Origin of the sequence: Pueribacillus sp. YX66 (assembly GCF_041725775.1) — a bacterium.
In the GTDB taxonomy this organism is placed as follows: domain Bacteria; phylum Bacillota; class Bacilli; order Bacillales; family UBA6769; genus Pueribacillus.
Map to the genome: position 1 here is coordinate 57672 of NZ_JBEUEL010000004.1, position 57671 is coordinate 115342.

General features: G+C 38.6%; 52 protein-coding genes, 1 pseudogene and 3 other annotated features (2 of these 56 cut by a window edge). Of the genes and pseudogenes, 45 read left to right on the forward strand and 8 right to left on the reverse strand.

Features of this window, described 5'->3' with window-relative positions; all coding sequences use genetic code 11:
* The 3 genes from ABU914_RS03000 to ABU914_RS03010 all read left to right on the forward strand — a co-directional run.
* Nucleotides 1-949: the 3' portion of a tartrate dehydrogenase gene (locus tag ABU914_RS03000; RefSeq protein ID WP_379668276.1), read on the forward strand. The gene continues 119 nt to the left of window position 1, outside the view; only the last 949 of its 1068 coding nucleotides appear in the window; its start codon lies beyond the left edge, outside the window; it ends in the stop codon at nt 947-949.
* 27 nt (nt 950-976) lie between these two features.
* Nucleotides 977-1654, forward strand: a complete 678-nt coding sequence (locus ABU914_RS03005) for a GntR family transcriptional regulator (RefSeq protein ID WP_379668277.1) — start codon at nt 977-979, stop codon at nt 1652-1654.
* A gap of 124 nt (nt 1655-1778) precedes the next feature.
* Complete coding sequence (locus ABU914_RS03010; protein WP_379668278.1) at nt 1779-2966, forward strand: CaiB/BaiF CoA transferase family protein; 1188 nt, start codon at nt 1779-1781, stop codon at nt 2964-2966.
* A gap of 44 nt (nt 2967-3010) precedes the next feature.
* Here ABU914_RS03010 and ABU914_RS03015 read toward each other — a convergent pair whose 3' ends face one another.
* The gene (locus ABU914_RS03015; RefSeq protein ID WP_379668279.1) at nt 3011-4051 is read right to left on the reverse strand and encodes a DctP family TRAP transporter solute-binding subunit; all 1041 of its coding nucleotides are present in this window, start codon (nt 4049-4051) and stop codon (nt 3011-3013) included.
* Nucleotides 4052-4308: 257 nt separating this feature from the next.
* Between ABU914_RS03015 and ABU914_RS03020 the strand changes: the two genes are divergently transcribed.
* The 5 genes from ABU914_RS03020 to ABU914_RS03040 all read left to right on the forward strand — a co-directional run bounded on the left by ABU914_RS03020 (nt 4309) and on the right by ABU914_RS03040 (nt 9287).
* A complete protein-coding gene (locus ABU914_RS03020; protein ID WP_379668280.1) occupies nt 4309-4806 on the forward strand; it encodes a TRAP transporter small permease in 498 nt (165 codons plus the stop codon).
* Nucleotides 4794-6059: a TRAP transporter large permease gene (locus ABU914_RS03025; protein ID WP_379668281.1), complete on the forward strand. Its 1266-nt coding sequence runs from the start codon at nt 4794-4796 to the stop codon at nt 6057-6059. The genes ABU914_RS03020 and ABU914_RS03025 overlap by 13 nt, the downstream gene beginning before the upstream one ends.
* Nucleotides 6060-6083: 24 nt before the next feature.
* On the forward strand, nt 6084-6911 hold the full coding sequence (locus ABU914_RS03030; RefSeq protein WP_379668282.1) for an HpcH/HpaI aldolase/citrate lyase family protein: 828 nt from the start codon (nt 6084-6086) through the stop codon (nt 6909-6911).
* Between the two features lie 611 nt (nt 6912-7522).
* Nucleotides 7523-8302 (forward strand): enoyl-CoA hydratase/isomerase family protein, encoded by a 780-nt coding sequence (locus ABU914_RS03035; RefSeq protein ID WP_379668283.1) that lies wholly within the window; start codon nt 7523-7525, stop codon nt 8300-8302.
* Nucleotides 8303-8321: 19 nt separating this feature from the next.
* The gene (locus ABU914_RS03040; RefSeq protein WP_379668284.1) at nt 8322-9287 is read left to right on the forward strand and encodes an NAD(P)H-dependent flavin oxidoreductase; all 966 of its coding nucleotides are present in this window, start codon (nt 8322-8324) and stop codon (nt 9285-9287) included.
* Between the two features lie 38 nt (nt 9288-9325).
* Here the strand turns inward: ABU914_RS03040 and ytvI are convergent, their stop codons facing one another.
* Nucleotides 9326-10444: a sporulation integral membrane protein YtvI gene (gene ytvI / locus ABU914_RS03045; protein ID WP_379668285.1), complete on the reverse strand. Its 1119-nt coding sequence runs from the start codon at nt 10442-10444 to the stop codon at nt 9326-9328.
* Nucleotides 10445-10740: 296 nt separating this feature from the next.
* Between ytvI and citZ the strand changes: the two genes are divergently transcribed.
* The 24 genes and pseudogenes from citZ (at nt 10741) to ABU914_RS03165 (ending at nt 38523) form a co-directional block, all read left to right on the forward strand.
* On the forward strand, nt 10741-11859 hold the full coding sequence (gene citZ / locus ABU914_RS03050) for a citrate synthase (protein WP_379668286.1): 1119 nt from the start codon (nt 10741-10743) through the stop codon (nt 11857-11859).
* A gap of 841 nt (nt 11860-12700) precedes the next feature.
* Nucleotides 12701-13101, forward strand: a pseudogene (locus ABU914_RS03055) (reverse transcriptase domain-containing protein); the annotation flags it as partial.
* Nucleotides 13102-13113: 12 nt separating this feature from the next.
* Nucleotides 13114-13719 carry a group II intron maturase-specific domain-containing protein gene (locus tag ABU914_RS03060; protein WP_379668343.1) on the forward strand — a complete coding sequence of 202 codons (606 nt, stop codon included), beginning with the start codon at nt 13114-13116 and terminating at the stop codon, nt 13717-13719.
* Between the two features lie 73 nt (nt 13720-13792).
* Nucleotides 13793-15064, forward strand: a complete 1272-nt coding sequence (gene icd, locus ABU914_RS03065) for an NADP-dependent isocitrate dehydrogenase (protein ID WP_379668287.1) — start codon at nt 13793-13795, stop codon at nt 15062-15064.
* 16 nt (nt 15065-15080) lie between these two features.
* Nucleotides 15081-16019 carry a malate dehydrogenase gene (gene mdh, locus ABU914_RS03070; RefSeq protein WP_379668288.1) on the forward strand — a complete coding sequence of 313 codons (939 nt, stop codon included), beginning with the start codon at nt 15081-15083 and terminating at the stop codon, nt 16017-16019.
* 555 nt (nt 16020-16574) lie between these two features.
* Nucleotides 16575-19205 (forward strand): DNA polymerase I, encoded by a 2631-nt coding sequence (polA, locus tag ABU914_RS03075; RefSeq protein WP_379668289.1) that lies wholly within the window; start codon nt 16575-16577, stop codon nt 19203-19205.
* A 14-nt stretch (nt 19206-19219) separates the two neighbouring features.
* Nucleotides 19220-20044, forward strand: coding sequence for a DNA-formamidopyrimidine glycosylase (mutM, locus tag ABU914_RS03080; RefSeq protein WP_379668290.1), 825 nt, complete (start codon nt 19220-19222; stop codon nt 20042-20044).
* A 60-nt stretch (nt 20045-20104) separates the two neighbouring features.
* Entirely contained in the window at nt 20105-20779 is a 675-nt protein-coding gene (gene ytaF, locus ABU914_RS03085) for a sporulation membrane protein YtaF (protein ID WP_379668344.1), read from the forward strand.
* 83 nt (nt 20780-20862) lie between these two features.
* Nucleotides 20863-21459, forward strand: coding sequence for a dephospho-CoA kinase (gene coaE, locus ABU914_RS03090; RefSeq protein ID WP_379668291.1), 597 nt, complete (start codon nt 20863-20865; stop codon nt 21457-21459).
* 75 nt (nt 21460-21534) lie between these two features.
* Nucleotides 21535-22563 carry a glyceraldehyde-3-phosphate dehydrogenase gene (locus ABU914_RS03095; protein ID WP_379668292.1) on the forward strand — a complete coding sequence of 343 codons (1029 nt, stop codon included), beginning with the start codon at nt 21535-21537 and terminating at the stop codon, nt 22561-22563.
* Between the two features lie 98 nt (nt 22564-22661).
* Entirely contained in the window at nt 22662-23816 is a 1155-nt protein-coding gene (gene trpB, locus ABU914_RS03100; protein WP_379668293.1) for a tryptophan synthase subunit beta, read from the forward strand.
* Nucleotides 23817-23937: 121 nt separating this feature from the next.
* On the forward strand, nt 23938-24399 hold the full coding sequence (gene nrdR, locus ABU914_RS03105) for a transcriptional regulator NrdR (RefSeq protein WP_379668294.1): 462 nt from the start codon (nt 23938-23940) through the stop codon (nt 24397-24399).
* Between the two features lie 509 nt (nt 24400-24908).
* The gene (locus tag ABU914_RS03110; RefSeq protein ID WP_379668295.1) at nt 24909-26306 is read left to right on the forward strand and encodes a replication initiation and membrane attachment family protein; all 1398 of its coding nucleotides are present in this window, start codon (nt 24909-24911) and stop codon (nt 26304-26306) included.
* Between the two features lie 29 nt (nt 26307-26335).
* Nucleotides 26336-27277, forward strand: a complete 942-nt coding sequence (gene dnaI / locus ABU914_RS03115) for a primosomal protein DnaI (protein WP_379668296.1) — start codon at nt 26336-26338, stop codon at nt 27275-27277.
* 62 nt (nt 27278-27339) lie between these two features.
* Nucleotides 27340-28221, forward strand: a complete 882-nt coding sequence (ytxC, locus tag ABU914_RS03120) for a sporulation protein YtxC (protein ID WP_379668297.1) — start codon at nt 27340-27342, stop codon at nt 28219-28221.
* A 69-nt stretch (nt 28222-28290) separates the two neighbouring features.
* Nucleotides 28291-28508 (forward strand) — a binding site (T-box leader).
* A 460-nt stretch (nt 28509-28968) separates the two neighbouring features.
* Complete coding sequence (gene thrS, locus ABU914_RS03125; protein WP_379668298.1) at nt 28969-30906, forward strand: threonine--tRNA ligase; 1938 nt, start codon at nt 28969-28971, stop codon at nt 30904-30906.
* A gap of 56 nt (nt 30907-30962) precedes the next feature.
* Nucleotides 30963-31091 (forward strand) — a sequence feature (ribosomal protein L20 leader region).
* A gap of 469 nt (nt 31092-31560) precedes the next feature.
* Nucleotides 31561-32070, forward strand: a complete 510-nt coding sequence (gene infC / locus ABU914_RS03130; protein ID WP_379668299.1) for a translation initiation factor IF-3 — start codon at nt 31561-31563, stop codon at nt 32068-32070.
* A 30-nt stretch (nt 32071-32100) separates the two neighbouring features.
* Nucleotides 32101-32304, forward strand: a complete 204-nt coding sequence (gene rpmI, locus ABU914_RS03135) for a 50S ribosomal protein L35 (protein WP_379668300.1) — start codon at nt 32101-32103, stop codon at nt 32302-32304.
* 23 nt (nt 32305-32327) lie between these two features.
* Nucleotides 32328-32687 (forward strand): 50S ribosomal protein L20, encoded by a 360-nt coding sequence (gene rplT / locus ABU914_RS03140; RefSeq protein WP_379668301.1) that lies wholly within the window; start codon nt 32328-32330, stop codon nt 32685-32687.
* A gap of 216 nt (nt 32688-32903) precedes the next feature.
* Complete coding sequence (locus tag ABU914_RS03145) at nt 32904-34016, forward strand: endospore germination permease (RefSeq protein WP_379668302.1); 1113 nt, start codon at nt 32904-32906, stop codon at nt 34014-34016.
* Complete coding sequence (locus tag ABU914_RS03150) at nt 34000-35520, forward strand: spore germination protein (RefSeq protein WP_379668303.1); 1521 nt, start codon at nt 34000-34002, stop codon at nt 35518-35520. Before ABU914_RS03145 ends, ABU914_RS03150 begins: the two co-directional genes overlap by 17 nt.
* 7 nt (nt 35521-35527) lie before the next feature.
* The gene (locus ABU914_RS03155) at nt 35528-36682 is read left to right on the forward strand and encodes a Ger(x)C family spore germination protein (protein WP_379668304.1); all 1155 of its coding nucleotides are present in this window, start codon (nt 35528-35530) and stop codon (nt 36680-36682) included.
* A 181-nt stretch (nt 36683-36863) separates the two neighbouring features.
* Nucleotides 36864-37355: a dUTP diphosphatase gene (locus ABU914_RS03160; RefSeq protein WP_379668305.1), complete on the forward strand. Its 492-nt coding sequence runs from the start codon at nt 36864-36866 to the stop codon at nt 37353-37355.
* Nucleotides 37356-37437: 82 nt separating this feature from the next.
* Nucleotides 37438-38523: a M42 family metallopeptidase gene (locus tag ABU914_RS03165; RefSeq protein WP_379668306.1), complete on the forward strand. Its 1086-nt coding sequence runs from the start codon at nt 37438-37440 to the stop codon at nt 38521-38523.
* 111 nt (nt 38524-38634) lie between these two features.
* Here ABU914_RS03165 and sspI read toward each other — a convergent pair whose 3' ends face one another.
* Entirely contained in the window at nt 38635-38844 is a 210-nt protein-coding gene (sspI, locus tag ABU914_RS03170; RefSeq protein WP_379668307.1) for a small acid-soluble spore protein SspI, read from the reverse strand.
* 77 nt (nt 38845-38921) lie between these two features.
* Here sspI and ABU914_RS03175 point away from each other — a divergent pair, with 77 nt between their 5' ends.
* From ABU914_RS03175 to pheT, 3 genes are all read left to right on the forward strand, one after another.
* Nucleotides 38922-39674 carry a TrmH family RNA methyltransferase gene (locus ABU914_RS03175; RefSeq protein ID WP_379668308.1) on the forward strand — a complete coding sequence of 251 codons (753 nt, stop codon included), beginning with the start codon at nt 38922-38924 and terminating at the stop codon, nt 39672-39674.
* Nucleotides 39675-39722: 48 nt separating this feature from the next.
* Nucleotides 39723-39977, forward strand: a binding site (T-box leader).
* A 45-nt stretch (nt 39978-40022) separates the two neighbouring features.
* Nucleotides 40023-41057 carry a phenylalanine--tRNA ligase subunit alpha gene (gene pheS / locus ABU914_RS03180; protein ID WP_379668309.1) on the forward strand — a complete coding sequence of 345 codons (1035 nt, stop codon included), beginning with the start codon at nt 40023-40025 and terminating at the stop codon, nt 41055-41057.
* 18 nt (nt 41058-41075) lie between these two features.
* On the forward strand, nt 41076-43499 hold the full coding sequence (pheT, locus tag ABU914_RS03185; protein ID WP_379668310.1) for a phenylalanine--tRNA ligase subunit beta: 2424 nt from the start codon (nt 41076-41078) through the stop codon (nt 43497-43499).
* Nucleotides 43500-43607: 108 nt separating this feature from the next.
* Here the strand turns inward: pheT and ABU914_RS03190 are convergent, their stop codons facing one another.
* From ABU914_RS03190 to rnhC, 4 genes are all read right to left on the reverse strand, one after another.
* Nucleotides 43608-43865, reverse strand: a complete 258-nt coding sequence (locus tag ABU914_RS03190) for a hypothetical protein (RefSeq protein ID WP_379668311.1) — start codon at nt 43863-43865, stop codon at nt 43608-43610.
* A gap of 104 nt (nt 43866-43969) precedes the next feature.
* Complete coding sequence (locus ABU914_RS03195) at nt 43970-44230, reverse strand: hypothetical protein (protein ID WP_379668312.1); 261 nt, start codon at nt 44228-44230, stop codon at nt 43970-43972.
* A 543-nt stretch (nt 44231-44773) separates the two neighbouring features.
* Nucleotides 44774-44980, reverse strand: coding sequence for a hypothetical protein (locus ABU914_RS03200; RefSeq protein WP_379668313.1), 207 nt, complete (start codon nt 44978-44980; stop codon nt 44774-44776).
* An 18-nt stretch (nt 44981-44998) separates the two neighbouring features.
* A complete protein-coding gene (rnhC, locus tag ABU914_RS03205; RefSeq protein ID WP_379668314.1) occupies nt 44999-45943 on the reverse strand; it encodes a ribonuclease HIII in 945 nt (314 codons plus the stop codon).
* Nucleotides 45944-46288: 345 nt separating this feature from the next.
* Here rnhC and zapA point away from each other — a divergent pair, with 345 nt between their 5' ends.
* From zapA to uvrC, 9 genes are all read left to right on the forward strand, one after another.
* Nucleotides 46289-46543 (forward strand): cell division protein ZapA, encoded by a 255-nt coding sequence (gene zapA / locus ABU914_RS03210; RefSeq protein ID WP_379668315.1) that lies wholly within the window; start codon nt 46289-46291, stop codon nt 46541-46543.
* A gap of 10 nt (nt 46544-46553) precedes the next feature.
* Nucleotides 46554-47078, forward strand: a complete 525-nt coding sequence (locus ABU914_RS03215) for a CvpA family protein (protein WP_379668316.1) — start codon at nt 46554-46556, stop codon at nt 47076-47078.
* 218 nt (nt 47079-47296) lie between these two features.
* Nucleotides 47297-49009, forward strand: coding sequence for a DNA polymerase/3'-5' exonuclease PolX (gene polX / locus ABU914_RS03220; RefSeq protein WP_379668317.1), 1713 nt, complete (start codon nt 47297-47299; stop codon nt 49007-49009).
* Nucleotides 49010-49025: 16 nt separating this feature from the next.
* Entirely contained in the window at nt 49026-51380 is a 2355-nt protein-coding gene (locus tag ABU914_RS03225; RefSeq protein ID WP_379668318.1) for an endonuclease MutS2, read from the forward strand.
* Between the two features lie 308 nt (nt 51381-51688).
* Complete coding sequence (locus ABU914_RS03230) at nt 51689-52285, forward strand: fatty acid metabolism transcriptional regulator FadR (RefSeq protein WP_379668319.1); 597 nt, start codon at nt 51689-51691, stop codon at nt 52283-52285.
* A gap of 145 nt (nt 52286-52430) precedes the next feature.
* Nucleotides 52431-53201 (forward strand): electron transfer flavoprotein subunit beta/FixA family protein, encoded by a 771-nt coding sequence (locus ABU914_RS03235; RefSeq protein ID WP_379668320.1) that lies wholly within the window; start codon nt 52431-52433, stop codon nt 53199-53201.
* A 62-nt stretch (nt 53202-53263) separates the two neighbouring features.
* Nucleotides 53264-54232, forward strand: a complete 969-nt coding sequence (locus ABU914_RS03240; protein ID WP_379668321.1) for an electron transfer flavoprotein subunit alpha/FixB family protein — start codon at nt 53264-53266, stop codon at nt 54230-54232.
* A gap of 292 nt (nt 54233-54524) precedes the next feature.
* Nucleotides 54525-54839 (forward strand): thioredoxin, encoded by a 315-nt coding sequence (trxA, locus tag ABU914_RS03245; protein WP_379668322.1) that lies wholly within the window; start codon nt 54525-54527, stop codon nt 54837-54839.
* A gap of 74 nt (nt 54840-54913) precedes the next feature.
* On the forward strand, nt 54914-56692 hold the full coding sequence (uvrC, locus tag ABU914_RS03250; protein ID WP_379668323.1) for an excinuclease ABC subunit UvrC: 1779 nt from the start codon (nt 54914-54916) through the stop codon (nt 56690-56692).
* A 44-nt stretch (nt 56693-56736) separates the two neighbouring features.
* Here the strand turns inward: uvrC and ABU914_RS03255 are convergent, their stop codons facing one another.
* Nucleotides 56737-57147 (reverse strand): YslB family protein, encoded by a 411-nt coding sequence (locus tag ABU914_RS03255; protein WP_379668324.1) that lies wholly within the window; start codon nt 57145-57147, stop codon nt 56737-56739.
* 487 nt (nt 57148-57634) lie between these two features.
* Between ABU914_RS03255 and ABU914_RS03260 the strand changes: the two genes are divergently transcribed.
* Nucleotides 57635-57671, forward strand: partial view of a succinate dehydrogenase cytochrome b558 subunit gene (locus ABU914_RS03260; RefSeq protein ID WP_379668325.1) — the beginning only. The gene runs 572 nt beyond the window's last position; only the first 37 of its 609 coding nucleotides appear in the window; it begins with the start codon at nt 57635-57637; its stop codon lies off the right edge, out of view.

Here is a 57671-nt window from a genome sequence, read left to right on the forward strand (position 1 = left end):
ACAATTCCCTTGGAGTTGTGACTATTATTTAGACCATGGAGAAATGATGCCATCTGATGGGCTAGAGCAATTAAAGAGTTTTGATGCGATCTTTCTTGGGGCAGTCGGAGATCCGAATCTTGTTGAAGACCACATATCACTGTGGGGACTGTTACTAAAAATTCGTCGAGAATTTCAGCAATCGATCAATATTCGTCCTGCTCGCTACTTCGAAGGATTAACATCACCACTTGCTGATCCGAAAAACTTTGATCTCGTTGTCATTCGAGAAAATAGCGAAGGTGAGTATAGTGAGGTTGGTGGTCGGATACATAAGGGTGACGATGAAATTGCGATCCAAAATGCGATTTTTACGCGTAAAGGGGTCGAAGCTGCGATGCGGTATGCATTCAAAATTGCAGGCGAACGCCGAGGACATGTGACAAGTGCAACGAAATCAAATGGAATATTCCATACGATGCCGTTTTGGGATGAAGTGTTTGATGTCGTGAAAGAAGAATATCCAAATATGAAAACGTCAAAGACCCATATTGACGCATTGGCGGCATTTTTTATTAGCCGTCCAGAAGATTTTGATGTCGTGGTAGCAAGCAATTTATTTGGTGATATTTTAACAGACATTGGCGGTGCAATTATGGGAAGTATTGGAATTGCTCCTGCTGCGAATATTAATTTAACAGGAGAATATCCTTCCATGTTCGAACCCGTCCATGGGTCTGCACCGGATATTGTCGGAAAAAACATTGCGAATCCGATCGGGCAAATTTGGACAGCCAAAATGATGCTTGATCATTTTGGCGAATTTGAAGCGGGAGAAGAAGTTCTTACCGCAATCGAGCATGTGACAAAAAGCGGAATAAAAACACTAGACATTGGTGGAAATGCGACAACAGACGAAGTTGCGAATGCTATATGTGATTTTATAAAAAAGGATGTTACGCCATCATAAAGGGTGTAATTTGTTGGGGGAATAGTAATGGATAGTTTTCGCTTATCTGATCTCGATCGAGCAACACTACAATATAAAGTAACGTCAAAATTACGTGAAGCGATTTTAAAAGGGGAATTTAATATGGGGGATCGGCTCATTCAAGAAGAATGGGCTGAGAAATTAGGGGTTAGTCGAATGCCAATACGAGAAGCCCTTAGGCAATTAGAAGTAGAAGGTCTCGTAAAAATTGAACCGCGGCGTGGAGCGATCGTAACCCCGATATCAGTTGAAGATATTGAAGAAATCTATCAATTGCGTGCATTACTTGAAGGTAAAGCTGTTGTAATGTCGTTACCGAACTTAGATGATGATGACATTCAAGAATTAGAAAGCTTGCATCTGAAAATGACGAAGTTACGTGCAGATGATAGCGATGTTGAAAAGTACATGGAGCTAAACAATAAGTTCCACCAGATTCTTCGTTCAGGGTGTCCGTGGCGAAGAATTCACGGGATTATCGATACTCTTTGGAAAGGTATTCCACCGTATACGCCAAGCCTTCTTATTAATCATGTGAACGATTCAATGAAAGAACATGAACAAATGGTTCAATATGTAAAAGAAAATGAGCCAGAGAAGTTAGAAGCTGTCGTAAAAAAACATATATTGCGAACGCGAAATAATTTGATCAAAGTCGTTAGTCGTCAGGATGAGAACAGCTAATCAGCCGTATCTCATCTTTTTTCATGATAATTAAAACCAAAAAATCTGATTATATAGACAAATGAGAATGTATCCAGTATCCTAATACATAGAGTAATACTTTTTATAAGGGGAGTTGAGAAAGTTGGCAGGTCCATTACATGGTATTCGTGTCGTTGATGTGACGACGAACATTTCAGGCCCGAGCTTAACGATGATTTTAGCTGATTTAGGTGCAGAAGTCATCAAAATCGAACGTCCGAATCGTGGAGATGATTCGCGAATGATGGGTCCATTATGGGAAGGTGAAGGCGTTTATTATTTAAATATTAACCGTAATAAACGTTCTATCGTTATCAATTTACAAGAAGAAGAAGGTAAGCACGTCGTTTATAACTTTGTGAAAGACGCTGACGTTTTCGTTGAGAATTTTCGCTACGGTAAAGCAGAAAAGTTAGGATTTGGTTATGACAAATTAAACAAACTTAATTCGAAACTTATTTACTGTTCACTTTCAGCGTACGGTCAAAAAGGCGAGAAAAAATATAAGCCTGGTTACGATGCGATTATTCAAGCCGATACGGGAATAATGGGGATAAATGGGTCAGAGAAAGCAGGACCTGCAAGAGCAGCCGTATCGATTTTAGATCAAGGAAGTGCAATGTGGGGAGCAATCGGTATTATTTCAGCACTTTATGAACGGAAAAAGACAGGAAAGGGTCAAAAAGTAACGACCTCTTTATATGAAACAGGTGTGTTTTGGATGGGCTATCATATGCTGGCGTATATGGCGACAAAGACCGAGCCTAAAAAAATGGGTTCTAACCATGCTGCGTTTGCACCGTATGGAGCGTTTGAAACATCTGACGATCCAATTATGATCGGTGTATCGAACGATTCGTTATTTGAAAAAGTTTGCCGTGTGATTCAAAAGGAAGAATGGATAACCGATGACCGATTTTGTACGAATATTAAGCGAGTAAAAAATCGTACCGAGCTTAACGAATTGCTTGAAAACCAATTTAAAACGAACAGCTCGGCGTACTGGCTTGAAAAATTTGATAAAGAAGGCGTTCCTTGTTCTATTATTCAAAACGTTTCATCTGTATTACAAGATAAACAACTCGAAAGCTTAGAGATGCTAGCAAGTGCTAACCATCCAAAAATAAGTGATTTGAAACTCCCTAGACTGCCAATTCGTCTCTCAAACTCCACGTTAGAAATAAAAAAATCACCGCCACTCTTAGGTGAGGATACGGTTCAAATTTTAAAGGAACATGGCATAAACGATGAACATATTCAAATATTATTGAATAAAGGGATTATTCAATAAACAAAGCAGGGTTGCTTAATTTTTGTTAAGCAACCCTGCTTGATTTAATTTCCTGACACGTCTTTTACAGCTTCATAAACATCCGCACCAATTTGGTCTTCGAACTTATCATAAATTGGTTCTAACGCTTCACGGAAGGCGGCAACTTGCTCATCTGTTAATTCAATGATTTCTACTTGTCCACGTTCTTTTAACGTTTCGTAAGCAGCATCATTTAGTGCTTTCGCTTCACTTCTTGCCACGTCTGTTCCTTTTTTAACACCTTCTTCAACGATTTTTTTTGTTGTATCATTCAAGTTTTCCCAAAATGTCGTATTCGTAAAGATGGCATAATCGACACGTGTATGATTCATGACAGTCATATATTTTTGAACTTCATCAAATTTTCTTGATTCGATGTTACTAAATGTATTTTCTTGCCCATCGATTACTCCTTGATCGAGTGCGGTGTATAATTCATCGAATGGGATCGATTCTGAGCCCGCTCCTAGTGCTGTATAAACAGCTTCTAAAACTTGTCCTCCTTGCGTACGGAATTTCATTCCATTGACATCTTCAGGCTTTTCAATCGGTTTATTATTATTTGTTAAATGTTTACCACCGTTTGGCCACATGTATAATCCAATGACACCATCATCTTCTAAACTACTTAAGATTTCTTGTCCTTTTTCTCCGTCCCAAAATGCAATTGCCTCTTCGTCATTTCTGAACGCAAATGGTAATGAAGGAACGTTAAATTGTGAGTTGTTCCCGACAAATTTTGAAAGGTCTGGTGCAATAAATTGAACATTGTTTGCTACGAGGTTTTGATATTCATCTTGGTCACCAAATAAAGAACTCATCGGATAAATTTCAACTTTGATTTTACCGCCAGATTCTTCTTCGATGTACTCCTTCATCGCTAAAGCCCCTTGATGTTTTGGTGTGTTTTCAGCAACAACGTGTGAAAATTTAATCGTAATCTCTTGAATTTCCTGATCATTCGTATTTTTTTCACTTGCAGTTGGCTCATTGCTGTCATCGCCACAAGCGATCAATACGCTCAGCAGCAAAAATACAAATAAGACTATAAACTTACTTTTCAATCAAAACCCCCCTCATTTAAAATAAATGATTAAACCGTTGTTTTAAAAAATATTAAACCACCCCCTAAATGGTTTTTGGATACATACAGTCAGAGAGATTTTAACATAACTAAAATAGTAAGTAAAGTTTGAATATTGTAAATATCATCTTGTTGTTTAAAAACGTATGGATTATTATAGATTTAAATAGTATCCAAAATACAAACTGTTTTTGTTAGCGCTTACATTAGTATTGTATAAAGGAAGGTGGGGGAATTATGAAGGTTTTAACGAAAATTGAAAACTTTTTTGCTGCTTTGTTTTTTATTAGTGGTATTGCAGTTAGTCTTTATGCCGTTTTTATGCGTTATATTATTGGGCATTCACAAAGTTGGGCAACGGAAATATTCACGATGCTACTCGTATGGGCAATATTTATTGGGTTTGCGACGGCGCTACGTGATAATGCGCATATTGCGATTGACATTGTTTATGATCGGGTCGGTCCCAACGTGAAAAAAATTTTTGAAATTGTCACTCTCATCTTCGGTATTAGTTTTTCTATCTTTTTTATTTGGACGGGGACGCAAATGGTCCTCGCAGCATACAGTCAAGGCATAAAAACGATTGATGCTGGCTTTCCAATTTGGATTTATTATTTAATCATGCCAGTCGGAGGTCTCTTGTTACTCATCCGATTTATTGAAAAAGCGTTTCGTTTTTTTACGAAAGATGTGACGACAGAAACGGAGGTTGAATCGGAATGGCAACAATAATTTTATTAAGTCTTTTGTTTATTTTAGCCTTCTTGAGAGTGCCAATCGCAATTAGTTTAGGAATTTCAAGCATTGTTGCTTTATGGATAGTTGATTTCTCAATTAGTACAGTCGTGCAAAAAATGTTTACAGGTGTGAACAGTACGACATTAATGGCGATACCGGGCTTCGTATTTGCTGGGTTGATTATGGCAAAAGGCGGAATTTCCAAATATCTTATTGATTGCATTCGTGCATGGATTGGACATACACGTGGTGGATTAGCCGTCGTTACGATTGTGACATGTATGGTATTTGCAGCGATTTCAGGTTCAAGTCCTGCTACTGCTGCTGCGATCGGAGCTATTATGATTCCAATGATGATCAATGCAGGCTATGAGAAAAAATATGCGATGGGACTTGTAGCGACTGCAGGAACGTTAGGTATTTTAATTCCACCATCCATTCCACTCATTTTATATGGATCAGTTGCAGAAGAGTCAACAGGAAAGTTGTTTTCTGCAGGAATTTTTCCAGGGTTGTTACTCGGTGGTATGCTTATTGTAATGGCAATATTTACTGCCTATCGGAAAAATTATGGTGGGCTTGAACGAGTTCCTATTCAAGCAAGATGGAAACCAACGGCGAAAGCAATCTGGGGTTTAATAATGCCAGTGTTGATTCTCGGAAGTATTTATAAAGGCATTGTTACTCCGACAGAGGCTTCGTTTCTTTCTGTCCTTTACGCTCTCATCGTATCCTTTTTTATCTATCGTGAATTAACGTTGAAAAAATTACATGCGATTGTATTAGAATCAATCAATACGACAGCGATGATCTTTTTAATTATAGCATCTGCAATCGTATTCGGTATGTTTTTAACGACGGAGCAAGTGCCACAACAATTTGCAGCATGGGTGAGTGAAAGTGGATTTAACAAATGGACATTTCTCATCGTTGTAAGTATTTTATTTTTCATCCTTGGTATGTTTTTAGAGCCAACGGCGATTATTTTAATTACGCTACCGATATTTCTGCCCATTTTGCATACGCTCGATATTAATGTTATTCATTTTGCAATTATTATGGTAGTAAACATGGAATTAGGTATGATTACACCGCCAGTCGGGCTAAATTTGTTCGTTGTAAGTGGAATTGCAAGGGAAAAAGTCGAAAGTGTGATTCGCGGCGTTGTTCCGTTTTTCGGCATATTTGTACTCGTCTTAATTGCCATTATATTATTCCCAGAAATCTCTCTGTTTTTAACGAAGTAACAAACATGAGATGAGGTGATAGATTTGGAAAAGTCATATTTATTCGTACCTGCAAGCAAACCTGAGCGCATCGCTAAAGCGTTACAAACGAAGGCAGACGCGATCATTATAGATTTAGAAGATGCCGTGGCTTTAGCTCAGAAAGATTCAGTCCGGCGCTCTCTGACAAAAGCGATTCCAAAGTTTCAACACGTTCAGAAAAAAATCATTTTACGTATCAATGACCGAACCACTCCATTTTGGAAAGCTGACGTTCAGTTTGCAGCTCGTTATGAATTTTTAGGTGTCATGTTGCCGAAAGTAAATGGACCTGAAGATGTAAAGGCGCTAGCCACTTATTTACATGAGAATCAAGAAATTATTCCATTAGTTGAAACAGCAAAAGGCATCCAATTTGCCTATGAAATTGCAACAGCGTCACCGGCTACTTCAAGGTTGGCGTTCGGTGCAATCGATTACTGTTTAGATTTAGGGATTTCCGTTTCACCTACAAGTGAAGAACTTCTATATCCGCGATCACGAGTTGTCGTTGCATCTAGAGCGGCAGGGTTAATACCACCTATTGATACTGTATTTGCTAATTTTGTAGATATCGACGGACTTGTAACGGATGCGAAACGTGCGAAACAGTTAGGCTTTCAAGCGAAGCTTTGTATTCACCCTAAGCAACTTGACGTTGTAAACGAAGTATTTCTACCTACTGAAGTTGAACTAGAATGGGCATTTCAAGTTGTTTCTGCTTTTGAGCAAGTGGAGAAAGAAGGAAGTGGCTCGATTCAGTTGAATGGTAAAATGGTTGATTATCCCGTTTATAAACAAGCAATACAAATTATTCAACGTTCACGTTTATAGTTTTGTGTTAAATCTTTTGATTCAATAAGCTTTTTTCCTTGCCAACCAATAAAGGGTGATTGCATATGCATAAAATAAATTTAAATAATGGATGAATTTCATGGACTATCTTTAGTTTTGACATTTTGTATATAAATGTGACGAATAGTGGTGTTTGTTGGTAACAGAGTATTCTATTACTGGTAACGTATAGGGAATGTTCATGACGTGTCTCCAATATAAGCCAGAGTAGTAAGGGGGAAAGCTTATCAAAATTGAAAGTCACGTTAAGAAGTCTTTTCCTCTTTCTAGGAGTATCTTTTGCGTTTAGACCGTGATTGGAATGCTGCAGTCAACATCAAACGTGAAGGGTTGCGGCTGTTAACATAGAGAATGGAAAAGGGTTTCGTATCATAAGGTGCGCTTACGTTAGAAGCCCCACTTTGAAGTAAAACGTAGATGGGTTCACTAAGTAATCATTGTACAGGCATGGCTAGATTTTGTACAACAGTCTTTTCAATTGAATAGTTGTAATATACGTTGTAGCATTCACAGTTTATGATTTTTGGGTGGAACTATTTTAAAATAAACTATATTATGAAAATGAAATAGAAAATAGGGAGGATGATAAGATGACATATTCTTACATTAAAGAAGAAGTAAGAGATAAAACGTTACTGATTACGTTAAATGCGCCAGAAAAGCGAAATGCTTTAATTATGGAAATGCGAAATGAATTACTTGAATCGTTAGAACAAGCGGAACACGATGACAATATTCGCTGTATTGTATTAACAGGAGAAGGAAAAGCTTTTTCGGCAGGCGGTGATTTGACAGCGCTTAAAGAATTGAAAGCTTTAGAAGGTAGAAAAAGATTGCAAGCTTCACAGCCATTAATGATAAAGATGCTTGAAATTGAAAAACCGATCATTGCAGCAGTAAATGGAGCAGCTGCAGGAGCGGGCTTTAGTTTAACATTGTTATGTGATTTTATCGTTGCTTCTGATAACGCTTTCTTCGTACAAAGTTTTGTAAATGTAGGTTTGGTTCCTGATTTTGCAGCGATGCACTTTCTTCCAACGTTAATTGGGATGCAAAAAGCAAAAGAATTAATGTTTCTCGGTGAACGGATTACAGCTGAAGAAGCAGAGCGGATTGGGATTGTAAACCGAGTCGTTCCTGCAGGAAGTTTGCTAGACGAAACGATGAAAATTGCAGAAACGATGGCGACAAAAGCACCAATTTCAATCGGGATGACGAAGAAAATTATGAATCATCACCTTAACCGTGATTTAAAAACGTTATTAGAAATGGAAGCACAAGGCCAAGACATTTGTTTTCAAACAGAAGATTTTAAAGAAGGTGTACAAGCCTTTTTTGAAAAAAGAGAACCTCAATTCAAAGGGAAATAACGAAGGGAGAGTCATTGGAATGAAGACAAGAATTACAGAGTTGCTCGGAATTGAGTACCCGATTATTTGTGGAGGCATGTTTCAAGTCGGACGCGCAGAGCTTGCAGCGGCTGTTTCGGAAGCGGGAGGACTTGGGATTATTACATCAAAAACGCAAGGGACGCCAGAGAGACTGCGTGCTGAGATTCGTAGAGTGAAAGAACTTACGAATAAACCGTTTGGGGTAAATTTAAACCTTTTTCCAAGCACAACACCGACACCGAATGAAGAATTTATTCAAGTGATGATTGAAGAAGGAGTCAACATCGTTGAAACGAGTGGAAGAAGCCCTGAACCACTCATGAAGCTGTTAAAAGATAATGATTTTATCGTGATGCACAAAGTCGTCGGACCTCGCTATGCAAAAACAGCCGAGCGTTTAGGCGTTGATGCTGTCATCGTCGTTGGAAATGAGACGGGCGGTCACCCTGGAATGAGCGATGTCGGAACACTTGTCATTCTTCCGCGTGTCGTAGATTCAGTGTCGATCCCTGTCATTGCTGGGGGTGGATTTGCTGATGGGAGAGGACTTGTAAGTGCGCTCGCATTTGGCGCTGAAGGTGTCTTAATGGGAACACGCTTTATGGCGACGAAGGAAGCCCCGATTCACGAGAATGTGAAAAATTGGATGGTTGAAGCGGACGAAACGAACACAATCGTTGTGCAGAGAAGTATTGGAAGTCCGTCACGTGTCGCTGTTAATACAGTGAGCGAAGAAGTGGATCGTCTCGAAAAAAAAGGAGCGACATTAGAAGAACTCATCCCATTTATTACAGGCCAAAGAAGCAAAGACGTCTATTTTGAAGGGAATATTGACGGCGGGATTTGGTCATGTGGTCAATCCGTTGGTTTAGTGGATAAAGTGCTTTCTGTCGAAGAGCTTATTCAACAAATGGTTGCTGAAGCGAAACGTTCAATGAAGTTTATTCAAGAGAGAGTGCTGTAATCATACTATTAGTAAAGGACATCCGAACTAGATGTCCTTTACGTTTGTGGTTTCCCTATAATAAATCTCCATGCTTCTTCAAACACTCCCGCATTGAAAAGTGTTTTTCCAACGACAAGCAAGACAGGACCGAGAATTAAACCGAAAAAACCGAATAATTTAAAGCCAACAAATAAAGCAATTAACGTCGGTAATGGATCGAGTCCAATATTGGAAGAAAGTACTTTCGGTTCCATCACTTGACGCTGGACAACGACAATGCCATACAAGACAGATAGACCGATTGTTAAAAAGTAATTTTCAGCAAAAAAACTGTAAATAATCCAAGGGACGAAAATAAGTCCTGTCCCTAAATAAGGTAATAAATCTACGAGTCCAATAATGAGTGCAATCGTGATCGCATAATCTACTCGCAAGATTAACAAGCCGACGAGTACGATAACAGCTGTTATTGAAATGAGTGTCAATTGGGCTTTAATAAAACCAAACAGTGCTGTCCGTAAGCCTTCGTATACATTGCCTCCACTTTCAAGTGCTTTTTTCGGTGTGATTTTTCGAAATGTTTCTTTTAATTTATACCAATCTTTGCTTATGAAAAATGTAGCTAATATGGAGATGATTAGACCTGTTGCAAAATTAGGTAGGCTCATAAAAAAAACGGACAAACCTGTAGCAAACGCTTGAACGCCATTTTTAACGCTTTCTGTTAATTGTTGACCCATCGCTTCAATATTTTTAACGACCGTATTTTGAGATGATGGATCTAAACTATCAAACATCGTTAACAACTGATTATAGATTGGTAAGATATTCGTAAAGAAAAAGTTCTCCAAATATTGAACGAGCATTTGGAAATTTTCTGGAACAATTTCGACTAAATATTCAATCCCGTTTACCGCTTCAATGACAATGATTGTAACGAGACCTGCAAACACAGAAATAATCAACAGCATCGTTAATAAAACAGAAAACAATCGATTCATTTTCCACTTTCGTTCAAAAAAATTAACGAGTGGATTCATAAAAAACGCAACGGCAAACGCAATGATGAAAGGATATGTCACTTTTGCGGTATAATAGATGAGAATGAAACTGAGAAAAATTACAACAATAAGAAATAGAAATCGTAAAACACTATGCAATACTTTTTGATTCATCCACTGAACCACCTTTTCTAAAACTTACCAACCAGCTGAATACGTATATTTTATAACATTTTTTAACTTATAGCTATCGTTTGTCGAAAGAATGTAGATTATCTTCGTATACGAGTTCTTTGTTATATAACAAGTTTGTCGAACGAGAAAATAATTTCCGTATATTCATTCCAAAATGTTGCAGAATTGTTTATAATTAGAGACGGTGAAAAAATAATGCCTTTGTTTTAATACAGTGGCAAGTTATTATATGTTATCTTAAAAGTACAATATGATATGGAAAGGGAGAGATTTTAATGACAGCAACGCGTGGATTGGAAGGAGTCGTGGCGGCGAATTCCGCTGTAAGTTCAATTATTGATGATGTACTTACTTACAGAGGTTATAATATTGATGATTTAGCAGAAAATGCAAGTTTTGAAGAAGTTGTCTATTTATTGTGGAATGATAAACTTCCGACAAAAGAAGAGCTTAATGATCTAAATGCACAATTAGCTGAACATGCTACAATCCCACAAGAGTTAATTGACCAAATGAAATCTTATCCACTGAAAGACGTTCATCCCATGGCTGCATTACGTTCAGCAGTATCAACGTTAGCGTTATATGACAGTGATGCTGATAACATGAGTGAAGAAGCGAACTATGCAAAAGCGATTAAAATTCAAGCAAAAATCGCGACAATCGTTGCTGCCTTTGCAAGACTCCGAAATGGACAAGAACCTGTTCAACCGAAAAAAGGATTAAGTTATGCAGCTAACTTTTTGTATATGCTATCAGGGAAAGAGCCTGATGAAATTTCAGAAACAGCATTTAATAAAGCGCTCGTATTACATGCAGATCACGAATTAAATGCTTCAACATTTACTGCTCGGGTGTGTGTTGCAACACTATCAGATATTTACTCAGGTATTACAGGAGCGATCGGTGCACTGAAAGGACCTTTGCATGGTGGAGCGAATGAACAAGTGATGAAAATGCTCTCTGAAATTGCTGAACCAGATAACATTCGCCCGTACTTAGATAATGCTTTTGCAAACAAACAAAAAATTATGGGCTTTGGACATCGCGTGTATCGTAAAGGGGACCCGCGTGCAAAACACCTACGTGAAATGTCGAAAAAATTAACAGGCATTACAGGTGAACAAAAATGGTATGAAATGTCAATCCAAATTGAAGAAATTATTAAAAATGAGAAAGGATTAGTACCGAATGTTGATTTCTATTCAGCATCTGTTTACCATAGCCTCGGTATTGATCACGATCTTTTCACGCCAATTTTTGCAATTAGTCGAGTGTCTGGATGGGCTGCACATATTTTAGAGCAATATAGTGACAACCGACTCATTCGTCCTCGTGCAGAATATGTAGGAAAAGTCAATCAAAAGTATGTGCCAATCGAAGAACGGGCATAATTAGGAGGGAACTTTCCCTCTTTTTTTATGTGCACCAGGCAGGGCGACTATCTAGGTTGTGAAAGTCCACTGTGGGGGTTCACATTGACCAACCACTAGAGAAGCGCAAGGTAAGTGCTGAAGGAAGCGTGTATCAAAATCTTAGCTCGACGAACGGAAATCTAATCGAAGGCTTTATAGGCGGATAAGGCTCCATAACAAGTCAAAGTCCAAAAGATGTGCGTAACCTATAAAGTAAATCAGACGAGTAAAAGAGGAAAGATAAACCCTGGGAGGTCTCACGAACAGCTGAGGAATCCCCTAAACAGAAAGCTGGTCGAAAGTGGTTTATCGTGAAAAGTCAGCCGAAGCCATAGTAGTGATAAATATCACGAAGGGCAGAACAATTTATAGTGTTTCTACGAAACGTCAGAATGTGATAATGAGGAAAGTATGAGCGTATCTCAGAGGATACTTAAAAGTGAAGTGTCTTTCGTCACGTGAAGGGAAAGGAAGAAACAGGTGTGGAACTCTTAGAAGAAAGCTTAAGCAATCAAAACATGATTAAAGCGTACAAGCGCGTCTACCGCAATAAAGGTGCAAGCGGATTCGACGGCGTGAGTGCAAAGAGTTAAAACAATATTTGAGAACGCATAAGGAAGAAATTCGCACACAAATTCGGAAGAGGAAATACCGTCCAGCCCCAGCCTTGCGAGTTGAAAACCAAAAGAAAATGGGAAAATGCGCAAACTTGGGATTCCCACAGTCGTTGATAGAGTTATCCAACAAACCATCAATCAAAAGCTTAGCGAAATAATTTAGCGAATACAGCTACGGTTTTGGACCAGGAAGAAATGGCAAAATGGCCATCATTCAAGTGCTTGATTATATGAATGATGAGTATACTTGGCTAGTCGACATAGACTTAGAGCGTTTCTTTGACACCGTCCATCACGACAAACTCATGAGAATCATCTCCTACACGTTTAAAGATGGGGATGTAATTTTCTTAATCCGAAAATACCTCGTCAGCGTTGTGATGGTTAACGGTCAATATCGAGCTACACCCGTGGGCACCCCACAAGGTGGCACCCTAAGTCCACTCTAAGCAACATCATGTTGAACGAATTGGACAAAGAATTGGAAGCCAGAGGACTACGCTTCGTTAGATATGCAGACGACAACCTAATTTTCGTCAGAAGTGGAAAAACGGCAAACCGAGTCATGACCTCCATTACCAAGTTTATCGAAAAGAAGCTAGGACTTAAAGTCTATGTGGAGAAAAGTCGAATCTCCCGTCCTAGCCAAACTAAGTTTTTAGACTTTAGTTTCTACTTTGACTCAAACAAAAAGCAGTTTCAACCGAGACCGTGTAAAACATCCGTTCAGAAATTCCAACGGAAACTCCGTCAGATCACAAAACGGAATTTAAGTATTTCTCTAGACGCAAGAATCATGAAGCTGAAACAAGTTATCGTTGGAAGGGTGAACTACTTTAAGATAGCGTATATGAAGAGTGTACTTCAAGCCATAGACGCAAAACTTCGATTTAGAGAACGCGTGATCATTTGGAAACAATGGAAGAACAACAAAAAGAGAATCAACGTACTTGTCGAAGAAGCAAAAGGCTTAATTTACTCCCGAAGAGGCTATCGTTTCATTGGACTATCGAAAGTCGTCCAAAGAAGCCTTATCAAACATACGCTTAAGGCAAAGGAGAATTCACTTTGCCCTATATTATTATCTAAAAGTCCACACTGCAATATAAACCGTCGTATACGGAACCGCACGTACGGTAGTGTGAGAGGAAAGTTAATCAACTTTCCCTGCTGTTCGATTCCAGAAAAGTCTGTCGATTCGCACCAGAAATTTCATGTGTGATGAAAGAAATAAAACGGCGCTTATGTTATAATACAAGTTGTGTGCATAAAATACATGAGGAGGTTTTTTCTCGATGGCAAATGGTGAAAAAATTACAGTACAAAATGGGAATTTAAACGTCCCGAATAACCCAATCATTCCTTTTATTGAAGGAGATGGGATTGGCCCGGACATTTGGGCTGCCGCTTCGCGTGTACTTGATGCAGCTGTCGAAAAAGCTTACAACGGTGAAAAGAAAATTGTTTGGAAAGAAGTGCTTGCTGGTGAGAAAGCACAAAAACAAACAGGTTCATGGCTTCCGGATGAGACTTTAGACACAATTCGCGAATACATAATTGCGATCAAAGGACCGCTTACGACACCAATTGGTGGGGGCTTTCGCTCGCTTAACGTTGCGTTAAGACAAGAACTCGATTTATTTGCCTGTGTTCGTCCTGTACGTTGGTTTCAAGGTGTTCCATCACCAATCAAACGTCCAGAACTGTGTGACATGGTCATTTTCCGTGAAAATACAGAAGACATTTACGCAGGAATTGAATACCAAGAAGGTACAGATGAAGTTAAAAAGCTGATTGACTTTTTACAAAACGAAATGGGTGCTGATAAAATTCGTTTCCCAGAGTCATCTGGTATTGGCATTAAGCCGATTTCTGAAGAAGGAACGAAACGTCTCGTAAGATCAGCGATCCAATATGCACTTACGGAAGGGCGTAAAAACGTAACACTCGTTCATAAAGGAAACATAATGAAATTTACTGAAGGTGCGTTCAAAAATTGGGGCTACGAAGTAGCAGAAGAAGAGTTCGGTGATAAAGTGTTCACTTGGGCTGAATATGATCGCATCGTTGAAAAAGACGGTAAAGATGCTGCGAACAAAGCGCAAGCTGATGCCGAAGCTGCTGGGAAAATTATCGTAAAAGACGCAATTGCAGACATCTTTTTACAACAAATTTTAACACGCCCTGCAGAATTTGATGTTGTGGCGACAATGAATTTAAATGGTGATTACATTTCTGATGCTCTTGCAGCGCAGGTCGGTGGCATTGGCATCGCACCTGGTGCAAATATTAATTATGAGACTGGTCACGCTATTTTCGAAGCAACACACGGAACTGCACCGAAATATGCGGGCTTAGACAAAGTGAATCCATCGTCAGTTATTTTATCTGGTGTGCTAATGCTAGAACATTTAGGCTGGCGTGAAGCAGCAAACCTTGTGATTACTGCAATTGAAAAAACAATCTCAAGCAAAGTAGTAACGTATGACTTCGCTCGTCTAATGGAAGGTGCAACAGAAGTGAAAACTTCAGAGTTCGGTGATGCTTTAATCAATAACATGGAGTAAGGAAGGAGAACGAACGGTGGGGATTAAACGTAAGAAAGTTTCAGTCATCGGAAGTGGTTTCACTGGTTCAACGACAGCACTCATGCTTGCGCAAAAAGAGCTTTGTGACGTTGTTCTAGTTGACATTCCACAAAATGAAAATCCGACGAAGGGAAAAGCGTTGGATATGCTTCAAGCAAGCCCTGTCCAAGGTTTCGACTGCAACATCATCGGGACAGCAGATTATAAAGATACTGCAGATTCCGATATCGTTATTATTACAGCAGGTGTTGCTCGTAAGCCTGGTATGAGCCGTGACGATTTAGTTAACACAAATGCACGTATTATGAAGTCGGTCGTGAAAGAAGTTGTGGATTATTCACCGAATACGATTATTATTGTATTGACAAATCCAGTTGATGCTATGACGTATACTGCATTTAAAGAATCTGGATTTCCGAAAGAGCGTGTCATCGGACAATCAGGTATTCTCGATACGGCACGTTTTCGTGCATTCATTGCTCAAGAGTTAAACCTGTCAATTAAAGATGTTACTGGATTCGTTCTCGGAGGACATGGAGACGATATGGTGCCGCTCGTACGCTACTCTTACGCAGGTGGAATTCCGTTAGAAAAATGGATAAGCGCTGAGCGTTTAGAAGAAATTGTACAACGGACGCGCACAGGCGGTGGTGAAATTGTTAACTTGCTTGGAAACGGCAGTGCGTACTACGCTCCTGCTGCGTCACTTGTAGAAATGGCTGAAACGATATTAAAAGACCAAAGACGTGTCCTACCTGTTATTGCTTACTTAGAAGGTGAATACGGTTATAACGGTATTTACCTTGGTGTCCCGACCATTTTAGGTGGTAACGGAATTGAAAGAGTCATCGAATTAGACTTAACAAATGAAGAAAAAGCACAGCTTGATAAGTCTGCAGATTCTGTGCGAAAAGTAATGGATGTTTTAAAATAATGAAGATGAAGAAGAGATTCGAGATTCGTATTCGAATCTCTTCTTTTTTAAAGCTGTTTTCTGTGGTTCTGAAACATTATTGATAAACTGCGACGCACAGGATGTGCTAGTGCAAATTTTTACGGTGGGACGAGTAATCGCAGTCCCAGACGTTGCCACAGGACTTAAACAATGCTCCCTCGAGTATGCTGTGCTGAGAGTAAACCCAGAACAATACATCTCTGAGTAAACATTGGGAGTCTCGAACGTGGCGTTCTTGGTTTGCGTACCATAAGTACTGCTTTGGAAATACACTTCGCTTTCCTACAGAGGCCTTCGTGTATTTCCTCCGCTTCAAACTACTGATGTATTTACAGTAATAACACTAGAAGGTTAACAGAGCAAAACAAGTGCATAGCTTCAACTAACGTAGTTTCTTTTAACTTCTTAAGAAATGCAAAAAACTTTAAGAGAAGCGTAATTTTTAATAACTGTATTTTCAATTGATTGTCATGACATGGTAAAATGACTTAAGGAAAGTACGGTTTTCTATTTATGTTGTAGGAGGTTGTGTCTTTGAAAAATAAATTGGTGCTGATCGATGGTAACAGCATCTTATACCGCGCATTTTTTGCATTGCCGCTTTTAACGAATTCAAAAGGTGTGTATACGAATGCTGTATACGGGTTTGCACAAATGCTCCTCAAAGTAGTTGATGAAGAAAATCCATCACATATTTTAGTTGCATTTGATGCAAGTAGCAAAACATTTCGACATGAAAAGTACGAAGATTATAAAGGAGGTAGACAAAAGACTCCGCCTGAACTGTCTGAACAAATTCCTTATGTTCACGAACTGCTTGATGCTTTTAAAATTCCGAGATATGAACTTGAACTATATGAAGCAGATGATATTATTGGAACTCTTTCTAAACAAGCCGAAGAAGGCGGTTGGGAAGTGAAAATCATTTCAGGAGATAAAGATCTTCTTCAACTAGTAAGCGATCACGTTACTCTCCACTTTACAAGAAGAGGAATTTCAGAAATTGACGCTTATGATCCGAAAGCTGTAGAGGAGGAATATGGAATTAATACGTCCCAACTCATTGATATGATGGGACTGATGGGGGATCCATCTGACAATATTCCCGGAATTCCTGGTGTTGGTGAAAAAACAGCAATCAAATTATTAAAACAATTTGGTACACTAGAAAACGTCATGAATTCGCTCGATGAAGTTTCTGGGAAAAAGCTAAAAGAGAATTTAGAAACTCACCGTGACTTAGCTTTTATTAGTAAAGAGCTCGTTACGATTGATCGAGATAGTCCAATAGAAATTTCACTTCAAGACATTACGTTCCAAGAACGTGATCATGAAGCAATTGTACGTCTTTTTTCAGATTTAGAATTTAAAACGCTCCTTAAGCGATTTGATCATCAGAATGAAGATACGGAGCCATTTGAAGAAGACGTGGCATTTACAACGGTACGTAACATTACCGATGACATCCTCGTTGATGAAACAGCGCTCATCGTAGAAGTTGTTAATGATAATTATCATGACGCCGATATTTTAGGGATTGCGCTCGTTAATAAAACAGGAAATTATTTTATTTCTACGACTGATGCTTTCGCATCTTCTACATTTGTAAATTGGCTTGAAGATGAATCTAAGCAAAAATGGACATTTGATGCTAAACGTGCTGAAGTTGCGTTAGGCTGGAAAGGAATAAGGCTGAGAGGTCTAACATTTGATGTCTTAATTGCTGCATATTTATTGAACACTATTGAAGGGCGCCATGATATTGCTGAAGTGGCAAATAGAGAAAACCTTCATTTCGTTCAATCCGATGAACAGGTGTATGGCAAAGGTGCAAAACGCAAAGTACCAAAACAGGCGATCGTCGCTGAACATCTCGTGCGCAAAGCGAAAGCAGTGTACGAATTAAATTCGATTTTAAGCGAAAAATTAACTGAAAATGAACAGACTGAGTTACTTCATGAACTTGAAATGCCACTTTCTCACGTATTAGCGAAAATGGAGTTGCGAGGCATTCGCGTAAATGGCGAACGGTTAAAAGAGATGGGTGGCGAACTCGAGAAACGCTTATCTTCAATTGAACAGGAAGTGTACAAGCTTGCGGGTGTTGAATTTAATTTAAATTCACCGAAGCAATTAGGCGAAGTGTTGTTCGAAAAATTGAACTTGCCCGTCATTAAAAAAACGAAAACAGGCTATTCTACTTCTGCTGACGTATTAGAAAAATTAGAAAGCCAGCATGAAATCATTCCATATATTTTAATGTACCGCCAGCTTGGAAAGCTCTATTCAACATATATTGAAGGTTTGCTCAAAGTGATTAATGAGCAGACGGGAAAAATTCATACGAGCTTTAACCAAGTGCTGACACAAACAGGTCGTCTTAGTTCGACGGAACCAAACTTACAAAATATCCCGATTCGGCTTGAAGAGGGTCGAAAAATTCGTGAAGCTTTTGTTCCGTCTCAACCTGATTGGGTTATTTTTGCTGCCGATTACTCGCAAATTGAACTACGCGTTCTTGCGCATATTGCGAAAGACGAAAAGCTTATTCAAGCGTTTAAAGACAATATGGATATTCATACAAAAACAGCAATGGACGTCTTTCATGTTCATGCAGATGAAGTTACTGCACTTATGAGACGTCATGCTAAAGCTGTTAACTTTGGGATCATTTATGGTATTAGTGATTACGGATTATCCCAAAGTTTAGGAATTACTCGAAAAGAAGCTGGGGAATTTATTGAACGTTACTTACAAAGTTATCCTGGTGTTAAACAATACATGGATGAAATCGTGAAAAAGGCGAAACAAGATGGCTATGTTTCAACATTGCTGCATAGAAGACGTTACTTACCAAACATTAAAAGCCGAAACTTTAATTTGCGCAGCTTTGCAGAACGAACGGCGATGAATACGCCGATTCAAGGGAGTGCGGCTGACATCATAAAGAAAGCAATGATTGAAATGGAACAGCGTCTTCAAGAGGAAAAGCTAAAAACGAACATGCTTATACAAGTTCATGATGAACTCATTTTTGAAGCACCGAAAGATGAAATTGAAACACTTAAAATCATTGTTCCAGAAGTGATGGAAAACACAATAGCATTAGAAGTCCCCCTCAAAGTTGATTATTCTTACGGTCCAACTTGGTATGATGCGAAATAAGGGGAGAGAAGGAAATGCCAGAATTACCAGAGGTAGAGACAATTAAACGAACACTTCAACGTCTTGTTATCGGAAAAACGATTCAAGATGTCACCATATTATGGGGAAACATTATAAAACAACCTGCTGATGGAATGGAATTTAAAATTAAATGTCAAGGCCAAACGATTCACGATATTGACCGAAGGGGAAAATTTTTAAAATTTATTTTGGATGAGGATGTTCTTGTTTCACATTTGCGGATGGAAGGTCGTTATATGTTGCAACAATCGAATGAACCTTATGAAAAACATACACATGTTATTTTTTCATTTACGGATAATACAGAATTACGATATATGGACGTAAGGAAGTTTGGTACGATGCATTTGCTTCCAAAAGGCGAAGAGGAACAGCGCGAACCGTTAGTAAAACTTGGAGTTGAACCGTTTTCAAACGAATTTACCCCAGACGTCCTTCAGAAAGCATTTCAAAGAACAAATAGAAGTATTAAAGCAGTCTTGCTCGATCAATCAATTGTCGTTGGTTTAGGCAATATTTATGTCGATGAAGCGTTATTTCGTGCTCAAATTCATCCGACACAAAAAGCGAATAAATTACCGGAAAAATCACTTGAAACGTTACATGCTGAAATTATCGAAACATTAAAAGAAGCCGTTGACAAAGGCGGAAGCACCGTTCGTTCATATGTAAATAGCCAAGGTGATATGGGCATGTTCCAACTGAATCATTTTGTTTACGGGAAAAAAGGCGAACCATGTCGAAAATGCGGAACCGAAATTGAAAAAACGGTCGTAGCTCAGCGCGGGACTCATTATTGCCCAAAATGTCAAAAATAGCTTAACCGCTACGTACGTCAAACTAGCTCCTCCCATATACTATGTTAGCTTCGAAAAAGTATAGCTCATTCGAAATCGGAGGGAGGAGAAGAAATTGTGGCAGAATCGTTCGCATTATTACTTTTAGCTTTTGCGGTTAGTGTTGATGGATTTAGCGTTGGATTTACGTATGGACTTCGTAAGTTAAAGCTACCGTACCGGTCGCTCGTTATTATTGCGACATGTTCAGCTGTTTTTTTCTTAGCTGCAATGGGTGTAGGTTCGATGATTGAATCAGTTGTTTCCCCTATAGTTGCTGAAAAGCTTGGAGGAATCATTTTAATAGTCATTGGTTTTTGGATCGTATTTCAAAGCCAGAAAGCAAAGACAAAGGTGAACAATGGAAATAAAGACTATACGATCGTCCATTTCGAAATAAAATCATTAGGTATCGTTATTCAAGTGTTGGAAAAGCCGACAGTAGCGGACTTAGATAAGTCTGGGACGATAACAGGCATTGAAGCGTTAATTCTTGGAATTGCTCTCTCATTAGACGCAATCGGAGCGGGCATTAGTGCTGCATTGCTCGGATATTCTCCTTTCTTTATGTCGCTTTCAGTTGCAATGATGAGTTCCATTTTTGTTTTAAGTGGTATGAAATTTGGTTTGCTTTTTTCAAAACTAAAATGGATCGAAAAGTTCTCTATTTTACCAGGATGCTTACTTATGTTAATCGGAGTTTTAAAACTTGCGTAACGCAGCGGGAGATCGGAGCGTATCCCGATTTCCCTTATTTACATAATGATGATAAACAAGCTTGTTGAATTGGAGGAGATACTATGATTATCGGCTTAACAGGAAGCATTGCAACAGGAAAAAGTACGGTTGCTAAAATGTTCAAAGATTTAGGTATTCCTGTCATTGACGCAGATAAAATTGCAAGAGAAGTTGTTGAGCCGGGAGAAGAAGCGTACGAACAGATCATTCAGCAGTTTGGAACAAACATTTTATTTTCGGACGGTACGTTAGATCGAAAAAAACTTGGTTCGATCGTTTTTCAAAATGAAGATAAGCGGGAAACGTTAAATCAAATTGTACACCCTGCGATTCAAAAAAAAATGGACGCTTATAAAAATAATTATTTACAACAAGGCTTCAAAACGATTGTCCTAGATATTCCACTTTTATTTGAAGGAAAACGTGATCGCAATGAATTTGATAAAATTTTGCTTGTTGCTGTCTCTGAAGATATTCAACTTGCGCGTTTACTCGAACGGGATAAAATGGGTGAAGAAGATGCAAGAAATCGAATCAACTCGCAAATGCCGATTAAAGAAAAAATTCCGCTCGCTGATGCAGTCATATACAATAATGGCACGCTCAATGAGACAAAAGAGCAATTATTAAGGATTTTAAACGATTGGGATGTAAATTAATTGTTTCATTATGAATATTATATGTTATACTATTAGTAAAATAAGTATAGCATATATCACGGAAGGGGCATCTTAATGAAAACGAAAATAGCAATTAATGGCTTCGGAAGAATCGGGAGAATGGTCTTTCGAAAGGCGATTACTCGCGATGATTTAGATGTTGTTGCTGTGAATGCGAGCTACCCTGCGGAAACACTTGCACATTTAGTTAAGTATGACAGTGTGCACGGAACGTTTGATGCTGATGTGAAAGCTGGCGAAAACGCGTTAATCATAAATGGAAAAACAGTAAAGCTGTTAAGCAATCGAGATCCGAAACAACTACCATGGAAAGAACTTGAAGTTGATATCGTCATCGAAGCAACAGGTGTATTTAAATCAAAAGAAACGGCTGGTTATCATATTGAGGCGGGTGCAAAGAAAGTATTAATAACAGCACCTGGAAAAGATGAAGACATTACAATTGTAATGGGTGTTAATGAAGAACAATATGACACCGAAAAACATCATATTATTTCTAATGCTTCTTGTACAACGAACTGTCTCGCACCGGTTGCGAAGGTGATTGACGATGCTTTTGGTATTGAACGTGGACTGATGACGACCGTTCATGCGTATACGAATGACCAGAAAAATATTGACAATCCACATAAAGACTTACGTAGAGCGAGAGCTTGCGGCATGTCAATCATTCCAACTTCAACAGGAGCTGCAAAAGCATTATCAAAAGTATTGCCCCATTTAGAAGGAAAAATGAACGGCATGGCATTACGTGTTCCGACACCAAATGTATCACTCGTTGATCTTGTCGTCGACGTGAAAACACCAGTTACTGAAGAAACGGTGAATCGTGTGCTCAAAGAAGCATCTGAAGGTGAGTTAAAAGGAATTCTAGGCTATACGGAAGAACCGTTAGTCTCGATTGATTTTAATGGGAATGAAAACTCATCCATTATCGATGGTTTATCAACGATGGTCATGGGTGAGAACAAAGTAAAAGTACTTGCTTGGTATGACAACGAATGGGGTTACTCATGTCGTGTCGTTGACTTAGCGGCACATGTCGGACAAGAAATGTATAATCGCTCAGAAGTAGGGGTTTAATCACCTCTACTTTTTTTGTTATAAATCGGAACTATACATTTTTAAACGAACCTGGTACACTTAATCATGTAGATTAATATAGATGGAGGAGAGCTTAGATGAGCTTAGTGAAGGAAAAGGGTTATTTTGGTCAATTTGGTGGGAGCTTCGTTCCACCAGCCTTACAGGAAGTATTATCGAATTTAGATGCGAACTTTGAAAAATATAAAGATGATGAAGATTTTATTCAAGAATTTAAATATTATTTAAAAGACTTTGTTGGTCGCGATAACCCGCTTACGTTTGCGAAACGATTAACTGAAAAACTAGGCGGTGCAAAAATCTATTTAAAGCGTGAAGATCTAAACCATACAGGTGCACATAAAATTAATAACGCCATCGGACAAATTTTACTAGCAAAACGAATGGGATTAAAGCGAATTATCGCTGAAACAGGAGCCGGGCAGCATGGAGTGGCAACAGCGACGGCTTGTGCGATGTTCGGAATGGAATGTGTCATCTATATGGGTGCTGAAGATACGAAAAGGCAAGCATTGAACGTGTTTCGAATGGAGCTGTTAGGTGCTAAAGTTGTCTCTGTAGAAAAAGGACAAGGAAGGCTAAAAGACGCAGTCGATGAAGCATTAAGTGACCTCGTTCAAAATCATGAAAATACGTTTTATTTGCTCGGATCTGCAGTCGGTCCACATCCATATCCTACAATCGTAAAACATTTTCAATCGATCATTAGCGAAGAGTCGAAAAGACAAATCGTTGAAAAAGAGGGGAAATTACCGACAGCGGTCATTGCCTGTACGGGCGGAGGAAGTAATGCAATCGGTGCATTTGCTCACTATTTGGATGACGAAGACGTTCGTCTTATCGGTGTAGAGCCTGATAAAGCACCTTCGTTAACGAAGGGAGTCCCTGCTGAGATTCACGGATTTAAATGTTTAGCCTTGATCGATGAAGAGGGGAACCCGATGCCAACGTATTCAATCGCAGCGGGTTTGGATTATCCTGGAATTGGACCGGAACATAGTTATTTGAAAGAATCTGGTCGTGCTGAATATTATGCTGTTTCGAATGAAGAAGTGTTAGAAGCATTTCAAATTTTGTCGAAAACAGAAGGGATTATTCCAGCTTTGGAAAGTGCTCATGCGATTGCATATACATTAAAATTTGCACCGACTTTATCGAAAGATGACGTTCTTATCGTAAACTTGTCTGGACGAGGCGATAAAGACGTTCAACAAGTGTTTGATATGTTATAATTACAACGAGTGGCGAGGCAAAGGGAGTTGTTGAACCTTTGCCTCTTTTGATTTTCATTGTAAAATGTCGAAAATCCTGCTATTCTTAAACTAATGTAATGATGGAGTGGAGTGATTTGAAGTGCGCTGCCCAAGTTGTCAACATAATGGTACGAGAGTTTTGGATTCAAGACCAGTACATGATGCCCGCTCTATTCGCAGGAGGAGAGAATGTGAGTCTTGTAATTTTCGATTTACGACATTTGAAACTGTCGAGGAAACTCCACTAATCGTTGTAAAAAAAGGCGGAACGAGAGAAGAGTTTAGTCGGGACAAAGTGTTAAGAGGAATGATTAAAGCATGCGAAAAACGTCCTGTGCCTTTAGAAGTTTTAGAAGATGCAGTGAACAATATTGAAAAAGATATACGAAATGAAGGGTCCCTTGAAGTAAGTAGTGAAGATGTTGGGGAACTCGTCATGGAATATTTGGCAGATATCGATGAAGTGGCTTACGTACGATTTGCATCCGTATATCGTCAATTTAAAGATATTAACGTTTTTGTTGAAGAACTTAAAGAATTGCTAAAACGAGTGGATAAATAAATAATTTTCCATGTTAAGAGAGCCTAAAGATGTATATGAACCTTTAAGCTCTTTTTTTAGCATCGGCTTTATCCATAATTACTTGCTTTTTTATTTTCACGATTTGACGAAACAGTAGTCATTACCGCTCCTTCATAATACTTTGCTTTCCGCGGGCATGCTTGAGCCTCCACGCTAAAGGAATGGAGATTAAAGTCGTCACGCTCGAGACCCTCAATCATTATTCGAAGACGTATTGTTCTATGTATATTTTCAGTACAGCATACTCGACTGTCTTTGTTTGAGTTCTTATTGCAATGTCAGGGACTATGATTACTCTGCCCATTAGTACTCCTGTACGTCAGAAAATTTCGTACGAAGCCGTTCTTTGCTTCTAAGGAAGTTGTTGGTGTTACGCGCGGAAAGCGACTACTTAGAGCTTTTACCGCACAGCTTATTAATCTTGCTAGAGAAACAGTTTTTTAGAAATTTACTTCTTCGTAACAGGAATTGAGAAGGTTGGGGAAAACATGAGCAATCATTGGAAAGAATTGCTACCGGTTGATCGGTATCAAGTTCGTGCAAATGGAATCATGCACGAATTTTATCGAAAAACGTTAACGACATTATATCAACCGTTAATCGGTTCGATCGCGTATAGTCTTTATATGACATTATGGAGTCAAATAGACTCAGAGCGTGACTGGAGTAAGCCTTCAACCCATCGCAGTTTAATGAATGTCGTGCAACTGGATTTAAAACAAATTTTAGCGGGGAGGAAAAAATTAGAAGGGATTGGGCTGTTAAAAACATTTGTCAATGCTGACAGTGAGCCAAGAGATTATTTTTATTTACTTGAAGCTCCGCTCTCACCGCGTCATTTTTTTAACGATGGGGTATTAAATGTCTATTTATATAACCGATTAGGTCATTATCACTTTCAGCAATTAAAAAAAGAATTTACAGCTTCAGAACTAACTAACGAAAGCGATTATCAGCAAGTAACCGCTGCTTTTAATGATGTGTTTGAATCTCTTCATCCTTCAGAAATGGCCGTAAAAAAAGCTTCAGAAATGGAACAAGCGATGAAGTTGGAATCGGGAAATGATTATATCGATGAATCAGAAGGGACATCGATTCGCATATCTAACGACTTTGATATCGATTGGCTTAAGAAAAGTGTTTCAGATTTAATTGTTCCAGACGAAGTGTTTACAGAAATAATTATCGAAGCGATAAAAAAACTAGCATATATTTATAAGCTCGAGCCGTTGCAAATGAAACAGATTGTTGAAACGACTTACCTAAAACATAACGACCTTACGGTTGAAGCACTACGTAAAGGAACTCATGAATGGTACGCTCTCCAACATAATAACCAATTGCCACACTTAAGTATACGTGTTCAACCGCCATTGTACCGAGAGCATGTGAAAAATAAGCCTGAAACTGAAGAAGATAAAGCGGCACAACTGTTTGAAACGATTAGCCCATATGAACAACTTGAGAAGATAGCTGGTGGCGCAAAACCTGCTGAAAGTGATATTAAAATAGTCGAATCACTTATGTTCGATCAAAAGTTATTACCTGGTGTTGTGAATGTCCTCATCGAATATGTCATGCGTACAAATGATATGAAGCTACCACGTGCTTACGTAGTCAAAATTGGTGCGCATTGGGCTCGCAAAAATATAAAAACGGTAAAAGAAGCGATGGCACTTGCACGAGCAGAACATCAAAAATATCAAGAGTGGTCAAGTCAAAATAAGCAAAGAAAAACGTCTACTTCAAAAAGAAACGAGAGAAAAGATACGCTTCCGAAATGGATGACAGATGAATACAAAACGCAGAAACAACAACCTGCTAATTTTGAACAGAAGAAAAAGCAGCTTGAAGCCCGATTGAAAAAAAAGTATAAAGAAAAATAGTGATAGTACTGTAGTGAGAAGGTGACAAAGTGGAACCGATCCGAGATACTTTGACTGAAATGATGAAGAACAACAAATTTCAGTCAACGTTTTCGAAAATAAAGTCAGAAGTGTTAGCGAATCGTGAGATTCAAAAATTGATTAAAGACGAATCGATTACGAAACTAATGCTAGAAAACGGTCTGGCGAAATTATATGAATTCGATCAGCAACAAAAAAATTGCCTCGCATGTCCTGGATTAGAAAATTGTAAGAATATCATTCCTGGGTATAGTCCAGAGCTGATTGTCTCGCATGAAGCGATAGATGTCACATACAATCGCTGTCCCTTGAAAATTAAATATGATGAAGAATATCGACAGCAACAGCTGTTTGAAAGCTTATACATTCCGAAAGAAGTTGTGAATGCTCGTTTGTCACAAGTTGACATTGAGCCTGAGCGGATTGAAGCGATTCAACTAGCTGATAAATACGTAGATGAATTTGAAGAAGGAAAAACGAAGCATGGACTTTACTTTTATGGTGATTTTGGAGTCGGGAAAACTTTTTTAATGTGCGCAATTGCTAATGAATTAGCGTTTCAAAAGCAAGTAAAATCACTCATTGTCTACACTCCTGATTTTTTTCGCGAATTGAAAAATGCAATTGGGGATGATACGTTTCACGATAAGCTAAATTATATTAAAACTGTTCCATTGCTCATCTTAGATGATATTGGTTCCGAAACTATCTCAAGTTGGATTCGTGATGATGTACTCGGGTCGATCTTGCAGTATCGCATGATGGAAGGTTTGCCGACACTATATAGTTCAAACTATGATTACGATGGGTTAGAAGATCATTTAGCGTATTCAGCAAAAGCTGGAACGGAACTGCTGAAAGCGAAACGAATTATGGAGCGCATACGTCATTATACCATTGCTCAATTTATCGGAGGAGCTAACCGAAGAGCAAACTACATTCAAAAATAACTCATTTTTTTCCTTTTGCGCCATATATTTGTACAAGGTATGACGCAAAAGGAGGGGATGTTTTGATTAAAGTAGAATTTTCCAATCGTCAAGATTGTGAACAAATTTACAATCAGATTATGAATCATATTGAAAATGGAAATTATGAAGTTGTTTTTGGGGTATCTGTAAAAAAAGTCGGAAAAGAACTGCTTTACATCACATTCGATCGAGATGAGGTTACATTTCAATATGTAATCCAGCCGATGCTGTCACACGTGTTTGCGGATTACATTCTTGCTACGTTTGAACTTACATGGTTGCGTGACGTATTAAAAGAGAACTTTTATTATGAAGACAAAGATGAAATTCAGGAGATAGTTTCTTTGTTTTATTCAATTATGAATGGAAAACGGACGGATTTACCGAATGTTACATCGATTCCGTCTCGCCAAGGGCTTATCGAGAATGCGGTAAACTCGCTGCTAGATGATAGTTTTAAAAAGGAATTATCATTTAGCTTTGACTCATTTTTAAAGTTTCGTATGAAGGAATACCGCGAATGTATATTGACTTACATAGAAATGGCGATCGATGAATACAAATTGGAACAAGATTATCAAAGTTTCATTGAAAATCTTCGTTCTTTTTTAGGTAAAAAAACGCCAATAATGAATGTTTTGCACATCGTATATACAAATAAACCTGTCTTTTTTGATGAACATTTTCATTTAATCCATGAAGAACAAATAACGAGAGCAATGAACAATACGAGTTTTTTTTCCCATCAGTCGCTAATTGAACCTACATTATTACAACCATTGTTAACGTTTGCTCCGAAGGAAGTAATCGTTTATGCAGATGATGATCAGACTGGAATTCTTTATACACTAAAAAATATTTTTCAAGAAAGATTGTCTATTCGAAGCTTGAAAGAAGTACCTGACATGAGTACGTCAAGTTAACTTTGCAATTATTTTTGATTCTTGATTTTCTTATTTATAATGCGTATAATATCTACATAAGTTTACATGGAAAAAGTAATGATGAGGACATGAATTGTTGTATGGATGTTTTAAAGAGAAGGAAGTCGAGGCTGAAAGCTTCCAAACATTGTCAGCAGTTTACCACCTCTGAACTTCAACAGTGAACAGAGTAGCTGTTGCCGGAATGAACCGTTATCAAATGAAAGTGTTGCAACAAATGTTGCAGAAGCTGGGTGGAACCGCGAGTTGAACTTCTCGTCCCATTTTTTGGGACGGGATTTTTGTTTTTTAAGGATCTTTTCGTAAGAATTAATGTATATCTTTATTCTCGCAGTTGAAAGAAACTATGCTAGTTGAAGCTATGCACTTGTTTTGCTCTGTTAACCTTCTAGTGTTATTACTGTAAATACATCAGTAGTTTGAAGCGGAGGAAATACACGAAGGCCTCTGTAGGAAAGCGAAGTGTATTTCCAAAGCAGTACTTATGGTACGCAAACCAAGAACGCCACGTTCGAGACTCCCAATGTTTACTCAGAGATGTATTGTTCTGGGTTTACTCTCAGCACAGCATACTCGAGGGAGCATTGTTTAAGTCCTGTGGCAACGTCTGGGACTGCGATTACTCGTCCCACCGTAAAAATTTGCACTAGCACATCCTGTGCGTCGCAGTTTATCGATATTGTATCAAAAACAACTTTATTAACAATTTAAAGGAGTGGAAGGAACATGGCAGAAAATCTACAACTTACATTTCCAGACGGAACTGTCAAGGAGTTTCCTAACGGAACAACATTTGATGAGATTGCAGCTTCGATCAGCCCTGGTTTACGAAAAAAAGCAATTGTAGGAAAATTAAATGGGCAACTAGTTGATTTAAAACGACCGCTTCGTGAAAGTGGTAGTATTGAAATTTTAACTCCGAATCATGAAGAGTCTCTTGAAGTGTTACGGCATAGCACAGCGCATTTAATGGCACAGGCAATAAAGCGAATATACGGTAATGTCAGTCTTGGAGTCGGTCCTGTCATTGAAAATGGCTTTTATTATGACATTGATTGCGAAGAACCGATTTCTGCTGAAGATTTACCTAAAATTGAAAAAGAAATGAAAAAAATTGTTAATGAAAACCTTGAAATTCGCCGGCACGTCGTAACTCGGGAAGAAGCAGAACGGATGTTTAATGAAATTGAAGATCCGTTAAAGGTTGAATTGTTGCACGATATTCCAGAAAATGAAGAAGTGACTATTTATGAGCAAGGGGAATTTTTTGATTTATGCAGAGGTCCTCACGTTCCATCGACGAGCAAATTAACAGTATTTAAGCTCTTAAGCCTTGCAGGTGCTTATTGGCGAGGCGACAGTAATAATAAAATGTTGCAACGCATCTATGGAACAGCGTTTTTTAAGCAATCTGAACTCAATGAACATTTGCAAATGCTAGAAGAAGCGAAAGAGCGTGACCATCGTAAACTAGGAAAAGAGTTACAGTTATTTACGATTTCACAAGAAGTTGGACAAGGTCTGCCCATTTGGTTACCAAAAGGGGCGACGATTCGTCGTACTATCGAGAGATATATTGTAGATTTAGAAGAGAAACTCGGCTATCATCACGTGTATACACCGCATTTGGCGAGTGTTGAACTTTATAAAATTAGTGGACATTTAGATCATTATCAGGATGACATGTATCCGTCTATGAAAATGGATGAAACCGAAGAGCTCGTACTTCGTCCGATGAACTGTCCGCATCATATGATGATTTACAAAAATGAAATTCGCAGTTATCGTAATTTACCATATCGAGTAGCTGAATTAGGGACAATGCATCGTTATGAAATGTCGGGTGCGCTTGCAGGCTTGCAACGTGTCCGTTCGATGACATTAAATGATGCCCACATTTTCTGTCGCCCTGATCAGATTAAAGAGGAATTTATTCAAGTTGTCGAGCTCATTCAAGAAGTATATCGGGATTTTAACCTCAATGATTATTACTTCCGTCTGTCTTATCGTGACCCGAAAGATAAGGAAAAGTACGTTGATAACGATACCATGTGGGATAAGGCACAATCGATGTTAAAAGAAGCGATGGATGATCTCGGTCTAGACTACGTTGAAGCGGAAGGTGAAGCAGCATTTTACGGACCGAAGTTAGACGTTCAAGTGAAAACAGCCCTCGGAAAAGACGAAACGCTTTCGACTGTTCAACTGGACTTTCATTTACCTGAACGATTTGATTTAACGTATATTGGTGAAGATGGCAAGGAGCATCGTCCAGTCGTTATTCACCGTGGCGTCGTTTCAACGATGGAACGATTTGTTGCGTTTTTAATTGAAGAATATAAAGGTGCATTTCCAACATGGTTAGCACCGATCCAAGTACAGATTATCCCTGTTGCTGAAGTTCATATTGAATATGCAAACAAAGTGAAAGAAGCGTTACAACGTAAACGTGTCCGCGTAGAAATGGATAACCGAAACGAAAAAATTGGTTATAAAATACGTGAGGCCCAAGTCCAAAAAATTCCATTTATGGTCGTCGTCGGTGATAAAGAAATTGAATCTGGAAGTGTCAATATCCGTAAATATGGAGAACAAAAATCAACTTCACAGCCGTTAGACACGTTTATATCTGAAATTACCGAATTGATTCAGCAACGTAAATAATTGACAATTGTATTGATGTAGTGTTATGCTTGTTGAGCAAGTAAATGAATATTCGACGAAGCAAGAAGAAGCGCCCGCTTCTCACCTGAATGACGCCGGAATGCTCGGTAGTTAACAGGTTAAGTGGAAAATAATTTTGATCTCGATCGGTGTGGGCGTTTCTGCGTCCACATTTTTTTATTTGTTATGCATGTTTAATCAAGAAGAAAATGAGAGATACGTTCTGCGACAGGGGTTATTCGTCGCAAAACTGCAGAGGATATTCAAGTGTTATTTTTGTTGCAACGTTGACACAAGCTGGACTTTTCTATGAGGCTCGAGCTAAAGACTAGGATCTTGTACAAAATACTGATTTCTACTTTGTGTGCAGGACGTGCAAGTGGTGTGGTTATACATCACGTTCGAGATTCTAAATGTAATGTTTTTTCTTTAAGTTACATTCTTAGCACAACAGACTTAATGGAGTATTGTTTAAGTTTTGTGAAAACGTTGAATATACTTCTATCCTGTATAATCTCTCTGTATGAATGAAGACAGGCCGTTGCTTTTGTCGATAGATTCATCAAATTGCAAATTGAGAATGCCTGTAGTGAAAAAATAGCCTTCACTAAAGGTTCGATAAATTAATGGAGGTGGCTAACTATTAGTAAAGACATGTTGGTGAATGAGGCCATTCGCGCTCGCGAAGTTCGAGTCATTGGTGCAAACGGAGATCAAATTGGGGTGAAGTCGCGTCAAGAAGCATTACAATTAGCCCAAAATGCAAACCTTGATCTTGTAATGGTTGCACCGAACGGAAAACCCCCTGTCTGTAGAATTATGGACTTTGGGAAATATCGCTATGAACAGCAAAAAAAAGATAAAGAAGCCAGGAAAAAGCAAAAAACGATCAATGTGAAAGAAGTTCGCTTTAGCCCAAACATTGACGAACATGATTTTAACACAAAGCTGAGAAATGCAAGAAGGTTTCTTGAAAAAGGCGATAAAGTAAAAGCGAGCATCCGTTTCCGTGGTCGTGCGATTACGCATTCTGACATCGGAAAAGATGTATTAGATCGTCTTGCTGACGAATGCAAAGATCTTGCAGTTGTCGAATCCAGACCAAAAATGGATGGCCGAAGCATGTTTTTAATCTTGGCACCAAATACGAACGAATCGAAATAGATATTCGAAGTTTTTAAGGAGGAAGTTACTATGCCTAAAATGAAAACTCACAAAGGTGCTGCAAAGCGCTTCAAAAAAACAGGGACTGGAAAGCTTAAACGTCATCATGCGTATACAAGTCACTTAGCTGCAAATAAAACGCAAAAACAAAAGCGTAAGCTTCGTAAGGCTGCAATCGTATCAAGTGGAGATTTCAAACGAATTCGTTCGTTGTTAACGTATAAGAAAAGATAAAGAAACTCAGGAGGTATGCAATCATGGCAAGAGTTAAAGGTGGCTACGTTACTCGTCAGCGACGTAAAAAAGTTTTAAAATTAGCCAAAGGTTATTATGGCGCTAAACATAGATTATTTCGCACAGCTAATGAACAAGTTATGCGGTCGTTACGCTATGCGTATCGTGACCGTCGTCAAAGAAAACGTGATTTCCGAAAGTTATGGATTACTCGGATTAACGCAGCAGCTCGATTAAATGGACTATCATACAGCCGTCTTATGCACGGATTAAAAACAGCTGGAATCGATATTAATCGTAAAATGCTTGCTGATTTAGCTGTTAATGATGAAAAAGCATTTGCAAATCTTGCAGAAAAAGCTAAAGAAAGCTTAAAAGCATAACTTACATCATAATAAGTGTAAACAAAGTAAAAAGTCTTTGTTTACACTTTTTTTGTTCTTCCTCTAACTTTCGCGTCGGAAATTACCTCGGATTGAGACTTCACATCATTATTATTCTTTTATCTATAAAGTCAATCTTCCTTTAATTAATGAATAATTTTTCATGTTTGCTAACCATAATAAGGAAAGAAGAAAATTGTGAGAAATGGAGAACGTATGGATAAGTCTAATAAAATTTCTGTATTTCAAATGACATTGTTATTAATTTCTGCAGTTGGTTTAAAAAATCATGTCATCGTTATTCCTATGCTTCTTAAAACTGGTGGACGCGACGCTTGGATAGGCGTCCTTCTTGTTGCTTTACTAACGTTAATTTGGTCTTTTTTACTTTTATACATTTATAAAACAATAAAAGGACAACATATTAACAATTGGTTAGAAAACAATATCGGAAAAAAGTTTTCTATTTTGTTTCGGTGCGTTGTCGGAGTGTATATCGTCATCATAGTATGTGTGACGTTAAGAGAAACGATTACGTGGACAAATGTGTCTTATTTATGGCGTACTCCTCCATTAGCTATAACGCTTTTGTTTATTATTCCATGTGTGTTGGCAGCGATGACGAGTCTTCGCGCACTAGCAATTGCTAATTTCTTTTTACTTGCTCTCGTCGTTTTTCTTGGTCACTTTGTAGCTATAGCTAATATTCAATATAAAGATTACTCGTTGTTACTACCAATGTTCGAAAATGGTTTCGCACCGATCTTTCATTCACTCATTTATCAAGCATCAGGTATGGTCGAGTTAATCTTTATCATCTTTCTTCAACATCAGTTTCATACAAAGCTTAAATATCGACATTTCGTTATAAATACGATCATCCTAACTTGGCTTACACTTGGTCCGTTAACAGGTGCAATCGTTGAATTTGGGCCAGGGGAAGCGTCAATGCAGCGCTATCCAGCATATGAAGAATGGGCGCTCGTTCGAGTCGGTAAATACATTGAACACGTTGACTATCTTTCAATATATCAATGGCTTTCAGGTGCATTTATTCGGATTACGTTAATGTTGTATATCTTACGCTTATTGTTAAACAAATCGAGTACAAAAGTGAATGTATGGCTACTTTCCGCTGTATCAGCCATCATTACAATTACTATTGTCATTCCAGTTGATGATCGGTATTTTTTTGATTTTTTAAACTACATTGCATTGCCTGCAACATTTTATATTTTCTTTACGTTATCTCTCATACTTGCGTGTTGTGTTTTTATAAGTAATAGACGGAAAAAAAAGGGGGGTGGCACAGTTGTCAATCAAAAATAAGCAAGGTAATGATCATGGAGGACAACAAGAATCAGAGCAAAAATTGCTAAAAAATTTAAATTCCCTTGAAACATTGTTTGCCGAAAGTGCAGATGTTAATTTCCATACATTTTCTTTTGGGGAGTCCTTATATAAGCATGATATTACGTTTATAATGTGCATTGGTCTTGTCGATAGCAATGCGTTAAACAACGTTATTTATGAGAGATTTGTTTATTTTTTTAAACATATAACGAAAGAGAAAGTATCAGAACAAGATGTCATCCACCACCTATATGCTCCAGGGATAACACGGATTTATTATGAAAATGAGGCGATTGAAAAAATATTTTCAGGTCAACTGCTAGTGTATTTTCAAAAAGAAAATATGTTTTTTACCATTGATATTTCTGACCGACCGCAGCGTTCGACCGAAGAGACGAATACAGAAGTGGCAATTAAAGGTCCTCGCGATAACTTTATTGAAGATTTATCGACAAACATTGCTCTCATACGAAAACGGTTACGGACAAATTCATTAGCATTGAAAAAGTATACAGTCGGGAAGCGAACGCAAACTGAAGTTGCAATTTTGTATATTAAGGATATTGCGAACGGAGAACAACTTCAAGAACTTGAGAAAAGAATAAAAGAAATTAACATTGACGGGGTGTTTAGTGGTAGGCAGTTTCATGAATTAATTTTAGAAAAGCCATTTTCTTTTTTTCCGACGCACCATTATACTGGCCGACCTGATTTTGCGATAAATAGTCTCTTAAACGGCCGTTATTTAATTTTTGTTGATGGTGTGGCGTATGCGGTCATCGTTCCAGTAAATTTTGGGTTTATTTTAAAAACAGGAGAAGATACGGAAAGTAATTATATTTATAACTCGTTAGAACGGCTGATCCGATTTCTCGGATTAGTGTTCGCAATTTATTTACCGGGTTTTCATATCGCATTGACAAGTTTCCATCAGAACCAAATTCCGATCGTTTTTCTTGGAACGATCATCGAGGCGAGCAAAGGTGTTCCCTTTCCAGCCCCAATTGAAGCTTTAGTTACATTGTTTTTGTTTGAAGTGTTTCGTGAAGCTGGTTTGCGGCTTCCGATGGCGATCGGACAGACGTTAAGTGTTGTAGGTGGGCTAATCATAGGAGATGCTGCCATCCGTGCGGGCATAACGAGTCCGCTTACCGTTGTTATCATGGCAACATCAGCCGTTGCGGCATACACTCTCGTTAATTTATCTTTACATGGGATTGTCGCGATTTTAAGGTTTTTTGTACTCTTGTTATCTTCTTGTTTCGGTTTTTTCGGATTTTTTGTTTCGATTTATATTGTTTTAATGTATATGGCTAACATCCAATCGTTAGGAGTTTCTTACATGACAGTTCCTGAAGTAACAACAATAAAACCTGTACTAAAAACATTTTTAAGATTACCGGAGAAAAAGTACAAAAGACGTCCTAGTTTTCTGCGGACTAAAGATAAAACGAGACAACCACCGAAGAGAAAGGATTGATTTCACTTTGCGAAAACATCTTTATGGTGTGTTTGTAGTTTCACTTGTATTTCTCTCCGGTTGCTGGGGTATTGAAGAAGCCGAACGTATGGATTATGTGCACGGAATCGGTGTTGATTATAAGGATGGACAAGTCCATGTCTCCTTGCAAGTTGTGAATTTAGGGAATCTCGGTCAAGCTGAAACAGGTGGGGGTAGTTCAGAAGGAAATCAAGCGGTGATTGCAAAAGAAAAAGGGGATACGGTAAACGATGCGATTTTTAAAATATATGACTCTACACAGCGGAGGTTGTTTTGGGGGCATTTAACGATGATTGTTATCACGGAGGAAGCGTTAAAACATAACAAAATGAAAGATATTATGGATTTAATAGATCGTTATCGCGAAACGAGATACCGTATTCTCGTATTTAGCACTCAAGATGAAAACGTAGACAAATTATTCGAAGCTGTCCCTGTTTTTGATGGTTCTCCTGTTTATACGAGAATAACTGATATTACGAACACGTATGAACAAAGTTCTTGGATTAAAGAAATATCAATGCGAGAATTTTTACTTCATCTGAAGGAGCCAGGTTATGATTCCGTTATCCCAGCTGTAACGACAACAGAAAATGATTGGACATCTGTTGAAAAAACAGAAACGATGATAAAAACAGTCGGAGTTGCACTTTTACACAAAAACGAGTTTCGTGGTTTTATAACAGGAGAAGATGTAAATGGTCTACGATGGTTAACAGAAGATGCATTAAGAATTAATTTAGATATTCATGAAGGTGATAAACCAATTGCTGAGGCAATAATCATTCGACCCTCGTTTTCAATTGAGCCAATGGTTCGAGACGATGATGTTATATTTAATATTCAAGTGAAAGGACAAGCTGTTTTCAATCAAATACTTGAAAATAAAGATTATCGCTTTTTAAAAAAAGAAATGCAAAAAAACATTGAAGAAGAAATTAGACGTACATATAACAAAGCACTTGAATTACATTCAGATATTTATCGTCTTTCAGAAGTATTGTATCGAAAAGATGTACGAACTTGGCAAAGGTTAGCCCATGAAGGAAAATTAGCGTTAAATGAAAACTCAATTAAAGTAACGTCTGATATAAGCATCCAATCATCAAGAATTGAAAATAAAAAACCTGTCATTGAATAACAAGTTTAAGTGTAAAATAACTTTAGCGTTTCATAAATCTTGTCTTAAGAATTTCTAACGATTCGTTAGAGGATGAAAAATTGATACTAGATGAAACGCAAATTTACTATTTTCCAACTTTTTTGTTCCTATGTATGTTGTATAATAGAGACATAAATGGTTGTGGGAGATGGAAAGAAATATGGAAATCGATTGGACGAAGTTGTTTGCATTGCAACACGAACTTGATTCGCGAATTATGAAAAAGCACTGCTTAACTGGTGATTTTTTTTCGGAGCGGTTGCTCGCTTTACAAGTCGAAGTTGGGGAGCTGGCGAATGAGACACGCTGCTTTAAGTACTGGAGCGTAAAACCCCCGTCTCATCGCTCAGAAATCCTTGAAGAGTATGTTGATGGCATTCATTTTATTCTTTCGCTCGGACTTGTACTTAGGTTTGAAACGTATGTACCAAAAAGAGATTCATGTAATGTAAAGAATATGGTTGAACAATTTTTAACGATTTACAACTGTATTTCCAAATTACATTCGGATCAGTCTATTGAGATGTATGGTACACTTTTTTCAGAGTATATCACCCTCGGTGCGATGCTAGGTTTCTCCGAGCAAGATATTGAAAAGGCTTATTTAGAAAAAAATGTAGTTAACCATGAGCGGCAAGAACGAGGATACTAATTTAGAGATCTGAGGTCGGAAGCTAGAAGTCAGATTTGACGAAAACGATGAGGGCAATTTACAAAAGGAGGACTTTTCATTTATGTCTAATTTGGATGAAACATTATCAATGTTAAAAGAATTAACCGATGCTCACGGTATTCCCGCGAACGAACATGAACCACGGGAAGTGATGAAAAAGTACATAACACCGTACGCCGATGAAGTGACAACAGATAATCTCGGCAGTTTAATCGCAAAAAAAGTCGGTCAAGAAGATGGACCGAAAGTTATGATTGCAGGTCATTTAGATGAAATCGGATTTATGGTTACAAGTATTGATGATAAAGGTTTTTTACGTTTTCAGACGGTAGGCGGCTGGTGGGAACAAGTCATGCTTGCTCAGCGCGTCAATGTAGTGACACGGAAAGGGATTGTGCCTGGTGTCATCGGTTCAAAACCACCGCATATTTTAACACCTGAAGCGCGTAAAAAACCTGTCGACAAAAAAGATATGTTTATCGATGTCGGTGCAATTAGCCGAAGAGAAGCGGAAGAATTCGGTATTCGACCCGGTGATTTTGTCACACCCGTCTGTGATTTCACCGTTATGAAAAATGAAAATTTCCTAATGGCAAAAGCATGGGACAATCGGATTGGCTGTGCGATTGCGATTGAAGTATTGCGCCAATTACAAAATGAAAACCATCCAAACATTGTATACGGTGTCGGTACGGTGCAAGAAGAAGTCGGTCTGCGCGGCGCTAAAACATCAACGTATAAAATCCAACCTGATATAGGATTTGCCGTTGATGTTGGGATTGCTGGTGATACGCCGGGTGTTACTGAAAAAGAAGCGTTAGCGAAAGCGGGGAAAGGTCCACAACTCATTATGTATGATGCTTCGATGGTCGCTCATCGCGGTCTGCGTGATTTTGTCGTTGATATTGCAGAAAAAGAAAATATCCCGTATCAAATGGATTTTGTGCCAGGTGGGGGAACAGATTCTGGAAGTATCCATTTGACAGCGCAAGGAGTTCCGGCATTATCGATCACGATTGCGACACGTTATATTCATACGCATGCGGCCATTTTGCATCGCGAAGACTTTGAAAATGCTGTGAAACTCATCGTTGAAGTTGTGAAAAGACTTGACCGTGATAAAGTAAACGAAATTACGTATGATTGACTTCAACTTGTAGAGGATAACAAGCGTTTATAAGTTGTGAAATGTGCGGAAGCCAAACTGAAAAAAGATAAGCTTGCATCTTAGATATTCAGATGCAAGCTCTCATTCTGTCTATTGCTGTAGTCCTTCAGCCATATTTTTTAATATGGTTTGTTGTTCTTCTTGACTAGTGTTTTGCCATAACACTTCAAATAAAACACCTAAACCAGGCAACATTTTTTCTTCACCACTTTGAATCGCATCAACAATCGTATGTTCAAGCTGCTTTTCATCACTGCCTTTAATATTATCTAAAATGGCTGCTCTTAAGTTAAAATCCATTAGTTTGATCACTCCCATTTCCTTTTTCTTTATTTTTACCTAATGATTATGGAATATGTAAGAAGAGAGGTAAATCATTGCAACGGATTGAATCAACGAAAAATGAACGAGTCAAGTTATGGAGAAAGCTACATACAAAAAAAGGTCGAAAAAAAGCACGTAAATTTTTAATTGAAGGCGATCATCTTATTCAAGAAGCGTTAAAGGAAGAGCAACGTGTAGCGAAGATTATTGTTGATGAGAGTCGAAAGCATGTACCGTTCGATACGTACTCGATACCGGTCATACAAGTGACGAACAATGTGTTTCAAGAGATCAGTGAGACAGATACGCCGCAAGGGGTTATTGCTGTTTGCCATATGTCAGAAGAAAAAGAAATGGAATTGAACAAAGGAAAATACTTATTAATCGATGAAGTTCAAGACCCGGGAAATGTCGGTACGATGATTCGAACGGCAGATAGTGCTGGGTTTGATGCTGTATTTCTCGGAAAAGGCTGTGCGGATCGATATAATTCGAAAACGATCCGTGCAACACAAGGTTCACTGTTTCATTTACCAGTGTACGAAGTAAATTTGGAAGACGTTGTTCAAAAGTTGCAGCAGGTAGGAGTAAAAGTGTTCGGGACAGCTCTTCATCATGCAACAGATTATCGCTTAGTACAAAAACAGGAAACATTCGGTCTCATAGTCGGTAATGAAGGGTCAGGAGTGAGTGACAACTTGCTTGCGCTTTGTGATGATAACGTGTATATTCCGATATACGGGAAAGCGGAATCTTTGAATGTTGCTGTCGCAGCTGGGATTTTGATGTATAGCTTTCAACAGTAGACTTGCGATTTTTTGAAAAATTATATATGATTAAACCAATTGAAAATCAAAAAGACAATGAAGGAACATAGTAAATTGCCGCTCGCCAGCTAGGGAGGAAACATCAGAGACTGAAAGTGTTTCTCTGGATGATGCAATTGAATTCACTCCTGAGTCGTCGCTGAATGGAGGTTGTTCAAAAAGAGAGTCCTTTTTGAACTCAGATTAAAAAGCGAATCGGTTTAAACCGTTAGATGAATGAGCGAACATGGATATCATGTTAAGTAGGGTGGTAACGCGAAATGACGGATCTTCGTCCCTTATGGGGTGAAGGTCTTTTTTATTTTATAGAAAAGGTGGTAAAAAATCGTGAAGGAACGTTTGTTAGAGTTAAAACAAGAAGCGCTAGAAAAAATTAAACAATCAACATCAATGAAAGAGCTTCAAGATGTGAGGGTTGCTTATTTAGGTAAAAAAGGTCCGATAACGGAAGTGCTAAGAGGAATGGGAGAGCTTTCTGCTGAAGAACGTCCGATCATTGGTCAATATGTGAACGAAGTTCGCAACGAAATTGCTGATAACGTTGAAAAAAAGCAGACCGAATTGAAGGAACTAGCCATTCAAAAGCAACTTGAAGAAGAAACGATTGATGTGACATTGCCAGGCAGACCTGTTCGAATCGGAAATCATCATCCACTTACCGCTGTAATTGAGGAAATTGAAGATCTATTTATTAGAATGGGTTACCAAGTTGCAGAAGGTCCAGAGGTGGAAACCGATTATTACAACTTTGAAGCATTGAATTTGCCAAAAAACCATCCAGCTCGCGATATGCAAGATTCATTTTATATTACGGAAGAGATTTTGCTGCGAACTCAAACGTCACCGATGCAAGCGCGAACGATGGAAAAACATCACGGTGTCGGTCCCGTAAAAATTATTTGTCCTGGTAAAGTGTATCGTCGTGATAACGACGATGCGACACATTCGCATCAATTTACCCAAATTGAAGGACTCGTTGTTGATGAGAATATTCGCATGAGTGATTTGAAAGGAACACTCACACTGTTTGCAAAAAAATTGTTTGGAGAAGAACGCGAAATTCGTTTGCGCCCGAGCTTTTTCCCATTTACTGAGCCATCTGTTGAAATGGACATTTCTTGTTTCAAATGCGGTGGAAATGGTTGCAATGTTTGTAAGCGAACAGGTTGGATTGAAATTCTCGGTGCAGGCATGGTACATCCGAATGTTCTTGAAATGTCAGGCTTTAATCCGAAAAAGTATACAGGCTTTGCATTTGGCATGGGTCCAGAACGAATTGCCATGTTGAAATATGGGATTGAGGATATTCGCCATTTCTATCAAAACGATGTTCGCTTTTTAAAGCAATTTCAGCAAGCATAACGAAGGAGAGAGTGAAGCATGTTAGTCAGTTACAATTGGCTTAATGATTATGTTGATTTAGCAAATATAAGTCCAGAGCAATTAGCGGAAAAAATTACACGTAGTGGAATTGAAGTCGATGCCGTCCATGTAAGGAATAAAGGGATAACGAACGTCGTCGTCGGTAAAGTTGTCGAACGAATTCAGCATCCGAATGCGGACAAACTTAGCATTTGTCAAGTTGATGTTGGTGAAGGTGAACTTTTACAAATAATTTGTGGTGCGCCTAACGTGGCTGCAGGGCAAAAAGTAGCTGTCGCAAAACCGGGAGCCCGCTTGCCGAATGGAATGAAAATTAAAAAAGTAAAACTTCGGGGCGAAGTGTCAAACGGTATGATTTGCTCTCTTCAAGAACTCGGAATTGAAAGCAAACTCGTACCAAAAGAATATGCGGAAGGAATTTTTGTTTTTTCTGAGCAAACGGAAATCGGCATCGATGCGTTAGAAGAGTTAGGCTTGAACGATACCGTACTTGAATTTGACTTAACACCAAATCGCGCAGATGCACTAAGTATGATCGGCGTTGCTTATGAAGTGGCGGCGATTTTAGAGCAAGAGATTAAAATGCCAAGCGTTACGATTTCCCAAACAGAAGAAAAAGCGACAGATTATGTTTCAGTTTGTATTGAATCGAAGGAAGATTGCCCCTATTACGCAGGTTTTATCGTAAAAGATGTTAAAATTGGACCGTCGCCTTTATGGCTTGTAAATAGGTTAGTTGCAGCGGGGATCCGTCCGATTAATAACGTCGTTGATATTACGAACTATGTGTTGCTCGAATATGGTCAGCCATTGCATGCATTCGATTATGAGCGATTAGGTTCAAAAGAAATTCTCGTTCGCCGTGCAAAACAAGATGAGCAAGTTAAAACGTTGGATGGAGAGGAACGAAAGTTATCAGAAACTATGCTTGCGATTACGAATGGAAAGGAACCGGTGGCTGTAGCAGGTGTCATGGGCGGAGCATCATCTGAAGTTCAAGAGGATACGACGACAATTTTACTTGAAGCGGCGTATTTCAACGGTCAAATCGTTCGGACTGCATCAAAGCAATTAGGACTTCGCAGTGAAGCGAGTACACGTTTCGAAAAAGGCATCGCTCGTAACCGTGTGTATGAAGCAGGAATGCGGGCTCTTGCATTAATGGAACAACTAGCTGGTGGACGTGTTGTTGACGGCGTTGCCGAAGCGGGAGAGAGAAAAGTTTCGTTAAAGCAAATTGAAGTGACTTCTAAGCACATAAACGATGTTCTTGGCACATCGATTTCAAGTGAAACGATCGCGCAAATTTTTGAACGGTTACGTTTTGACTTTGAAGAAAATCGCGGTACGTTTACGGTTACAATCCCAACGCGCCGTCCAGACTTATCGATCCCGGAAGATTTAATTGAGGAAGTTGCACGCTTGTACGGGTATGACGAAATTCCTGTCACGTTACCGGTCAGTGAATCACAACCTGGTGGTTTAACTCCGTATCAAGAAAACCATCGAAAAGTGAGACGATATCTAGAAGGAGCAGGGCTTTATCAAGCGACGACGTATTCGTTAACGACAGTGGAAAAAAACCGTTTGTTTGGATTTGACGAGCGGTTTAAAGAAATTCGCCTTGCGATGCCGATGAGTGAAGAACGTTCAGTTTTAAGAACGACGCTGCTTCCTGGACTCCTTGAAGCCTTAGAATACAATCTTAACCGCCAGCAAACAAATCTTGCGTTGTTTGAAATGGCATCAGCTTACTTAACAGAAGAAGAGAAGTTGACAAGTTTACCGGCTGAAGAAGAGTACCTTGCCGCTGTCTTTACTGGTGCTTGGCTTGAAAATAAATGGCAAGGCGAAACGAAGCAAGTTGACTTTTTTGTTGTAAAAGGGATTTTGGAAGGAATGTTCTCAGTACTCGGTCTGAGTGAGAAGGTTTCGTTTGTGCAGGGTAAACGGGACGGCATGCATCCAGGGCGCACAGCGATTATTTCAGTGAATGATCAAGTCATTGGCTTCGTTGGACAAATCCATCCAACATTGCAAGCGAAGCTTGACATTCAAGAAACGTACGTCTTTGAACTTTCACTTGAGAAGCTTTTTGCTGAAGTAGACGCTGAAGTTCATTATGAAATTTTACCAAAATATCCTTCCGTTTCACGTGACATTGCACTCGTCGTTGACGAAACAATTTCTGCAGGTGCTTTGCAAACAACGATTAAAGAAGCGGGCGGAAAATTACTGAAAGAAGTGAACGTTTTTGATGTGTACGCAGGCGAACACCTTGCCACAGGAAAGAAATCAATCGCCTTCTCGCTACTCTATTTAAATCCAGAACAAACGTTAACTGAAGAAGAAGTTACAACCGTGCACGAGCAAATATTAACCGAATTAAAAGAACGCTACGATGCACAGCTAAGAAGCTAAATCGTATCTTTCAAAAGCAAAACAGGTGGCGAAAAAATCTCCACCTGTTTTGTATTTTTTCGATGTTTATCAAAGGTTTTATTCAATCGCTTTTCGACGACGTAAGAATTACATACTACTAAACGATGCAAGAAGAGCACCGATTAGAATGAGAGTCGGTAGACTCGTTGCAGTTTTTGGTAGCTTTCCACCTTGGGCAGATTTACCTTTTCCATCTGTATCACTGCCTGAACCGCTACTACCACCAGATCCACCTGAACCGTTCGTTCCTTGTGGACCAGCAGGGTCTTGTAAGTTCGCAATGTTTTTCCAACCGTATGAAATGTAAACATAGACAAAAACACGACAAATGAAGGTATAAAACATGTAGAACTAATTTCTTAGTTTCACTGCTGTTGATTATGTTTTTATAAAGGCTTAATAAGTAAAATTAGAAAAAGGACACTCTAAAAGCGTGTCCCAAATGTGTATTATTTAATATTTTGTTTAGAAGTGATCGGTGCTAGTCGTCGTGTACGCATTGCAAGCAAAATCGAAAGTAATGGTAGTACGATGAAAAACGATCCAAACGTTGCGTTATGTTTAACTGAAAACTGTTTGATGACAAAGCTCCCGATGAGCGTGCCAAATGCGATTCCGAAATGCAAAGCGAAGTTATTTAAACTTTGTTGGATAGTAGATGTTTTCTGGTGTAGGTAGCTTTGGACAGGTGGAGTAATCGTCCAACTCATAACCCCCCCAAATGATTAACGCGATGAAATAACGGTAGAACATTGGCCGAGTAAGGGATAAGAAGCATTATCACGCTTAATAAGATTGTAGAGGTAATGATCGTTCGTTCTGTTCCATATCGATCGGCACTAAAATCTTCGATGAAAAAGGTGTTAAAAAACTATAAAGAATAAAATGTCCAGCTAAAAAGAAAAATGTCGTGAAATGGCAAATAATTCGCTTCTGTTTTTCAATATTGCAATCTGTTGTTTTAGTGGGATAGGCGGTGACGAATCTATTTTTCTTAAAAGAAAAAACACACCCCCCATTAATGCGACTGTTAGGATCATAATAACGAAAAATGGCGCACGTTATTCGAACTAATGTTCGGGAAAACCCCCAATCGGAACGCCTAATACGATTGAACCGCTAATTCCCATAATGGTTTTACGATATTAGCTGTTAGCGTAATATAAAGAACGGTAAGTAATGCCCCGATTGCTACAGTGACTACTCTTAAAAGTACGAGAAGTGCATATGTTGCGCTAAATAACGCAAGTAAGCTACCGAAAAAGGTGAAGATCGTTCGTTCGCTTCACTCGGCCAGTGACATAAAGAAGAACCGGACCAGCGAGTACAAAAACGAACGAAAAAATCGTAATTAACCGTCCGGCTTGTCCGATTGTAATATTTAAATTCGTCGCAATTAAATCTAAAAGCCCTCCGATCACGAATTCAACCATTCCGAATAAATACACACGTTTATCCATCTAAATTTATTATCTGTCTTATTTAAGCGATTGACGTTTTCGCTTTGCAAGATTAATTGCTTTTTGTGTATTCGCAAAGTGGAGTTTTGCACATTGCGTCAATACGTGTTCACCGTTATCAATGATGAGTTGAGCAGCAGCTTCATCGACTTGTTTTCCTGCACCTTTTGGTAAAGATATACCGAGTTGATTGCTAAGTTTATTCATTTCTGTTATAAAGCTGTAGCGGGCAATAATTGATGCCGCAGCAACTGAAAGATGTAGCCCTTCCGCTCGTGTAGCAAAATAGACTGACTTCACAACTTGTTTCTCTGACGACAAATAACGGAAATAAACGTCAGGGTTAGCAAATTGATCAATTAATATACCATCGTAACGGCCGTCAACTTTTTCAATAACGTTGAGAAGTGCTCGGTTATGTAGCATCGCTTTCATTTTCCCTTGACTCATTCCTGAGCGTTGTAATTCGTTATACTTTTTATTATGTAAAATTAATAAACTATACGGAATCGTTTGGATTAAATCTTTCGCAATGTTTGTAATTTGTAGATCTGATAAATATTTTGAGTCCTTCACACCTAATTCTTTTAGTAAGTCAACTTGATTGTTATGTACGAATGCGGCAGCGATTGTCACCGGACCGAAATAATCACCTGTTCCGACTTCGTCAGATCCGATCATCGATAAATGTTCAATCTCTTTGGGTGGCGCCCACTGATGCTGATCGGTCGATCTTTGTTTTTTCTCGTTTGGTACGGCATGAGCCTGCCATTGAGCTGCTTCTTTTTCGGCACTTTTTCCTTGAAACATCACTTTCCCTGAACGGTACGCTGTAATTGTACAGTTCGGTAGTTTTGCTTGGAATAGACTGCCCGGTGGAACTTTTTCAGTTATGTATGAGGCATAATGCGATTTTATCAATTCAATCTGTTGGTGTAACATGTTCAATACGATTGTTGCCATATTAGAATGAGCTCCTTTCGTGATAAAGCGAAACTTCCAACGGTGGTGGTTTAGGTCTACAAGAAGTGGGTCATGACGATGGGGTGTCCTTAGTCTTCGAACCGGTTTCACCACTGATGGTTAGCAAGACTTATCAGGTATTTAGTGCCCGTTATCCCTCGCTTAGACCTCTTCGACATATTTCAAGTTTTAAAGCGAGGGTTTTACGGACGGTTGAGACGTGACAAAAACGTCAGTATTCCATATTATAACAGATAGAGCTTTTCTAGCATCGTACCCTATTTTAATGCGTTGTAGCTCATGGTATGATGGATATAAGACTCTTTTGCTAGAGGAGGACTTCATGTGACGGAGGATAAAGAAAAAACACGTTCTACTGTTGAAATTTACGGTGAGAAGTATACAATTGTCGGTTATGAAAACCCTGAGCATATTTATAAAGTTGCTTCAATTGTCGATAACAAAATGCGAGAAATTAAAGAAAAAAATCAAAATTTAGATACACGTAAATTAGCAGTTTTGACGGCTTTAAACACTGTAAACGAACTGCTAAAATGTGAGGAAGAGTTAGAGCGTTTAAAAAAAGAAGTGAAAAATTGAGGAATAGACAATGGTTGATTTAATTTTAATACTTTTACTTCTTTGCGGTTTTCTCATCGGATTAAGAAGAGGATTAGTGCTACAGATTGTTCATCTAAGCGGATTTATCGTCTCACTCATTATGGCATATGTTTTTTTTGATGACCTTGCACCGAAATTGAAACTATGGATTCCTTATCCGAATTTAGGTGACGGTACGAGTACGGTGTTAAGTATACTAAATGTCGAAGATATTTATTATAAAGGGATTGCGTTTGCGATTTTGTTTTTCGGAACAAAAATTGCGATGCACATACTAGGATCGATGTTAGACTTTCTAGCTGACTTGCCCATTTTGCGAACGATCAATGGTTGGCTTGGCGGAGTACTCGGCTTTTTAGAAATTTATCTAATCGTGTTTATCTTTTTGTACATTGCAGCGATTATACCGAATGAATCCCTCCAAAATACGTTTAACAATTCATTCATCGCACAAATCATCATTAAACATACACCTTATTTCTCAGCTCACCTTCAAGAACTCTGGCTTAGTTAAAGCGCGACTACCATTAGCGTTAGCTCAAGGTTAGCGAGGCTTATCAGGTTCCTAATGTCCGTTTGAGTGCACTAATTACAGACGATTGTTACGTTGAATAACAGATTATGATGTATCGTTTATTAAAAATTGTGAATTTGTGAGTACGTGCTAAAGATAAAACAACTTCTCCTTTGGGGAAGTTTTTGTACGTTTACATGAATGAAAGTAGGTGGAACATGAACAAAAAAGAAGTAGTACAAACGTTGGAAATGATTAGTTTATATCTGGAAATTAAAGGGGAAAATCCATTTAAAATTGCGGCATATCGGCGAGCAGCGCGAGCACTTGAAGAAGATGTAAGAAGTATGGCACAAATCGATGATGTCGAGAAAATAAAAGGGATCGGTAAAGGAACGGCTACAGTAATCAATGAATTACTAGAGACTGGGAAGTCGAGCCTTTTTGAACAGTTAAGAGAGGAAGTGCCTGAGAGCCTTTTACAACTATTGAAAATACCTGGTCTCGGTGGGAAAAAAATTGCAACGTTATATAAGCAGTTGCAAATTACGGATTTGCTGTCATTGCAACAAGCATGTGAGAAAAATCAAGTGCGAACATTACCAGGCTTCGGAAAGCGGACAGAAGAAAACATTCTTTCGGCGATTCATGAACATCAAAAAGGTCCAAACCGTTTTCCAATTTGGATGGTGATTCCGATTGTTGAAGAGATCGAACAGCAACTGTCGCTCATCCAAGAAATTGAACAATTTTCTGTAGCGGGAAGCTATCGCCGCTTTCGCGAAACGGTTAAAGATTTAGATTTTGTAATTGCAACGAAGGAGCCACGTTCTGTTGCTGAAAAGCTTAAAAAGTTTAAAAAGGTAGAGGCGGTTATTGCTTCTGGAGAAACAAAAGTAACGCTAGAATTAGCGTATGAGTATCCAATCCAAGTCGATTTTCGTCTCATAGAACCGTACGAATTTAGCACAACCTTGCACCACTTTACTGGATCCCAACATCATAATATCGCGATGCGTCAACTTGCAAAAATGAAAGGAGAAAAGATTAGTGAATATGGGGTTGAAACAGGCGGTGGCGAATGGTTGACGTTTGCTTCTGAAGCAGAGTTGTTTCAACATTTTCAATTGCATTATATTCCACCAGAAGTTCGCGAAGGAACAGGTGAAATTGAGCAATTTAAACAACATGTCGATTTGATTGAATTGTACGACGTAAAAGGTGACTTGCACATGCACACGACGTGGAGTGATGGGGCGCATACAATTGAAGAAATGGCAAAAGCCGCAATCGAAAAAGGCTACGAATATATTGCGATTACAGATCACTCACAATCTTTAAAAGTAGCGAACGGTTTAACACCAGATCGAGTGAAACAGCAACGCGAAGAAATTAAACGGTTAAATGAAACGTTTTCAAATTTTACAATTTTAACGGGCACAGAAATGGACATTTTGCCAGACGGAACGCTAGATTTTGACGATGAATTGTTAGCTGAGTCTGACTTTGTTATTGCTGCGATTCATTCCGCATTTTCGCAAAACAAAGATAAGATTATGCAGCGACTCATTAACGCTTTGAAAAATGTACATGTCGATTTAATCGCACATCCTACGGGGAGATTAATTGGAAGAAGAGAAGGTTACAATGTTGACCTTGACATGCTAATTGAAGTCGCAAAAGAAACGAATACGGCGTTGGAGTTAAATAGCAACCCGCACAGGCTTGATTTAGCTCCTGAATGGCTTGAAAAAGCTCAGAAAAAAGGTGTGAAGATTGCGATTAATACAGATGCACATAAGACACAGACCTTGGATCATATCAAGTACGGTATTGCAACGGCTAAAAAAGGTTGGATTCGAAAAGAAACCGTATTAAACACATATTCACTTTCTGAACTGCGTCAGCACTTGCTTAGTTCTCAAACTTAACGGGCAGGAGGATGGAATGTTGCTAAAGAGAATGCTGCATCTTTTAGAATTTGATAAAATTAAAGAGCAATTACAAAAACACGCAGCGACGACACTTGGAAAAGAGAAAGTAAGTGAATTACTGCCTTTTTTTCACTTCGAACAGGTTGCACACGCATTAGAGGAAACAGATGAAGCGTTAACGGTCATTCGTCTTAAAGGACAAGCGCCATTTGGTGGGATTCGAGATGTTCGGGCAGCAGTTCAACGATCCGTTATTGGTGGCATGCTGAATGAAAATGAGTTAGTTGAAATCGAAACGACACTTCACGGCGCACGCCGACTAAAAAAATTTATTGAGTCAGTACAAGCTGACGATGAAGCAGATGTACCGATCTTAATTGAACATTGTACGCAAATTGAACCTTGCAATGCATTAGAAATGGAAATCCGTCGATGTATTGATCGAGACGGACGCATTTCAGATGATGCAAGTCCAGAACTAAAGCTTGTCCGAAATCAGTTAAGGAGTTACGAATCACGAATTCGTGAAAAACTCGAGCAACTTATTCGTTTAAGTGATAATCAAAAAAAGCTGTCGGATTCAATTATAACGATTCGCAATGATCGCTATGTCATACCGGTCAAACAAGAGTACAGATCTTCATTTGGTGGAATTGTTCACGATCAATCCGCTTCAGGTCAAACATTGTTTATTGAACCAAACGCTGTCGTTATGATCAATAATCAATTAAGGGAAGCACAAGCGAAAGAACGGGTAGAAATTGAAAAAATTTTATTTGCGTTATCTGAAAAAGTTGCTTCATATTCAGATACGCTCCAACTAAACGTTAAGCAACTTGCGATGTTGGATTTTATATTTGCAAAAGCAGCTTATGCAAAAAAAGTAAATGCAACGAAACCAAAGCTAAATCAAAACCGCTATTTGCGTTATGATTCTGCGCGCCATCCACTCATTCCAAGTGAAGAAGTCGTGCCTATTTCACTTGAACTTGGCGGTTCATATGACACGATTGTAATTACTGGACCGAATACTGGGGGAAAAACGGTTACATTAAAAACAGTCGGCTTACTAACCCTTATGGCGCAAGCCGGACTTCATATTCCAGTGGCGGAAGGTTCTGAAGCGACGGTATTTGAGCACATATTTGCAGATATTGGAGATGAACAATCGATTGAACAGAGTCTCAGTACGTTTTCGTCGCATATGACGAATATCGTTTCAATCTTAAATCACATCAACGAACGAAGTTTAGTGCTGTTTGATGAGCTTGGTGCAGGAACGGATCCAGAAGAAGGTGCCGCCTTAGCGATTGCGATTTTAGATCATGTTCACCATATAGGTGCACGCTGTGTCGCGACAACCCATTATAGCGAATTGAAGGCCTATGCATATAATCGCGAAAGTGTCATCAATGCGAGTGTGGAGTTTAACGCTAAGACATTAAAGCCGACGTATAAGCTTCTTATCGGTGTACCGGGACGAAGCAATGCGTTTGAAATCTCGAAGCGATTGGGCTTGAAAGCAAGCATTATTGATGCTGCGAAACGCCAAGTTTCAAGTGAAACAACGAGCGTTGACAATATGATTATTGAACTTGAAAAGACGAAAAACAAAGCGGAGCGCGAATTAGCGGAAGCGAAACGAATTCGTAACGAAGTAGAAATAGATAAACGGCAATATGAAGCTGAACGTCAAACGTTTGAAAAGGAAAAAGACCGTATGTTGAAGGCAGCTGAACAGAAAGCGAAAGATGCTGTTGAATTTGCAAAAATAGAAGCAGAGTCGATTATAAAGGAGCTACGTGAATATCGAAAAAATGGTGTAAAAGAACACAAGCTTATCGAAGCTAAAAAGCGTCTTGAAGCTGCTTCCCCCCAACTAGTTGAGAGGAAACAAAATGTATCGAAGCAAAAAACACGAGAGAAATTTGCGATTGGTGATGACGTAGAACTCACACATTTATCACAAAAAGGCTCGATTATAGAACAAATTGATGACGGCGAATATCTCGTTCAAGTCGGCATAATGAAAGTAAACGTGAACGCTTCACAACTTAAAAAGATTGCACCGAAAAAACCAGAAGGCGAGCGCTCCTTCATTTCTGTAAAAGGGAATAAGCCTGTCGTGAAAACAGAATTAGATTTACGTGGGAAACGTTATGAAGATGCTCAAGTCGAAGTTGATCGTTATTTGGACGATGCTGTTCTTGCTGGCTATTCGAAAGTAGCAATAATCCATGGGAAAGGAACGGGTGCATTGCGAAAAGGAGTTCATGAACTTTTGCAACGCCATCCTAATGTAAAATCGATTAGGCTCGGCCGAGAGGGAGAAGGAGGACTCGGAGTCACGATCGTCGAGCTAAGATAATCAACACTAGAGCGGGACTAGCATGTAGATGTCCTTGTTAAAAGTACTTCAACTTAGACACTTTGATAAGCGGAGACTCATCTACTATAAAAAACATAGCAGATGAGTCGAAAAATGATTTCATGAAAGGTGAGAATATGGAAACACTATGGAAGGTACTCCTCGTATTTTGTGGAATATTTTTTGTCGCAGGGATTGTTTATCTTCTTTTTTACACGTAACTAACGGTCATTGACAGGAATGAACGATACGTTAAAATAAATAATGAATGAATCATCATTCATGTCGTGGGAAAAGGGGAAAAGAATGTGACTAGATTAGGGAAAGGTAGAGGTCCAAAATACAATCAGATTATTGATGCAGCGGCAGAAGTAATAGCCGAAAACGGTTTTCACCAAGCACAAGTTTCAAAAATTGCTAAAAGAGCAAAAGTTGCAGATGGTACGATTTATCTTTATTTCAAAAACAAAGAAGATATATTAATTTCCCTTTTTCGCGAAAAAATGGGACTTTATGTTGAACGCCTCGAAAAAGCGATGCTTACAAAAACAACTGTTGAAGAGAAATTGTTTGCCCTCGTTGAAATTCATTTTAAAAACTTAAGTGAAAATCAATATTGGGCAGTTGTCACTCAACTTGAATTGAGGCAATCAGATAAACGACTTCGCGCAAAAATTAGTGAAGTGTTAAAAAACTTTTTGGCAATAATGGATGACTTAATTGAGGAAGGCAAGCAAGAAGGAATTTTTAGCCCAAACTTAGATAAGCGTCTTGCGAGGCAAATGATTTTTGGAACTATTGACGAAACTGTCACAACTTGGGTTATGAAAGATAGAAAGTACGATTTAATCTCACTTGCAAAGCCGATTCACAAGCTTTTGTTGAACGGATTAAAGGGAGATTAAACATTAATTGTAAAAAACGTAATTCAAAATTCATAAACAAATAATGCAACTTCGTTTTGGTTGTGCTAAAATGCTTTTTGTAAGAATATAAAAGCGGGCACGTGTCATTCTTTAATATTAAACTTAATTTTTAGGAGGGCATACAATGAACATTTATGTCATTATGAAAAGAACGTTTGACACAGAAGAAAAAATTGATATTCAAAACGGCGCCGTAGTAGATGACGGAGCGGAATTTATTATTAATCCTTACGACGAATATGCGATTGAAGAAGCGATTCAAAAGCGTGACGACTTAGGTGGAGAAGTAACAGTCGTTACAGTCGGAGACGAAGATGCCGAAAAAGAATTAAGAACAGCACTTGCGATGGGCGCAGATAAAGCTGTTTTAATCAATAGCGAAGACTTAGATGAAACAGACCAATTTACAACTTCAGTGATTTTAGCGAAATATTTTGAGGATAAAGAATATGACCTCATTCTTGGTGGAAACGTATCCGTAGATAAAAGTACTGGACAAGTTGGCCCGCGCTTAGCTGAATTACTTGACATTCCTTGTGTAACTACAATTACGAAGCTGGATATCGACGGAGAAAATGTAACGATTGAGCGTGACGTTGAAGGTGACCAAGAAATCATCGAAACGAAGCTCCCGGTGCTCGTAACAGCACAACAAGGCTTAAACGAACCACGCTACCCGTCTCTTCCAGGAATTATGAAAGCGAAGAAAAAGCCGCTTGAAGAAATTGATCTTGATGATTTAGACATCGATGAAGATGACGTCGAAGCAAAAACAGAAACAGTAGAACGCTATTTGCCACCAGAGAAACAAGCGGGTAAAGTTCTTGAAGGTGAAATCGCTGATCAAGTAAAAGAGCTTGTTGAACTGCTTAGAAGCGAAGCAAAAGTGATTTAACTCGAATCGAATAGGACACGAACAGACTTAATATTGGGAAACCATTATACGGAGGGATAGTAATGGCAAAGAAAGTGTTAGTATTAGGTGAAGCTCGCGGCGGGGAATTACGTAACGTATCATTCGAAGCGATCGCTGCAGGTAAAGAAATTTCCAACGGCGGTGAAGTTGTTGGTGCAATCTTTGGCGACAATGTCACAGAACTTGGTAATGAACTTATTACATACGGTGCTGACCGTGTAATCGTAGTAAATAATGAAAAACTGAAAGACTACACTCCAGACGGTTATTCACAAGCATTATTACAAGTGATTGAAAATGAAAGCCCAGATTCAGTTGTGATGGGTCATACTTCAATTGGTAAAGACTTGTCACCAAAAATTGCTGCTAAATTAGAAGCAGGCTTAATTTCTGACGCTACAGCAGTTGAAGTTGACGGTGACGATGTTACGTTCGTTCGTCCAATCTATTCTGGTAAAGCGTTTGAAAAGCAAAAATCAAAAGAAGGTACACTTATTGCAACCATTCGGCCGAATAACATTAAAGCACTTGAAAAAGACGAATCACGTAGTGGGGACGTTTCCGAACTTGATGTTGACATTAAAGATCTTCGTACCATTGTAAAAGAAGTAGTTAGAAAAACTACGACAGGTGTTGACCTTTCGGAAGCAAACGTTATTGTTGCTGGTGGACGTGGTGTGAAAAGTGCTGAAGGTTTTGAACCACTACAAGAGCTTGCCGATCTACTAGGTGGTGCAGTTGGTGCATCTCGTGGTGCATGTGATGCTGGATACTGTGATTATTCACTTCAAATCGGTCAAACAGGTAAAGTCGTTACACCAGATCTATACTTCGCATTCGGTATTTCTGGAGCAATCCAACACTTAGCAGGAATGTCAAATTCAAAAGTTATTGTGGCAGTAAACAAAGACCCGGAAGCAAACATTTTCAGTGTTGCTGACTACGGTATTGTAGGCGACTTATTCGAGGTTGTTCCACTTCTTATCGAAGAATTCAAACAAATTCTTTAGTTTTATTGAACGGGCATTTTGCCCGTTTTTCTTTATAACAGCAAAACGTATAACTCTTGGTCAAACATGACTGCGTCCTGTGGAAAAATGCCAGTACTGGCACGCACGTGTATCGTACGTGATACTGGCGAGTTAGGGAGTTTTCTTTATATGAATTGGGAACCATATGAATAATTTAGGTCTCAAATGATAGTGCTAAATGTTGCTAGGCAAAAAATTAGCGCTATCATTTTAATCATGATATACTTTTTTTACAAAACAGCTTAACTGTCTGAAGGAGGTAAATACAATAATGGCAATCCAAAATGTAACAGATCAAAACTTTGATGAAGCAACGAAAGAAGGGCTTGTACTCGCAGATTTTTGGGCGCCTTGGTGCGGACCATGTAAAATGATTGCTCCTGTATTAGAAGAACTCGATGCTGAAATGGGCGACGAAGTTAAAATTGTGAAACTTGACGTAGATGAAAACCAAGAAACAGCTGGAAAGTTTGGTGTGATGAGCATACCAACACTCATCGTATTTAAAGATGGGAAACCTGTTGATCAACTTATCGGTTTTCAGCCGAAAGAAGCATTAGTGAATACACTAAAAAAACATCAATAAATATGAGTAAATCGAAAGAGCCTGTTACGTTACAGGCTCTTTCAGCACTTCAGTATTAAAAGGATGACGACATGATGTCATTAAAAGATAAATTAGCTGTACTCCCTGAACAGCCTGGTTGTTACTTAATGAAAGACGAGTTTGGGGATATTATTTATGTCGGCAAAGCGAAAGTTATAAAAAATCGTGTGCGTTCATATTTTACTGGCTCACATGATCGGAAAACTCAGCTTCTTGTCAGCGAAATCACCGATTTTGAATATATCGTTACTTCTTCCGATCTCGATGCATTATTACTTGAGTTGACACTTATCAAAAAGCATAATCCGAAATATAATGTCATGCTTAAAGATGATAAAAGCTATCCTTATATAAAAATTACAGAAGATGAACATCCACGCTTGATCATTACAAGAAAATTAAAAAAGGATAAAGGCAAATATTTTGGTCCTTACCCGAATGCATATGCAGCGCAAGAAACAAAGAAACTGCTTGACCGAATTTTTCCATTGAGAAAATGCCGCACGATTCCTAAATCCGTTTGTCTTTACTATCATATTGATCAATGTTTAGCACCTTGTGTAAACGACATACCGGAAGAAAAGACGAAAAAAATGGTCGATGGAATTACTCGGTTTTTAAGCGGGACCGGTTATGAGGAAATTAAACGCGACCTTAAACAAAAAATGGAAAAGGCATCGAATGAATTGAATTTTGAAAAAGCAAAAGAATATCGTGATCAAATTCAACACATTGAAAAAGTGATGGAAAAACAGAAAATCTTTTTAAACGATACAACAGATTGTGATATTTTTGGATATGCGTTCGATAAAGGATGGATGTGCATTCAAGTATTTTTCATACGCCAAGGAAAGTTAATTGAACGAAATGTATCGCTTTTCCCATTTTATAATGTAGCTGAGGAAGATTTCCTTACATTTATCGGCAGTTTTTATTTACAAAAGCATCATCCGATTCCGAAAGAAATTTTTATTCCAAAAACCATTGATAAGGAATTAGTCAGTGAATTGTTAAATGCAAAAGTATATCAGCCGAAAATTGGTAAGAAAAAAGACTTAGTTACACTCGCAAATAAAAATGCAAAAGTCGCTTTATCGGAAAAGTTTGCGCTCATCGAACGAGATGAAGAACGAACAATCAAAGCAATCGAGAGGCTAGGTGAGCTGTTGAATATCGAAACACCGCATCGAATTGAAGCATTTGACAATTCAAATATTCTAGGTACCGATCCCGTTTCAGCAATGGTCGTTTTCACAGATGGGAAACCTGATAAAAAAGAGTATCGCAAGTATAAAATTCAAACGGTTGAAGGTCCTGATGATTATGCTTCGATGCGAGAAGTAATCAGGCGTAGATATACACGTCTTTTAAAAGAAAATGGTCGATTGCCAGATTTAATTCTTGTTGACGGTGGAAAAGGTCAATTATCAGTTGCTCAAGATGTATTAGAAAATGAACTTGGTTTAATCATCCCGACGGCAGGTCTCGTTAAAGATGAAAATCATCGTTCATCATACCTCGTTATCGGTGATCCGCCGAAAGAAATTGCTATGAAACGAAATAGCCAAGAATTTTACTTACTGCAACGTATCCAGGACGAAGTTCACCGATTTGCCATTTCGTTTCATCGCAGCATAAGAGGGAAGACGATGTTAAAGTCCATTTTAGATGAGATTCCTGGAGTTGGCCCGAAACGTAAAAAGCAATTAATGACACATTTTGGGACAATTAAAAAAATGAAAGAAGCAACTGAAGAGCAGTTTATCGAAGCAGGTATGCCGAAAAACGTTGCTGAAAATTTAGTCGTTCATTTAAGTCGTAAAGAAGAATAAAAATGGGTGTGCCTTATTTATACGCACACCATATCACGTTAACTTTATTGAGCTGTCTCTTTTGCATTGGATTCAACAGTAAAGAGGACTCGTTTTCGCTTCACTTGTTCCAATGTTTCCGTTACACAATCTGTCATTGTCTCATATTGTTCTGCTAAAAACCCTGCTTCTAATTTGTAATGAGTTGGTGTCGGAAGAGTCGGAATTAATTCAAACACACGTTTGTTTGTTTTTTCTTGAATAACCGAAAGTGATCCCCATGCCGCTTTTTGGAAAAAGTCACAAATTTCTTCTGTTGATGACAATGGATGCTTTCTCGCCAAATGTTTTCCTGCCCAGTATAAAATCGTTTCTTCTTCTTTTCCGAGCAATTCAGGCAGCAAGTCGTTTCGTAATAATGTATAAGCAAATGAAGATTGAATGCCCTGTTTATTTTTTAATTTTGTCTGTTGCATAAATAATTGCCCCCCTTTATAACTAACACTATTATAAAGCAAGACTTCCATTAGCGAAAGCATATGGTTAACGAGTCGTATCGGTATGAACGCAATGAATAAAGGACAGTTGATACGTGGAAGCAAGACTTAGGGCGACAGAAGGTACGTTATGCTGACGTTTGTCACATTTGTCTACCTGCTATAACACGATTTTTTCAGTTTTTTATTCGTAAGGACTAATTGTAAGCAAGACATTCACCGCGATCACAATCTTTTGATTCGCTAGAACAATAAGCAGTGAATGAATGAGCTCTGGTGTGCAGAAAACGGCACTTGAGAAAATAAAAGATGAAATGTGACGTTTCCTTGACGCTACTCATCGATGAGGTTACAATAAACTTGTTATATTTTTTCGACAAATCACGGATGGAGAGAACGATTACGAAACACCGAAAGTAGAGATAGTGGAAAAAATTTTAAGGACAACAAAGGGGGCAAATTACGAATGACGGCAACTCGAGATTTTGCAAGTCGCAGACTGC

What these genes read in the sequence shown, in the direction of transcription:
- ABU914_RS03005 (WP_379668277.1), top strand. Translation starts at nt 977, where the DNA reads ATGGATAGTTTTCGCTTATCTGATCTCGATCGAGCAACACTACAATAT.
- ABU914_RS03020 (WP_379668280.1), top strand. Translation starts at nt 4,309, where the DNA reads ATGAAGGTTTTAACGAAAATTGAAAACTTTTTTGCTGCTTTGTTTTTT.
- ABU914_RS03025 (WP_379668281.1), top strand. Translation starts at nt 4,794, where the DNA reads ATGGCAACAATAATTTTATTAAGTCTTTTGTTTATTTTAGCCTTCTTG.
- ABU914_RS03035 (WP_379668283.1), top strand. Translation starts at nt 7,523, where the DNA reads ATGACATATTCTTACATTAAAGAAGAAGTAAGAGATAAAACGTTACTG.
- ABU914_RS03040 (WP_379668284.1), top strand. Translation starts at nt 8,322, where the DNA reads ATGAAGACAAGAATTACAGAGTTGCTCGGAATTGAGTACCCGATTATT.
- ytvI (WP_379668285.1), bottom strand. Translation starts at nt 10,444, where the DNA reads ATGAATCAAAAAGTATTGCATAGTGTTTTACGATTTCTATTTCTTATT.
- citZ (WP_379668286.1), top strand. Translation starts at nt 10,741, where the DNA reads ATGACAGCAACGCGTGGATTGGAAGGAGTCGTGGCGGCGAATTCCGCT.
- icd (WP_379668287.1), top strand. Translation starts at nt 13,793, where the DNA reads ATGGCAAATGGTGAAAAAATTACAGTACAAAATGGGAATTTAAACGTC.
- mutM (WP_379668290.1), top strand. Translation starts at nt 19,220, where the DNA reads ATGCCAGAATTACCAGAGGTAGAGACAATTAAACGAACACTTCAACGT.
- coaE (WP_379668291.1), top strand. Translation starts at nt 20,863, where the DNA reads ATGATTATCGGCTTAACAGGAAGCATTGCAACAGGAAAAAGTACGGTT.
- ABU914_RS03095 (WP_379668292.1), top strand. Translation starts at nt 21,535, where the DNA reads ATGAAAACGAAAATAGCAATTAATGGCTTCGGAAGAATCGGGAGAATG.
- trpB (WP_379668293.1), top strand. Translation starts at nt 22,662, where the DNA reads ATGAGCTTAGTGAAGGAAAAGGGTTATTTTGGTCAATTTGGTGGGAGC.
- ABU914_RS03110 (WP_379668295.1), top strand. Translation starts at nt 24,909, where the DNA reads ATGAGCAATCATTGGAAAGAATTGCTACCGGTTGATCGGTATCAAGTT.
- thrS (WP_379668298.1), top strand. Translation starts at nt 28,969, where the DNA reads ATGGCAGAAAATCTACAACTTACATTTCCAGACGGAACTGTCAAGGAG.
- infC (WP_379668299.1), top strand. Translation starts at nt 31,561, where the DNA reads ATGTTGGTGAATGAGGCCATTCGCGCTCGCGAAGTTCGAGTCATTGGT.
- rpmI (WP_379668300.1), top strand. Translation starts at nt 32,101, where the DNA reads ATGCCTAAAATGAAAACTCACAAAGGTGCTGCAAAGCGCTTCAAAAAA.
- rplT (WP_379668301.1), top strand. Translation starts at nt 32,328, where the DNA reads ATGGCAAGAGTTAAAGGTGGCTACGTTACTCGTCAGCGACGTAAAAAA.
- ABU914_RS03145 (WP_379668302.1), top strand. Translation starts at nt 32,904, where the DNA reads ATGGATAAGTCTAATAAAATTTCTGTATTTCAAATGACATTGTTATTA.
- ABU914_RS03160 (WP_379668305.1), top strand. Translation starts at nt 36,864, where the DNA reads ATGGAAATCGATTGGACGAAGTTGTTTGCATTGCAACACGAACTTGAT.
- ABU914_RS03165 (WP_379668306.1), top strand. Translation starts at nt 37,438, where the DNA reads ATGTCTAATTTGGATGAAACATTATCAATGTTAAAAGAATTAACCGAT.
- sspI (WP_379668307.1), bottom strand. Translation starts at nt 38,844, where the DNA reads ATGGATTTTAACTTAAGAGCAGCCATTTTAGATAATATTAAAGGCAGT.
- pheT (WP_379668310.1), top strand. Translation starts at nt 41,076, where the DNA reads ATGTTAGTCAGTTACAATTGGCTTAATGATTATGTTGATTTAGCAAAT.
- ABU914_RS03190 (WP_379668311.1), bottom strand. Translation starts at nt 43,865, where the DNA reads ATGTTTTATACCTTCATTTGTCGTGTTTTTGTCTATGTTTACATTTCA.
- ABU914_RS03195 (WP_379668312.1), bottom strand. Translation starts at nt 44,230, where the DNA reads ATGAGTTGGACGATTACTCCACCTGTCCAAAGCTACCTACACCAGAAA.
- ABU914_RS03200 (WP_379668313.1), bottom strand. Translation starts at nt 44,980, where the DNA reads ATGGATAAACGTGTGTATTTATTCGGAATGGTTGAATTCGTGATCGGA.
- rnhC (WP_379668314.1), bottom strand. Translation starts at nt 45,943, where the DNA reads ATGGCAACAATCGTATTGAACATGTTACACCAACAGATTGAATTGATA.
- ABU914_RS03215 (WP_379668316.1), top strand. Translation starts at nt 46,554, where the DNA reads ATGGTTGATTTAATTTTAATACTTTTACTTCTTTGCGGTTTTCTCATC.
- polX (WP_379668317.1), top strand. Translation starts at nt 47,297, where the DNA reads ATGAACAAAAAAGAAGTAGTACAAACGTTGGAAATGATTAGTTTATAT.
- ABU914_RS03225 (WP_379668318.1), top strand. Translation starts at nt 49,026, where the DNA reads ATGTTGCTAAAGAGAATGCTGCATCTTTTAGAATTTGATAAAATTAAA.
- ABU914_RS03235 (WP_379668320.1), top strand. Translation starts at nt 52,431, where the DNA reads ATGAACATTTATGTCATTATGAAAAGAACGTTTGACACAGAAGAAAAA.
- ABU914_RS03240 (WP_379668321.1), top strand. Translation starts at nt 53,264, where the DNA reads ATGGCAAAGAAAGTGTTAGTATTAGGTGAAGCTCGCGGCGGGGAATTA.
- trxA (WP_379668322.1), top strand. Translation starts at nt 54,525, where the DNA reads ATGGCAATCCAAAATGTAACAGATCAAAACTTTGATGAAGCAACGAAA.
- uvrC (WP_379668323.1), top strand. Translation starts at nt 54,914, where the DNA reads ATGTCATTAAAAGATAAATTAGCTGTACTCCCTGAACAGCCTGGTTGT.
- ABU914_RS03255 (WP_379668324.1), bottom strand. Translation starts at nt 57,147, where the DNA reads ATGCAACAGACAAAATTAAAAAATAAACAGGGCATTCAATCTTCATTT.